This window comes from Candidatus Protochlamydia naegleriophila (assembly GCF_001499655.1).
Lineage (GTDB): Bacteria > Chlamydiota > Chlamydiia > Chlamydiales > Parachlamydiaceae > Protochlamydia > Protochlamydia naegleriophila.
The window spans coordinates 1,730,140-1,787,810 of the sequence record NZ_LN879502.1 but is presented as its reverse complement, the minus strand read 5'-3'; the positions used below and the strand labels follow the sequence as shown (position 1 = coordinate 1,787,810).

Sequence of the window (57,671 nt, the reverse complement as noted above, 5' to 3'; positions counted from 1 at the left end):
CAATGCGGTATTTTCCGCCTAACGTAGTACCGGCGTGCAGATTAGCAGTCATCGTGCCAGAGCCATATTTGATGGCAAATTCGGCGCCGATATTTTGATAGCGAATGACCGATTTTGCATGTGCTTCATTTTTTTTGACACGGTGACGAGAGTCAAAATTGCGGCCTGCAAGAGCTAGAGACCAATGTTTGTTGAGGATGTACTCTAAAGAAACGTTAACTGGGAAAACCATGTTAAGCTTCCAGTTTCTCGACATTTGCCAGTCGGCACCCAAAATGGGGTAGACTCGATCCATTCCCATGCCTGTTTGCGCAATAAAACCCACATGCAGGCCTATGTGCTGGCAATACTCATAACGTCCCCATGCCATCAGAGTGTAATTGAAATACTCTGCGCTGAATGCACTACCCACGTCGTAATTAATATTTAATTGTCCACGCCAAAACCAATTTTGTAGGCGTTTTGTAACACCACCGAGAGTAAAAGTAACTGTGTGGAAGCGGTCTTGCTCAAACCATGGATTTTCCGACCAATGGATGTAGGTATTGGTATAACTTAAGGCTATATTCGCTCCTTCAGAATAGGCGGGGCAATGGTAAAACACCATTCCCAATTCGGCTTCAGCTTCCGCGTAACGAACCTCATCACCCTTAAAAAATCCACGCTCAATCTTGGCTGGAGAAATGGAGTCAAAGTAGACATCTAAGCTAAATGGAGTGGGTTTGGCTGCAGCTCTTGGCGTTGCGTTTGCATCGGTTGTTTCGATCGAGCTGTAATCAGTGCTTGTACCTGAGCCGGCTAAGTTGTTAATGTGCTCTGACCCATAATCACTAAAGTCTATTGAGATATCTGTGGCTTGTAAAGAAAATGAAAGCGCACTAATTGCTAACCAAGCTGTTGCTAAAAATCGATTCCCTTTCACGTTTTACTCCTGAGTCTTTGTCTTTCTAAATGTTATACACATCCCGCATAAAATTGATTGGCTGGCAGTTATTCTTAGCTAAACAAACGCAGCTAGGCTTTTAAGAGCTCATTACACTCGTTTTAACTGGGATTTCGGCGCTCTCTCAATCTTTTTTGGGGTCAGCCATTTTTTTACAATCCTATTTCATTGATTTTCCTGGAGAACAAGATTGTGCCCATAGAGAATGGAAGCTCTCTTTATCCTCCCATATGAATGGTACTTTAAGATCTGAGCAATTTCAGTTCAAAAGAATAAAGGATTGTAAGTAAAAATTTTTCTTCCTCTTTTAGCGCCTTTTCCTTATTTCGTCAATTTGAAAAATGTCTTTAATCCATTCAACATAAGGAAAAAAAACAGGTTAAACGTTCCTATTCTCAGGTCATAACAATAGATTCAAGTTTAAAAAAGTTTTATGCAGAAGGTGGAATGGGGCTGCTTAATAATAATTCTTTTTGATTTTGCATTTATTAAATATTAGAATATGAAGGTTAAATTTTAAATTCATTAATATTTTGTAAAGAACGTTCGACTGAATAAATCTCAATTAAAAGTTGATAGAAATCATATTGTTTGGCAAAATTATGCATTCATTATTAATAATAAATAGATTGTGAGAATATATGTCTATTCCTGATGTGTCTAGCCCAATCCCAGGTCCAATACTGGATCACGTTCCGCCTTTAACAGACCCTGTGCCACCTCCCATGCCTCAGCCCGTGGATCCCCAAGTGCAAGCTGTTCAGCGTCGGATTGACTTTAGCCGTGTGAGTCAGACTCTTCGAGTGATGGCTGAGCGTGTTAAGCATGGTAAAGAGGTTATCCTGGCTTTTGTATCGTGGAGATTATTTATCATAAGAGAGGTCTTTCTACGTTTAATTTTCGTGCCTTCGATTAATCCTCATGATCGCTCTTTTGTTAAACTGATTGATTCTTTTGAGGCTAGAAAGCCTTCTCTAGAGAGGCAGCTCCTGGAGATGCAAAATAGCTTTATGCATAGAGCGGCAGTAAGGGGGGACTTAAAACGTCTATCGCAGCTTAAAATGGCTATCGAGCAGACAACTAATCAATTGCGTTTGTTTACTGAAATCACACAAAATTGGCAGCCAGCGCTTCCCATTCACGATAGAATGATAGAGATGTTGGTAGAATATGGCCGTTTATGTGAGCAACTTCAACTTCTTATGAATAATAAGGCACTTCATATTTTAAGGGAGTTTTACGGAATTGCCAGTCCTTTTTTACAGTCGGAAATCGCTCTTCCGGCAAGCATTAGAGATGATCTTTATGAGACTTGGCTGCTTGTGGAGCGGCATGTGATTCCTTTTTTTGATCCAGCAAGAATTCCTCGGGAGTTTCATGTTCTCATAGATACGTTAATAAAAGCTCGTAACCGCCCAGATAACGTGGGTTATGAGGTTGAATTTGACCGCCCACTGCCTTTGCGCAATATTGACAATAGCTGTTATATTGACAGCACCCTACACATGCTTTTCTCTCAAGATGTTGTGAGGAAGCGCTTGGTTGATTACAGCCTGGACGAAACAATTACACAATTGGAACTAGAGCTTCAGAATCCAGAACTGCCAGCCCACGTTGTCAATAATAAGGTGTTTGAATTAAGGGAAAAAAAGCACAATTTAGATAACCGCAAACAACTTCAGCACGAGCTTAAGAAGCTCATGCATGGTGGAGAGTATGTACATCAAGATCCTATTAGTTATTTGGATTACTTTTTGGCGGTGACCTCGGGACCTTCTGTGGCAAAAATTCGCAAGCTCGTAGCCGATGGGCAATTTAATGGAACTGAGTTTAATCCACTGACGATGCGAGCACAGCTAGATGCGGCTTCTTTTTTAGATATTTTGATGAAGGAAATTTTAGAGTACCCGTTCAATATTCAAAAAGTAGCTAACACACCTGCGATGCCGGGGCGTCTTTTCGCTTCTCCACAAGAGCCGGTTTACGGCCTTCACCTTGGTTTGCATACTGGAGTGCGTGATCTAAATGCGTTAATAGCTAGTAACTTAGGTGTAGAGGTTGTTGACGAGGTAAACGAGCGTTATCAAAGAGTATTTGACCCTCAAGAGGGGATCATCATCGATGCAGAAGCGGCTGTCGGTGAGGTTCAACCTATGAGAGTTCAACAGTACTCTGTTTGGCATCGTCTGAAGTCTCTCCAGGATATCATGACTATTCAGATCAAGCGCTTTGAAGTACTTCCTAATGGATTGACTACAAAAAAAGAAAATGAGATAGATCTCCCTGAAGATGGGATTATTGATTTAACGCCTTATTATGATGCTCCCATAGACGACGATAAAGGGGCGCGTTATGAGATTAAGGGGATGGTCGTTCATAGTGGTGGGCTGCATGGCGGGCATTACACGGCCCGTGTCAAACAGGGAGAACACTACTGGAGCTGCGATGATGTGAGGCCAGATATCAGAAGAATTACAAAAGAAGAATTTTTTGCGAATAAGAAACCGTATTTGCTTATTTTACAACGAATCGAGCCTCGTCAGCCCAATCAACAGGAGCATACATGACTTCACTTTCATTCATTACTGACTTTGCATGGCATGCTTGTCAGGTATTAAAAAGTAAACTTGTGCAGCTTAATCCTCGCGAGCAAAAAATTGCTCTAGCGGTAGCTGTCATCTTCGCGGCATTGCCGGGGATTTATGCGGTCGTGTATAGCTTGAGAGTAAAGTCTGCAAGGGTAAATCATCAACATAATGGACAAGGCCTTGCAAATGCTATGACACGTGAAAAGATTTTGGAGTTGGCTGACGCTCACTTTAACGAGCATCGGCTAAAGCAGCCAATTGTAGAGCAGCTAGATGGGTTATTGCCAAGAAATGGAGGTCGCATCGACGCAGTGCAATTCGATCATGATCCTATTGGTGTGGGTTTAGCCAATAAGGTTGTCGTTAAAAGTGAGATCAAAATGTTTTTAATGGGGCTCAACATAGCTGTTTCTGAAGCAGAGTAGTCTTCCGGAGCCAAAGAGGATAGAATCCTCTTTAGCTTTATCAGATCGATTTCTTTTAATCCATAAAGCTCTTGCAAAGAGCTAGATAAAATGCCTTACGGTTTAAAATCAGACTAAAACAGATGCGTTGTGCTGTTGTTCGCGTTGGATTGTTTTAAAGCCTGCCATACGCGCCAATTCTTGTTGGCGTGAGGCGGGATCAAGCTCTTGAATTTGAGTAATGGTGCGTCCCTCTTTTTCAACTTTGGAAATCTGTATATGATGGTGGGCTAAATTGGCTACCTGAGGAAAGTGGGTGATGCAAATCACTTGATGCTGCAGGCCGATTTCTTTGAGTTTATCTCCTACGATCGTAGCTGTTTCTCCGCCAATATTAGCGTCAACCTCATCAAAAATGAGCGTTGAGGTTTGTTCTTTACCTGCCAAGAGGGTTTGCAAAGCTAGAAGGACGCGGGAAATTTCTCCGCCGCTGGCGCCGTCCTTTAAGGCGATTTGATGTTCGCCCACATTGGGTTGCAGGAAAAATTCAATTTTATCATCACCATACTGAGTTCGCTTTTGAGGGGTGACAGAAACTTTGAATTCGGCTTTTGACATGTTGAGCGAGTGGAGTTGCGACGTTAAATGCTCTTGCAACTGTGTAGAAAATTGCTGTCTTTGGTCTGACAGTATTTGGGCGCAATGATTCGTTTTTGCTTCTGCTATTTGCAATTCGGCTTGGAGTGTTTCAATTTCAGCATCTGCATTTTCTAAGCGCAGCAGCTTCTCTTGCGCTACTGTTTGGTAAGTTAAGATGTCATCTAAGGTTGATCCATACTTTCGCTTAAGTCTGTTTAAGAGGGTTAAACGCTCGTTCACGATATGGAGTCTTTCGGGGTCGTGATTGAGGCGGCTTTGATAGTGCCTTAAAGTATGCGAAATTTCTTGAAGTTCGAGCATAGCGTTTTGAAAGGCTTGCGCTGTTTCTTGCAAATGAGGATCAAAGCTGACAAGAGATTCTAATGTCTGTTTTTGACGGTTTAAGGCTGTTAAGATGGCTTGTCGTTCGCCTGACAAGGCAAGGTTGATTTCTTGGATCTTTTCGGCCAATTCTTCAGCATTAAAAAGAAGGGTATATTCTGCAAACAGCTCTTCATCTTCCCCGGCCTTAAGCTGCGCCTCATCAAGCTCTTCTAACTCTCTTTGACAAATATCGATTTCGCGCAAACGCTGGGCTTCTTGTTGAACGAGTTGATCGAGTCTTGTTTTGAGATCGCTTTCTAGCTCATAGCTTGTTTGAAACTCTTGGACGTATGTCGACAAACTTCCGTAAAGATCGAGAACCTCGCGATGGTAATCAAGAGAAAGTAGAGTTTGATTGGCGTGCTGCCCCACGATGCGTACGATTTGCGATCCAAATTTGCGCAAAAATGAAGCATGAGCGAGTTGATTGTTAATGAAAACGCGGCTCTTGCCTGAAAGCGAAATTTCACGCCGGATGATTAGTTCTTGGCCATGTTCATGTTCAATCCCCCCTTCTGCAAGCAATTGGGTTAAATTCAAGAGATCGAGATCGAAGATTGCTTCCACAACCCCTTTATCGCATCCTTTACGAATCAATGAGGTGTCGGCACGCTCTCCAATTGCTAAGCTTAAGCCATGCATGATGGCCGATTTGCCCGATCCCGTTTCGCCTGTTAGAATGTTTAGGCCCGAGCTAAAAGAAATATCGGCATTTTCAACTAGAATAATATTTTGAATGCGAAGGTGTTTTAACATAAATAGTGATTAGGGATCATAGGTTTGCGAAAGCAATTGATGTAAACGGCCATTGCTTATTTCCATCAAAAAGCCGTCTTGATTCCATGCTGGTGCAGAAAAGACGAGGTTATTATCAACATAGGCAACGGGAGTAATGACAAGGTCAGGTTGATCGTTAAATTGATAAACAATAATTTTATCGACATTTGGACGCTGCCTCTTGCCTGGCTTAACTCCAACAACACGGACGGTGCGGTTCAGGATTTCGATTACGTCGTTTTGCTGCTTAAAATTGAGCGTATAGAGCATTTGATTATGAGAAATAGCCATTCCTCTGACATGGTTGTATTTTAGATAGGTTTGATCCTCTGGCTTGCCCGTTAAAATGGACGTCATATTCATCGCAAACAGAGTTGCCATGCCAATTAACACGAGGACAGTTAAATAAATGAGGGTTCGGTTAGTCATGACCTTAGCCTAAATTTTAGATACTGCTATTCTCTTTCTTTCCCTAAAATTGCGTCAAGAGTTTTAAAGTGTTGCTTACAGATGCTTAGCAATCTTTCGATACCCAAGTTTTTTAAAACTTTTTTGCCGGCGGCTAATGTTGCCGCGGAGCTCCCTTTAGGCAGAGTTATTCCAATTTCTTGACTCATCTGCTCTAAGCCGTCGACAAAGGCCTGCCTTGCTAAAATAGATGCGGCCGCAACGACAACGTCATCTTCTGCTCGATGCCTTTGTGTCAATTGGACCTCCATTTTTTTTCGTTTTAAAGCAAGTAGGACGACGCGTTCATCAGCGAATTGGTCGATGGTAACCTCTTGGCAGCCTGAGCGTTGGACGAGTTGTTCGATGGTGGTAGCATGTCCCCAAGCTAAGAGACGATTGAGGTTCTTGAAACTCTCATAGATCTCGTTGTATTTTACAGGGTTGATTTTGACGATGTGGTAGAGGCAAAGCGATTTGATCTGCGCAGCCAATTTGGCGATCGTGGCGGCGTTCAAAGTTTTGGAGTCTTTTATTCCCATAGCCACGAGTTTGGGGAATTGCTCAGAGGTGACATAGACACCTGCTACGCATAGCGGTCCAAAAAAATCTCCTTTGCCTGATTCATCAATGCCAATATGGGGAGTAAAATGGACATTTGCCAATGGATGGGTAAAGGTGAAGGTGCCCAAAATCTCTGGTTCGAGGTAAAATTCGATAAACGAGGCCTGTTCTTTGCCTTGAACGACAAGCTTTCCCGATGTATAGAGCGTGCAAGTTAGTCCTTTTTTACGTGCAGAAAAACGTGTGTGAGGAGGAGAAGTTATTGCAAATTCCTGTTTTTGGAGATCTTTTAATAACTTGTCGGCAAGCTTTAAGTCCAACGTTGTAACAAATGGAGCGGGCGAAGCGTCTGTCATGAATATGATTGATTATTAACGTTAAAAGAATGGTAATCGGAGTTTTGTAAACACCTTTTGAAAGACTTTATTCTACCAGATCAATTGGTGAATGTATAGATAAAATGCCTCTAACATACGATGCGAATTCTTAGAAGGCCATCTTTATTGATACAATAGTTTTGAGAGTCATCTTAAAAACCATTTTAGAAGCAATCGAGCTATCAGTTTAATGCTCTTTGATGTATAAAAGGAAGCATGTTAATGGATAACCAGGAGAAAGGTGTGGAACGCAGAAAAGGCGGGTCAGAAATTGATCCTGCACTGCAACAAGAAATGCAGGCGGTAGGAGATCTCTTGCGCCAAAAACGCAAGCAAATGAATGTCTCCCTTAAAGAAGCTGAAAATGCAACGTCTATTCGTATGACTTATTTGCAAGCGCTAGAAGAAGGGGAAATGGATAAGCTTATCTCCCCAGTCTATGCCCAAGGCTTTTTTAAGCAATATGCCTCTTTTTTGGGAATTGATGGGGAATCGATTGTCCGGGAAAAACCTTTCGTTTTCAATCGCCCAGAAGCACAAGAGTTCTCTTATGGTATTGGTACTTTAGAGGTTAGGGGGAATCCTGGGGCCGGAGTTAAGTGGTTTCCCAACGCTATGTGGGTATTGGCTTTTATCCTTGTTTTGGCTTCCGCATGGTACGTTGCCAGGTTCTTTGGAGTCCTTTAAATGCCTTCATCTTCCGCCTCTCCCTATAAAGGATTTTATCTGTTTTTTTGTGGCCTTTGCGTGGGAACCGCAGATTTGGTACCGGGGATTTCGGGCGGAACAATTGCTTTTATTATGGGGTTTTACCAAGCTCTCTTAGAAAGTTTAAAAACAATCAATTTAGAAACGCTTAAATTGTTGGTGACCTTTCAGTGGCGCAGTTTTTTTCAGCAGGTGGCATGGAAGTTTCTAGTGACTCTTGTTGGAGGGATTGCATGCGCTATTTTAAGCTTTTCTAGTTTCTTGCATATGGTTCTTTCCGATGAGGTCTATCGCGTCTATTTATATGCGGGCTTTTTAGGGTTGATTTTGGCGTCCTTTACTTTTTGTCTGCGGCAGATTAGTCAGTGGAGTTTGAAAGTTGGGGCTGGATTGCTCGTTGGCATTGTGACGGCCTATTTTTTGACAGATGCAACGTTAGCACCTCAGGTTGATGGCTTCTATGCCGTTCAAATCGATTTGAACTATTCTACTTCAGACCTATCCAATTATAGTGCCGAAGAGAAGCTTTTGAAAGAGCTGTCTGGATCTACATTAGGGGTTCTTCTTGCAAAAAAAGTGATTCAGCCAAGCACTCCAGTCTATGATGAAAAGGGAGTATTAGTCGGTATTGCGAGTCAATTTGCTACCCTGCATCGTGTGAGTTTTCTTGATTTATGGTTGATTGCTTGCGGCGCGATTGCCGTATGCGCATTGCTGCTTCCTGGTGTTTCTGGAAGTTATTTGCTGACTCTTTTAGGTGTCTATCCAATTGTCATAGCTGCTTTAGCAGATTTTGTTGCAGGAATTGGTCAATTTACAATTGACCTTGAAGCTCTTTCAGTCTTATTTAGTCTATTAATCGGAATTGTAGGGGGAGCTATTGGCTTTGCTCGGTTTGTGAGTGCTTTATTGCGTCATTATCCTGATCTTAGTTTGGCTGTTTTATCAGGTTTTATGATTGGAGCTTTGCGTTCTGTTTGGCCGTTTTGGTCCTACACGCATGCTTTATTACCTCTAAAGCTGGATAAAGGACCTCAGCTCATTTTATTGCATCCCATCTGGCCTTCTTTCGATTCCTCACTGTTCTGGCTTGCCTGTCTATGCTGTACTATTGGTTATGGGACGGTTTTCTTGGTTGAATACTTGGCTAAATGTAAAGCAACCGAGATTGTAGATCCTGTTTAGGATGCTGATAAATCCGACATCGAAGAACAATGTAGATTTTCCTAGTTGTACTTATGAAAGGTGATTAATAAAAAACGGTGTGGAGGAACAATCCATGCGCCGGCGCTGTCACACCAGCCTCAGTCCTTTTTCCTGATTTGAGTATCATTGGAATGGATTCTTTGGCTATTTTGCCTTTGCCGACATAAACCAAAGTGCCGACCAGATTGCGTACCATCTTGTATAAAAAGTGGTTTCCCCTGACCCTTATACAAAGCCGCTTATCTTCCAATTCTTCAATGGCAATGATCTGAATATGCCTGACAAAGTCAGTGTAGTGGGCATTCTTCTTGAAATTGCAAAAGGCTTCGAAATTGTGCTCTCCAATTAGAAAAGCAAGAGCACTCCTCATTTCATCTAGCTGTAGCGGATAAGGGCAATGCCACGAATAAAAGCGATGATGAGGAAGCTGAAATGAGTCGTAACAAACAAAGTAGCGGTATTCTTTGCCTGTAGAATCCAGGGTTGGATGAAAAAAAGCTGCAGCAGGTTCTGCAGCTAAAATCGTAATGTCTTTAGGAAGCAGGCTGTTTAAACTAATTACAAGCCTGTTAAAGTCTGCAACTGGCTTAGCTGTTAAAAAATTGACAATTTGTCCAAGAGCATGCACTCCGGCATCTGTGCGGCTGGCAGCTTGCAAAGGAGTAGGGTGTTGAAGAATTTGCTCTAAAATGGTTTGAAGCGTTTCTTCAATGCTTGGTCCCATGTGAGTCTTTTGCCACCCTAAGTAATTTCGTCCATCGTAGGCTATGGTAAGCTTAATGTTTTGCATGCAGGGGGCCGCTTACGCTGGCTGAGGCTGTGTTGCCCAAAAGAGTAATATCCCTTCCAAAAAGCGCTGAACAGCGATTAAAACGAGCACCATGCCAATTAATCTTTCGCAAGCCATCAAGCCGCTTGACCCTAAAAAGCGTTTAATAGTGCCGGAAAATAGGAGAATAACAACGGATAGTGCCCAAGCAATTAAAATAGCTATGATCATAATGGATTGATAGGGCTCCAAATGAGCATAAAGCATGAGAGTTGCCATGAGTCCAGGCCCTGCAATTAGTGGAACTGCTAATGGGAAAATAAACGGTTCCCCCTTTGGAAGATTGGCTCTTGGACTGTCCGAAGCCGTAAATAGAATTTTTATTGCGATTAAAAAGAGGATTACGCCGGATGACAAGCGAACAGTCGTTTCGGATAGATCGAGGAAGTCGAAGATGAGTTCACCTAAATAATTAAAAGCAATCATCACGCCTAAGGCAATAAGCATTTCCCTGAATACAATCCAAGACTGGCGTTTAGGGTTTAGTTCTTTAACCATCGATTGGTAAGCAGAAATATTTCCGACCGGGTCCATGATCAGGAGAAGCACTAGTGCAATGCTAAAGAGGGACATTTTTAATACTCCTAGACGTTTAAACTGTAGAGAGGGCAGTTAAAAATAAGGACGATCCTTGAACAATCATTTCAGTGGCAATCATCGCCAGCAACATTCCCATGAGCTGTTCAAGAGCCGCTAAACCACGCTTTCCAAGGAAGACCTGCAGGTATGGGGCTGAAACTAACACGCCCGTCACGCCAACCCAAGCGAGCAAAATAGCCAGGAAGATTTTCATGTCGTTAGCTTCTTGCTTAGAGTAAAGCATGATCATGGTCAGCAAACCTGCTCCCGATAACAGAGGAGTGGCAATTGGCACAATAAATGGATCTTGTTTGGGAGTATCTGCCTTGGCTTCTGTACGATCGGAAAAAATCATCTTGAGGGCAACTAAAAATAAGAGAACGCCACCACTGATTGTGAGTGCGTAGTTGCGGATATTCAAGCTGCTAAGAAATGTTTCGCCCAAGAATAAGAAAAAGACGGCCAAAATTAAGGCAAACATCGACTCTCGGAATAAGATCTTTTGTTGCTGCGGAATGGTGTGGTCTTTAATGAGGGCGATAATAGTTGGGCAGTTGCCAATTGGATTGGTAATGATAAAGAAAATCATTGCTAGCTGAATGATAGTCACGGCTAGTCCCTTGGTAAGATTTACACTTAAAAAAATAGTTAGGATAACTAGTAAATGAATAGTTACTATAACTAGCGGAGGGATTTAGAACAAGAGGGGAAGGATCATAATTAAGAGGTGTTGTTATTTATTGATGCATGCGAGGGAGTAAGACCGAATCAGCTGCTTTGCTGGTTCGGTCGCAAGGCTGCTGATTTAGCGGCCAATTAGAATGAAAATACCTGACAAGAGAGCTAATATACCCAATAAAATGGGTGGAATTGCTAAGGTACCAATCAAAGCAACTAATCCAACTAAAATAAGATAAATAGCTAACAAAAGGAAACCAATGTTGAATGGGCGTCCAAGTAACATAAGACTCCTGGGTTTAAAGTAAAAATTTGATAGTAGGGGATCAAACTTCTTCTGACAAGTATTTTTTATCTCTTTAGCGAAAAAATCGAGGTGCAAGAAAGGGCTTCCGATTACGACTTGGCCGAAAAATGGTCGAATCCGGTTTTTGATAGTTGAAAGGGTTGGCCATCTTTCAAATAAGAAAGCGTCGAACCAGTCGTTATTTCTCCGACTTTAAAAAGAGGTCTATCGAATAGTTGCTGATAGCCTAAATTGAGTGCAGCGTAGGCATTAGGATTGACAGTAGCGAGTAGGCAATAGTCTTCGCCTGCAGTAGCTGCCATTTCTTCTGCAAACCATCCATATTGCTTTGCACACGTTTTAAGAGAAGGGGAAAGGGGGAGCTTGTCAAGATAGAGTTTGGCTCCGCAATGCGATCTTTCCATGATGTGTTGAATGTCAGAGTCAAGACCATCTGAAATATCCATCATCGCGTGAACGCCCACTTGCGAGGCTAGCCATTCTCCCTCTGACAGATGGGGACGGGGATGCACGTGTTGGTGGATGAGCGCCTCAGTGATGGGATTGTGTGGAAGATTTTCCAGCAGGATTTTGAGCCCGGCACCAGAGTCTCCTAAGTATCCGGTACTGCAAATAATATCGCCTTCTTTAGCCTGTGAGCGGCGTTTGATGTGGTCTGTTTGCGCTGATCCGATGACTAAGACATTGATGGCAATTTCTTCTGACCGCGTTGTATCGCCGCCAAGCAACAAGACATTCTCGCTTTCCGCCAATTGCCGAAATCCTTGAAAAAAACGATCAACCCAATCGACTTCCATAGTCGATGGAAGGGCGATTGATAAAAAGGCATACAGAGGCTTTCCTCCCATTCCTGCAATGTCGCTTAAGCTAACGGCAAGGGATTTATAGCCTAGGTCTTCAGGCGAAGTAGTGGTAGTGAGAAAGTGAATGGATTCTATTAATAAATCTGTTGTGATTAAAAACGAGTGCTGGCCGTTTTGGGGAATGATAGCACAATCATCTCCAATCCCTTCAACTCCAAGAGGAAGGTTTTGAGTGAAAAAAGGACTAAAGCGTTGAATCAATCCAAATTCACCAAGTGTATGTAATTTCATCTTGCCTCCTTAGGATGGACTTTGCTGAAGCTTGGTTGATAGGAAGTGATGTCCAGAAAGCCAGTATCTCTTTTTATTCCTTGTTTTCGTGTATATTTGTTACGTGAATTTTTGTCGATTTACTGGCAATCCTTGTCTACGCTCTATTCAACCATTTAAACTCGATCCAGCTTGTGAAGAGCTCTTCTAAGTCTTGAAATGGCTTCTATAATATTTGCACGATTGGCAAAAGCGCTAAAACGCAAGAAGCCTTCTCCTGCTGGTCCAAATCCACTGCCAGGCGTGCTGATAATGTGTGACTTTTCTAAGAGCATTTCAAAAGCTTCCCACGAGCTCTGATTGGGGAAATGAACCCAAATATATGGAGTGTCCACTCCACCATAGACTATGTAACCTAAGGCTTCAAACATCTCTTTGAGCATTGTTGCATTTTCCATGTAAAACGTGGTTAATTCCTTAATGGCTTTAAGTCCTTCTGGTCGCAGTGCTGCTAAGCCTCCAGATTGGGCAATATTGGAAGCACCATTGAAAAAAGTGGAGTTAATTCGGTTCCAGTCATTTTGAACAAGGTGTCCATCTTCAAAGCGAAGTTCTTTGGGAACGACACTCCAAGCTAGACGCACTCCCGTAAATCCAGTCATTTTGGAAAAAGAACCAAGCTCGATGGCGACCTCTTCGGCTCCTTCAATTTCATAGATAGAGCGAGGGGTGTTTGGATTGCGAATGAAGCAGGCATAAGCAGCATCGAAAATGAGGACAGAGCCGTTTTGTTTGGCAAAGTCAACGAGCTGGCTGAGTTGTTCATAAGTGGCTGCAGCTCCTGTTGGATTATTGGGCGAACAGAAAAAGATGAGATCGGTCCTTGGCAATTTTTCGAGGGAAGGGAAGAAGCTGTTTTCTGGCGTACATGGCATGTAAGTAATGCCGCTGTATTGTTTAGAGAGAGGATGATAGGTTGATGTTTGCCCCATGATAACGCCAGTATCGACATAAGCTGGATAAGAGGGATCTTGGACTGCAATACTTGCCTGGCCACCGAATAGAATTTGCAGGCGGCCAATATCGCACTTAGATCCATCTGAAACAAAAATATCGTCGGCAGGCCTTTTGCCTTGATACACTTGTTCTGAAATGGCTTGGCGTAAGTTAAAGTGTCCTTGTTCGGGTCCATAGCCTGAATAGCCATCTGGAGTTGCTAAAGCCTCCGCTGTGATTGCCATCGAATTGGCTATCAGGGAAGGAATGGGCTGTGTCGTATCGCCAATACCTAAGCTTATCAGCTCGGCAGATGGATTTTTTTCCAAGAACGCTTTTTTGCGTTTTGTGATTTCAGGGAATAAGTAGCCCGATTGTAGTTTAGCAAGATGTAAGTTACGTTTGACCATAGCCTTCGATCCATTCTTGTGGCATTTGTTTTAAGACATTAGCTAATTGTTCATAGTTATGTGGAAGAAGATCACATAAAGGGAGGCGGCAAGAACCTGCTGCCATTCCATAGAGACTTAAAGCCGCCTTTATTGGAATGGGATTTGTTTCGATAAAAGTAGCTTTAAACAGAGGGAGAAGTTGATAGTGCCACTCTTGGGCCTTGACAAAGTCTCCGTTTAAAGCGGCTTGCACTAAAGACTTGATGGCTCCTGGAATAAGGTTGCTAACGACGGAAATGACGCCATGGCCGCCGAGCGCTATTAAAGGCAGAGTTAAGGCATCATCTCCGGAAAGGACGCTGAAATGCTTCTTGCGGCGGCTTATCCCTTCAATTACATCGCTCATTTGAGGGACATTGCCTGATGCTTCTTTGACACCGATGATGGCGGGAAGGGATGTTAAACGCTGAAGCGTTTCGGTTTGAAGGTTTTGGCCAGTTCTTCCTTGAATATTGTAAATGCAGATCGGCAAAGATGTTGCTTGGCAGATCGCTTCAAAGTGGCGATACAATCCCTCTTGCGTGGGCTTATTGTAATAGGGGGTGACGATCAAGGCAGCATCAGCGCCAAGTTGTTCTGCTTGCTTAGTGGCGAGAATTGTCTGGGAGGTTGAATAACTGCCGGTGCCAACAAGGAGCTGTGTTTTTTTCTTAGTTTCTTCGCGTGCAATTTCAATGATTCGTGCCTTTTCTTCGCCTGATAAGGTCGGGGATTCTCCTGTTGTGCCCAACACAACGATTCCATCGATGCCATGCCTAACTTGAAATCGCAAATGCTCTCTCAGTCCTTTTTCATCTAACTGCCCGTCTGTGGTAAAAGGAGTTGTCAAAGCTGTATAAACACCTTGTAAACGCATCTTCTTATTCCTGTTTTAATGAAATGGGTATTAAGTCATCTAAGGTAAAGAAACCTTTTCTGTTTTTGAGCCACTCAGCGGCTGTAAGGGCCCCATAAGCAAATCCTTCTCGACTGCGAGCTTGATGCGTGAGTGTAATGGTGTCGACTGGACTGTCTAAGCAGAGTGTATGCGTGCCAGGGATATAGCCGCAGCGTACACTGGAAAATTGAAAGTCGGCGAGGTGGGGTAAATGTTGCATAATGGAGGATGTCAATGCCTTGGCGGTGCCTGAAGGGGCGTCTAATTTGTGCTTGTGATGGTATTCAATTCCGCTTAGGTCGTATTCAGTAAATGGAGCGATCAGTTGAGCGGCATAAGAGACAATTTTTTTGAAGAGATGGACGCCAATTGAAAAATTAGGTGCATAGAGACATGCGATCGAAGACGAAGCGACGAGTTCTTTGGCAAGTTGCAATTGGTCGTCCCATCCAGTAGTTCCGATGACTAAAGGTTTTTTTAAAGCTATGCTTTTGCGTAAATGGTCAAGAACAGCGTCAGGGTGGCTAAAGTCAATCCAAATATCGGCTTCTTGAAGTTGGCTTAATTGTTCATTAATTTTTTTAGACGAGGGAGAAATGGCTGCTACGATTTCATGTCCTCTATGTGGAGCTAGCTGGGCAATGAGTTGTCCCATCTTTCCATAGCCAATCAGGGCAATTTTCATGAGTTGACCTTTTTTGTGCGTTTAGATCCTTTTTTTGTGGCTAAGGCAACTTTTTCAGATTGTTTTTGAATGGCCTGCCAAAGTTGATTCATTTTTTGTTTTTTTGCTCAGGCAAAAGGGAATTAAGAACAATGAAGCAGTCGTCATTTGCTTTAAAGGCAGACTGAGTCCAATTGGCGGATCCATTGACCAAAATAGCGTCGTCGATATAAGCAAATTTATGATGCAAAAGGCCTTGTCCTGTACTTAAGCGAACAGGGATTCCAGCTTCGTTCAGCATGCGAACGACTTTTGCGCTTGTTCCTTTTCCTGAGTAGCGATCAATCACAGCTTCGACTCTAACTCCGCGTTTGGACGCTGCAATCAGCTCTTGTGTGAAATCGGCGCGGGTCCAGGTAAACATGGCAACCTTAATCGTTTTTTTTGCCGACTGGAAGAGTTGAATCATTCGTTTAACGGCATCTGGATCGTCTGGCAAAACCCATAGTTCGAGATCTTGATTGCCTATTCTGGCCTGGCAGTGCATGAGCTTACTTGTATTGCCTTCTTCATCCATGCTCTTGGCTTTTTCGGTTAAAGCTTGGGCAAGAGCTGGGTGTTGCATGTTAAAGACAAGATTTCCATGCGTGCGCAAAGATTCCGTTGTCATGTTAGCAGAACCTAACAAGATTTGCTTCTGATCGACGATGAGGATTTTTTGATGCATGAGGCCTTGGGAGAGCCTTTTTACGATCGTTGCTTTGGGTAGTTTGCGGGAGATTCCAATTGATGCTTTGGCATCGCAGACAATGTGTACGGGAATGCCAGCCTCTACTTTTTGATTCAATGCATGGATGACTTCTTGATTGACTAAAGAGTAAATGGAAAAGGTGATCGATTCCTTTGCATTTTGAATGGCTGAAAGATAAAGGGCTTTTAAGTCGTCCTGGGTCTGATTAGAGTAGAGTTTTAGCGTGTCTGAAGAGGAGTGCAAAGTAGCAGGCTGCGAGTAGGCAATTTTGCTTGAAGCCTCAGTCGGCAAAGAAAGAGGAGAAAGATCGCCAACCAGTTGATAAATGGCAAATAGGAGCAAAGCGATAATAGAGCTGAGCGATGTGTTCTTTAGCAGCGATTTGAGAGTGGGGGAGGAGGGACGCTTCTTTTGCATCAGAGAATTTCCATTAGGGCTTGTTGAAGGCTTGTATGACGCTTTTGTACGTCGTCTTTATTAACTGCGATGGCTAAGGCTTTTTTTGTTCCAACTAAAACGACCAGTTTTTTTCCACGAGTAATACCCGTGTAGAGGAGATTGCGATGCAATAGCATGAAGTGGCTTGTATGCACAGGCATGACAACACAGGGGCATTCGCTGCCTTGAAATTTGTGTATGGAGATGGCATACGCTAATACTAATTCATCTAAATCGCTGTAGTCGTAAGGAACTTCTTTATCGTCGAAACGGATGAGCACCTGTTGTTCGTCGGGATCGATCTCTAGAATATAGCCAACATCTCCGTTGAAAACCTCTTTTTGGTAGTCGTTGCGGATTTGCATGACTTTGTCACCGACTTGAAATTTTTGCCCTCCTCTAAAGAGCGCGTGCTCTTTGGGATTGAGAATCAGTTGAAGGGATTGATTGAGATGTTCGGTTCCAATTACTCCCTTCTTCATAGGTGCCAAAACCTGAATATCTTGCGTCGGATTAAATCCGTAGCGGTTTGGAAGGCGTTGCGAGACCAGTTTTACAATCGTATTTAAGACCTCTTCATTTTCGTGACATTCTATAAAAAAGAAATCGCTGTCCTGTCCATTATAAAGGCTTGGAAAAGTCCCTCGATTGATGCGGTGAGCATTGGTAATAATGTGCGACCCTGCAGCCTGTCTGAAAATTTCATTTAACGTCGTTACAGAAAGGGTGTAGGAAGTAATCATATCTCTTAAGACGTTTCCTGGGCCCACGCTTGGAAGCTGATTGATGTCTCCAACAAAAATAACACGGCAATGGTCTGGAAGTGCTTTTAAAAGGCCATACATTAAAAAAGTGTCTATCATGCTTGCCTCATCGACAATCATCAAATCGCAGTCCAGCGGGTTTTCACGGTTTCGTTTAAATCCGCCTGCTGTTTTGAAGTCGTATTCTAGAAGGCTGTGAATGGTGGATGCCTTGCGCTTGGTTATTTCACTCATGCGCTTGGCTGCCCGCCCAGTTGGTGCAGCGAGACAAATTTTTTGGGTGAGCTTTCCGCTGATCGTTAGAATGGCATTAGTAATCGTGCTTTTACCTGTACCCGGCCCTCCAGTAATAATGTGGAGTTTATCTATGATGGCTTGGGCGACGGCTTCTTTTTGGTTGGCAGCCAGCTGTATTTGCAATTGCTCTTGTACCCACTGGACAGCCTTTCCAGCATCTATTTGCCTAAGAGAGCTGACTCCCTTTTTAAGTCTTCGGAGTTCTCTGGCAATGCCTATTTCTGCAAGGAAGAGAGGCTTGAGCCAAACAAAACGCTTTTTTTTCCCCTCTTCAATTAAATCAGCCAATTCAATGCGGCCTTCTTGCTGCAGTCCTTGTAACCGCCTCTCTATTTGATCTGGAGTCACTTCAAGCGTTTTTTCCCCTTCCTTTAAGAAGTCGTCGACCGGGTAGCAGACATGCCCATCTCCGGACAACTGAGATAAGACATATTCAATGCCTGCATCAATTCGTTGATCTGAGTCTTTAGTGATACCCATTTTTTGGGCTATGGTATCGGCCGTTTTGAATCCCACTCCAAAAATATCTCTTGCTAAGCAGAAAGGATTGTCTTTAACTTTTGTGATGCTTTGAGAGCCATAGGTTTTAAAAATCTTTTGAGCAAAAGCTGGACTCACTCCATTTCCTTGCAGAAAGACCATCACATCGCGGATTGATTTTTGTTCGATCCAACAAGCTTTGATCTTTTCGATCCTTTTAGTTCCCAAGCCAGCGATTTCTAAAAGTTTTTCAGGGCAGTCTTCAATGATGGCTAAGGTATCTGCGCCAAATGCATCTACGATGCGACTGGCATATTTGGGGCCTATTCCCTTAATTAATCCAGAACCTAGGTATTTTTTGATTCCTACGATATCGGCGGGGGCTTCTACCTTATAATTTGCGACTTCAAATTGACGTCCATGGATGAGATGGGTTTTCCAAGCACCAAAGCAACGGACCGTTTCGCCCGGTTGAATGCCTGGCATGCAACCGACTATGCAAGTTAACTCAGATTTTTTAGCTTGTTGCAGCTGGGCAACGGTATACCCATTTTCTAGGTTGTGAAATGTCAATCGTTCGATGTAGCCGCAAACTTGTTCCATAGTCGTCCTTATGAAGGTAGTTCTAGCGAAATCAGATTTTTGGCTTGCGGTAATGATCCTGAAAGGATGGACAAGATTGCAAGCGTCAGGATTGATAGGGGCTGTATTCCCATGACGTCGTTAGGACTAACCTTATGTGCTACAATCATAGCGAAATAAAAGCTCGAAAACAAGAAATTATCTAAATAATAAACTTTTTAAGTTATTAAGACTCAGTAGAGGGCTTCCATTTTCGATGTTTAGGCAGTAATTAGGATTTAAAGGTTTCTTAAAACTATGATCAGGATGCTTTGCTGGTTTGTGCCAGAACTTAGTAGAAGAGCTCTTTTTTATGGTTCGCACTTGGTGGCTGCGATCCATTTGTGTAAAAGATGGTCGAGCCAAAAATAGGAATGTTTGCGTCCGGACCAGCCGACAAATCCCATATGCCCCCCATATTGGGATAGAGAAACTTTTATTGAAGGCGAAAGAGGGCGCTCTAAAACCGATTTGTAGTCAATAAAGGGATCGTCCATGGCAAAAAGGATTTGGCAAGAAGCCTGCATATCAGGGAGGAGAAAACAGCTGCTTGCTTGCTGGTAATAATCGTCGGCGTCTTTAAACCCCCACGCCTGCGCTGTCACGTGATTATCGAATTCATACATGGAGGCCATGAGCTTTCCAGGAATCCATTGTTTGGCAATTGGTCGCAATTGCTTTAAATAATAATTGTGGTAGAAGCGGTTAGAAGAGTGGGAAATCATTTGCAAAGTTCTAGTTAAATCGATGGGGGGACAGACTGCAATGGTATGATCCACCAGGCTGTCTTGATGATCCTTCGACTCGCCTGCAAGCTTTAAGGCGATATTGCCTCCAAGAGAAAATCCGATCAGAATGAGAGGCGATAATGGCGTTTGCTTTTTGATCGCTTGAATGACGCGTCGAACATCATGACTGACGCCTCCATGATAGGGAAGACGTGCAAGGTGCTTACCTGATCCGCAGCCTCTCAGATTAATGCGCAATACCCGATAGCCTATTTGATAGAATTTGCGGCTTAGGCGAATCATATAAGAAGAATTATGGCTTCCTCCCAATCCGTGAATCATCACGATTGTTTTTTGAGTGTTTGTCCAAGAGGAAGGAGTAGATAATTCGCAACATAATGAGTCGCCGTCTTCCAGCGAAACATGTAACTGGGTTGAAGGGGGAGCTTTGCCTGTGCGGTTGAATGTTCCCAAAATTGTTTGTACATGGGGAGAGGAAAAGCCTGGTAAAGGAACAAAAGATAATTGATCAATCATGCTTAATAGTCTTTATATGTAAAACTATGAAAATATCAATTACTTCAAATAATTAAAACCTTTTAATTATTTTTCTCAAAGCGGTCTTGTTTACAAATGTCAATCCAGGCAAAATTATTGCCTCAGGAGAATGATTAATGCCGATTTTTAACAAAGAAAGTTTAGAGACTCTCAAGCAGCGTGTGGATCTGGTTGAAGTGTTATCTTCCCATATGGAGCTTAAGCGCACGGGAGCTTCCTACAAAGGGCTTTGCCCTTTTCACGATGAAAAATCACCTTCTTTTGTGGTTCAGAAAGGAGATTCTCATTACCACTGTTTCGGATGCGGTGCCCATGGGGATGCGATCCAGTTCTTAATGACTCATCAGAAGATGAGTTTTAGCGAGGCGGTTGAAAGTCTAGCACAGCGCTTCCACGTCCATCTTGAAGTCGAAGAACGTGAAGAAAAGCGGGGGTTGAATAAAGGCTTAATCAAATCTGCATTGGAAACGGCTTGTCAGTTTTATCATTATTGCCTATTGCATACAGCAGAAGGACATGAGGCTCTGGCTTATCTCTATTCAAGGGGAATTGATTTAAATTTTATACGTTATTTCCAATTAGGGCTTGCTCCTAAAATGCCCGGACTCTTTCGAGCTGTAATGCAAGCGAAAGGAGTTAAAGATGAGGCTTTGCTGGAAGCTGGTTTATTGGCGTCCAATAAAGAGGGGCAAATGCGGGAGTTTTTTAGCGATCGCATTCTTTTTCCCATCCACCATCATTCAGGTGGGGTGATTGGATTTTCAGGACGCAAATACAAAGAGGAAACGTTCGGTGGAAAGTACGTCAACACGCCAGAGACGACGCTTTTTAAAAAATCACGCGTCTTGTTTGGGTTGAATTATTCGCGGAGGCGCATTGCTAAAGAACGCAAAGCCATCATAGTCGAAGGACAGATTGATGCCTTGCGTCTCGTTCAAGTTGGATTAAATCTAACAGTTGCAGGGCAAGGAACTGCATTTGGGGACGGGCATGTTAAGGAGCTTGTTAACTTAGGAGTCAATCAAGTTTACTTGGCTCTGGATTCAGATAAGGCAGGGCAGGAAGCCACTAGCAAAATTGGCCATCTTTTTCAAAAAGAGGGAGTTGAAGTTAGGGTTGTGCAAATGCCGCTTGGAAGTGATCCAGATAGTTTTCTAAGAGAGCGGGGCCCAGACGCGTTTTTAAAGTTATTAGCTGTCAGCATTGACTATATCAACTTCCTTGTTAAACACCTTTCACAAGACTTAAACCTTGACTCACCGGCCGCGAAGAATGAACTAATGCAGAATGCCACTAAATTGATTAGAGAATGGGATCATCCTTTAATGGTGCATGAGACGCTTCGCAAACTGGCTCATTTGCTTAAGGTTCCTGAGGAGATTGTAGGGGTCGGAAAGGATCATCTGCCCAATATCTATATTAAAAAAACAGCAAGTGTTGGCATTCAAACGATCGATCCCGACCGCATTTTGGAAACCGATCTTTTAAGATGGCTCTTGCTGCATGGACAAGAGCAAACGCGGTTAGTCGACATCGTTCGGCTCAATTTGGCTAAGGAAGATTTTAAAGTCTCCATTTGCCAGAAAATTTTCGAGCTCTATAGCGAAAATTATGAGAATCATCGCTCATGCGATTTACTCTCTTTGGCGATCGACTTGGACGATGCGGAAGGGCAATTGGTTTTATCTGATTTATTGCAAAAGAAGGTTAATAAGGAAAAGGCCGAATCTCTCTTGATAGAAACAGTTCAAAAGATTCTTGACCGGAACTGGATGTACAAAAGAGAAGAAATCAAAATCAAGGTTCAGAGCGGCCATTGCTCGGATGAAGAAGTGCTGGCACTCGTTAAGCAATTTGATGACTTAAAACGCAATCCGCCGGTTGTTAATCTGAATTTTTGAGTATTTTAGCCTGCCGACAGAGGCAGGCTAAAAACCTAGAATTCTTTGGAAGAGTTTGAGTAAGAAAAACTTGATTGACTTGATTTATCTATTTTATCTTTCTTCTTTCATGATTCACTTCGTTAAATGCAAAAAGTTGTGCTCTTTCCGCTGCGGTCATTCCATGTCCAGCAAGTTCTAATGAAAACTTGAACTACAGGAAGGAGATTCAGTGAAGGGCCTAATATTAATGGATTAGACATATAAGTCCTTACCATGTGATTAACTAAAGATAATCTAAAAACGTTATTTGAGCATCTGTATTTTAAAATACCTATCTGATCAAAAAGGATAATAACATTAGTTGATTTATTAAAACACTCTCAATGGTTATAAAATTGTTTTGACAAAAGGGTGTTTGTTGTCTATTAATGGACATCTAGAAAAGGAGGGGATGATGTACAAACCTTTTAGTCATTTAGTTTTCTATGATGGAGAGTGTGGATTATGCGATCGGGTTGTGCAATTGCTTTTGAAGCTAGATAAGCATGGGCGTTTCGTGTTTGCCCCTTTGAAAGGAGAAACGGCAGCTTTCTATTTAAAAAATCTTCCTGATAAATACAAAGGAAAGGATAGTTTGATTCTAATCGAGGATTATCAATCTTCTCATCCACAGACGTATGTGTTAGCGAAAGGGGCGTTGCGCATTTGCTGGCTACTTGGAGGGATTTGGAGTTTGGTGGGATGCCTATCGTTTTTACCCTCGGTTTTCTTTGACTGGGCTTACCGGCTCGTTGCGCAAAATAGGCATCGCTTTTTTTCCGCGAAAGAGTGCGTGCTTCCTCCAAAGAATCAGGGTGGCCGCTTTTTACCTTGAGAGTTCAGCTGGGCAATTCTTTTGACCAGCATTCATTTCACCAACCTTCACTTCATCGATGTTTTCGTTAAAAATGGCACAATTCTTGATTTAATGATTTGTTAGATTCAATCTAAAAGATCTTTCGCATGTTAATTGAAATTTAAAATGTAATTATTATTTGGTATAATTAAATGTGAAGATGTGATTATTAAAATTAATCAAGAACTAAATTAATTGGACTAAGGAGTTCTTATGAGTATGCAAGGTATCGGGAATGGAGTCCCTATTCACGTCCCGCAATCCAAAGAAGAATTTTCAAGTCAATCTCAGTCTGTACAATATAAAGGGCATCTATATGTCAAAGTAGATGTTGAAAAAGGACTCATCGGCTTCACATCAAATTCCAAGCTAGCCAGTACTCCAATGCAGATAAAAAAATTTATGGAAAGGCATGGCAATACTCTCGAGTCTGGACAGGCTGCTATGTTAGAAAAGGCATCTGTTAAGCAAGGAAAAATCACCATTTCGGAGCGTTCGCTCCCTGATAGTTTACTTGGAAAATCGATAGCCAAGATTAAAAAAGCCGTGGCTTCGGTGACTAGTTTTATTAAAAATTTAGGGCAGACGGACAGTGCAATAACTAAACACATTCATGCAAAGGCGAATGAACGAAGAGTTGCCATTGAGCATGAAAAGCTTAGCCGTAGTTTTGAAGAGAAGCTTGGGCAAGGCGGCCTCGTAACAAAGCTTGGAACATTGCAGTATCTTAAATCGGGATTGACTGAAATGGAAGAGAGGCTTTTATCGATGGATCCTGAGTCGCGAGAGGCGCATGAGCTGAAAGAGGCGATCGCAGACACCAAACAGGAGATTGCGGATAAAGACTTGGCTCTTCGTTCAAAAGATGCAAGAAAGCAAATGATGGGGCTGCTTAAAGAGGTAAGAATTTCAGAGAAAGACTCGGCAGAAGTTGTGGCGGCGAAGGGTAAATTCCTTGAGGAGCAAAAAGAGCTGATCGATCAAATGAAGTCGCTGACTTCGATTCGATTTGAGGAAAATGCAGAGATACAGGTCATTAATGTCCGCAATGGAATTTCACAAACTCTCTCCATTCCAACCAATTTCAATGATCGAGTGGATGGAGGGCGGGCAATCAAGTGGAAAGGGTATTCTGAGCGCGATCAAAATGATCTCTCTGTCAGAAAACATGTCAAAACATACTATGAGGAAAAAGGAGAGGTGGCACCTGATGGTTCCAAATTGGGATCGGCTGTTTCAATGAGTCAATTAATTGGAGAAAACAATGTCAATTTTGAGCAGCTCCAATCAGCTGCCACGAACAAATTATTGGATGTCAGTCTTGGCTTGAAAATCTTTGGATCAACGGCCAAAGAAGGGGCAGCGATTATCGGAGCGGCGCTGAATGCTATTATCCAAGAGCTTCCGAATGACAATATTCAGAATCAGCATGATTTAAAGCAGGCTTTAATGGATCGTATCGTACATAAAAACCAAGTGAAAGAAATGGTTGATAAAGATACTTTTGCAGCTTTAATTACCGGAGGAAAAATCAATAGAGACCTTTATCAAGCTCCAGAATTTAAAGAAGCTGAGCGGGCATTCAAGAATGGATCTTGGGGTGTTGATGAAGAGAGAGAAATTACATTTACAAATTTTAATCCGGATGATTTAGGGAATTTCATGAAAGCTATCCATTATTTTTTCGACGATCCCGACGCACAGAAGGTGCTGGAAAATTTTGTCCCGTTGGACGATACAGCTTCCAAGCTCGCCGCTGATGTGGCGGCTGTTAAAAGGGGTGATGAGTTGACGGCTCAAATAGGTGATTTAACAAGAAACCACGCGAGGCTGAGTAGGGAAAAGCAGGTGTTGGAAAGTGAGCTCAAGGCCCAAATGATGCTGTACGATGCCGGCACAGCCGAAGGAAAGGCAGTCACCCAACCAAAAATTGACCTTTACAGGGAAAAAATCGCAGAGCTTGACGACAAGCTGGTAGCGGTTCAAGATGAAATTTTCAGCGTAAACAGTGAAATCGAAAAGTTAGGTTAAGACCTTCTCTTGAGTTTTCATAGAGGGATTGCGTTAAATGTAAAAAGGTGGCTTTAGCCGCCTTTTTCTTTAGAGGGTGTTTACAAAATCCGGTCCGATTTTGTAAACACCTCTTAGCTTTAAGAATTTTTTTCTTGGATCTTGCTAAAATCTAACATTTCACCGAAGAGATCAAATACGCGCTTGAGCAATGCTAAACGGTTTTCTCGTACCTGAGGGTCGTCGGCTAAGATTTTTACTTGATCGAACAAGTCAGCTAAAGCCGGCTGGATTGTTGCGATAAGAGCGTAAGCTTGATTATAGTCGCGTTTGAACAACGCTTCTTTGAAAGCTTGTTGCTGAACGTTGAGCAGAGAGTTCAATTTTTGCTCTGCCGGTTCCAACAGCCACTGCGTGGAGATGACCGCACTTCTATGGCCATTTAATTGTCCTTTAGCTCGTTTGTATACCTCATAAAGAGAACTGAACTGGCTATTGGCCTGTTGGCGGAAATCATGTAAGGCTTTTACGCGGCAAAAGGTGTCATAAATATCATGGCATCCATGAGCCAAGCTAGCTTCTATTTCGTCCTTGTAAAATCCATAGTCTTGAAAGACTGTTTTGACGCGGTTAGTGATGAAGGCTAAGAGGTCATCGACGATTTGCTTTTTGTCCTTCACGATTTCTGCCGGGAAATGTTCGATGCATTGTAATAAGCACTCTTTCAGCGGAAGTGCATAGTGTCCTTTAATCAGCATTTTGATCATACCAAGCACTTGACGACGCAATGCATAAGGATCAGAGGACGAGGTCGGTTTGAGCCCTACGCTAAAGCAGCCAATCAAATTGTCGAGTTTATCGGACAAGCTAATGATCGTTCCCGTTTCACTTTCCGGCAAGGGAGCATTTTCGCCGCGAGGCATCCACTGCTCGTCAATGGCTTGAGCTATTTCGGGTTCTTCTTTTTGAGCCAAGGCGTAGTAGCGTCCAATCGTCCCTTGTAGTTCAGGGAATTCGTAGACCATATTAGAGGCGAGGTCTGCTTTGGAAAGCAAGGCGGCGCGCTCGACTCGAGCGGGCGTGCTGATGTTAAGCATTTTTTGCAGAACCTTGGCGTGGGCGATGATCCGTTCTACTTTTTGATAGACCGTCCCGAGCTCTTTCTGGAAGGTTACTTTTTTGAGTTTTTCATTAAAATCTTCGAGTTTAACTTTCAGGTCTTCTTCATAAAGGAATACACCATCTGATAAACGGGCAGAGATAACTTTTTGGTTTCCTTGGCGGATTTGCTCAGTTGGCACGATATTGGCTGTGATCACAAAAAGATTTTTTAGAGAATCGTCTGGATTGACGACTGGGAAGTACTTTTGGTGCTCCACCATCTCGGAAATTAAAACCTCTTTAGGGGCCTTTAAGAAGCCAGATTGAAAGGTTGATAGGGTAAGATAGGGCCATTCGACCAAATTCAAAACCTGCGGAATGACTCTTTCCCTTTCGATGATTTTAATTTCATTTTTTGCTTCTAGTTCGGCTAATTGTTCTAAAATCGATTCTTGGCGCTCATTTGGGTCGGCCATGACCGATTGTTGACGCAATACCTTTAAATAGTCACGCGCATTTTCCAGGTTATTAGGCCCGGGGGCTAATTGTCTGTGTCCATACGTTGTGCGTCCAGAAGAAAGGGGGCCGACTTGCATAGGAATGACGTCGCTTCCAAAGAGGGCTATAATCCAGTGAAGAGGACGAGCATAAAGTAAATCTAAATCTGCCCAGCGCATTTTTTTAGGAAAGTCTAGTCCAAGAATGAGCTGCGGGAGACGCTCTGCCAAGATAGCGGCTGTAGCTCTTCCCTCTTGATAGAGAGTTCCGAATAAATAGGAAATTCCTTTGAGGGAGCGGATCTCTACACCACCAATTTTCTGCTGTTGAATCGCTTTCAATGTTGGGGCTGGAAGGCCTAAGGAGCGGAAAAAGCCCTCTCCTGCAGGTTTGATCTCGCCATTTGGATGATAGGCTTGATCTAGTGGAGGGCCTTTTTTCTCTATCGATTGAGAAGGTTTTCCTTTGGCTAACTGGTGGACATAAACAGCCAATCTTCTTGGCGTTGCATAGACGCTGATGCGCTCAAAATCAATTTCTTCTTTTTCTAATAGGGTGCGGACGGCTTTTTCAATATTTTGCCCACCTATGGTGACAAAGGTGGCTGGCAATTCTTCAGAGCCAATTTCTAAGAGGAAGTCTTCTGTGTCATCGGAATGGACATTGAGCAGGCTTTCTGGCATTGGTGAAAGCTTGTGTGGTAAGAGATCATTTTCCTGCTTTTGACGCTTCAAGAGAGGATAACCCTGTCCTTCGCGGCTTTGAATATAGCTTTCAGCGACTTGCCGAGCCAGTTCACGTATGCGAGCAATATAGCCGGTGCGCTCTGTAACTGAAATGACTCCTCTTGCATCTAAGAGATTGAAAGCATGCGAAGCTTTCATGACGAAATCGTAAGCTGGAATAGGGAGTTGTTCTGCGATTAATTGCTTCGCCTCTTTTTCATAGTCTTCAAAATGGCGATGCCACATCTGGGTAGAGGCTTTTTCGAAATTATAGTGACTCCATTCGACTTCATTGCGATGATAGACATCTCCATAGGTCAGATGATCATTCCATTTTAAGTCAAAAATGCTATTGACCTTTTGAAGATACATGGCCAGGCGTTCGATCCCATAGGTGATTTCACCTGTAATGGGCTTGAGTTCTACACCGCCCACGGCTTGAAAATAGGTGAATTGCGTGATTTCCATTCCATCCATCCACACTTCCCAGCCCAAGCCCCAGGCTCCTAAAGTTGGAGATTCCCAGTCATCGTGAACGAAGCGGATGTCATGTTCTTTTAAATTGAATCCCAAGGCTTCTAGTGACTGCAAATAGAGATCTTGAATGTTGAGTGGAGAAGGTTTTAAAATAACCTGGTATTGAAAATAATGCTGTAAGCGGTTTGGATTCGTTCCATAGCGGCCATCAGTTGGACGTCTGCAAGGTTCGATGTAGGCTGCTCGGTAAGGCTCTGGCCCTAAACAGCGCAAGAATGTGGCTGGGTTAAAGGTTCCGGCGCCGACTTCTACATCGTAGCCTTGATGGATAATACACCCCTGTTTTTCCCAAAATGACGTTAAAGTACTCAAAAATTGCTGAAATGTTAACATATGCATGCCCTATTTATCGATAAGCTTGGGATTATACACAAAGCATCTAAATAATGTGTGAGGATGATTGTTGAATTGGCGCTGGCGTTAAAAACTTCAAATGCTGTGCGTATAAGCGGTATTTTATGTACGAGAAAAGTTTACTAGGCAGCCGATTTTATCTCAATGAGAGAAAGGTAGTTATAGACCGAATAAGAGAAAATAGGTGGAACTTCCCAAAACCCTCGCTTTTAGATTTTTCCCTGGAAATCTCTTGCAAACTTGCAAGAGTTGGGAAATGATAAGCGCCTTAAGAATTTTATAATTTGACATGTAAATATGAGCGAGCAAACGCCTTTGTCCTTGAACTTGAGTGATCCAGCCGAGATGGAGGTGTATTCTCTTCCATCTGTCACGGTGATTATTCCAACGTTTAACTGCTCGCAAAATTTAGCCGTAACGATCGAAAGCCTCCTCCAGCAAAATTATCCGAAACTTGAAATTTTGGCCATCGATGCCGGCTCTACCGATCGAACTCTCGAAATTTTGTATAGCTATGAAAAATCCATCACCTTGAGTTCAGTCCCTGCTTATCGTCTCTATCAGATGATTAACCAAGGCATTTTGATGGCGCAGGGTGACTACATCAACATCATTTTTCCAGGTGATTTCTACATCCACCATCATACTTTGTTGGATATGATGCAAGCTGCGCGCAGCCATGACAGTCCGGAAATTGTCTACTGTGGAACACTTTTGAGAGATGGAAGGTCGGAGTTGAAATTTTTATTTCGCTCATTGACTACTGATCTATTGAAAAGAGGACAGCAACCAACTGGCTTGCAAGGATGCTGGTTTAGAAAAGAACTTTTTGGTGAAATCGGGATTTTTCGCACAGATTTTCAAATGCGTGCGGCATTTGATTTCATGTGCCGCTTTTGCCTGCAATCGACCGGGCGTTGCTTACCGATTCGGCGGGCTTTTGTTGATTATGATTTGCGCTGGGTAACCGGCCCTATGGTTATCCAACATTTTTGGGAAACAGGTAAAACTCTTCATCGCTACTTTGGGACATTGACTACGCTCAAATGGCTTTATCGCCAAAAAGATGTGCGGCGCTTCTTAAAATTGTGGCTTCGGCGCATTCGCGTCGCTTTTCTCGGTAAATAACTCCCGCTATTTCTATCGCTTTGCAAGAGTTTATCACTTTCTTTATCAAAGCTTACTTTATTCTTCCTATGTCCAATGCAAACGAAATGTTGATTTAGTTTTTTTGTAAATAAATAATTTGATTTATTATTTTAAATGCGCTTTTTTATCATTAAATAAATGTTTTTGTTGATAGATTAATTAAAGGAAGGTGTATGAATAATATAACCCCTTCTCACGAGCCTTCAGATTTTCTTCTTCGGATCCTGTTTCCTTGCCTGCTTCGCAAGCTGTAATGATGAAGATGGTCTGCATGAAGGAGAGTCCATAAATGGGCGGAGGGAGATGGGTGGTTTCTTTATGCTAATGGAGACGAATACGAGGGTGAATTTAAAGATAACCAAGGGCATGGAAGTGGAAAAGATGTCGTACGTCGATGGTAAGGTCTGCAAGGTTGAATGAAAGGATGACGTCGCAGAGGGAAAAGGAATGCTTGTTTTTCACGATGAAGAAACCTATGTGGGCGAATGGGTTGCTGGTAGTACGATCGGGCAACGGTTAAAACACGTAAAATACGCCTCAATTTGGACCAACGATAAGCTGAAACAGAGAAAAGGCTGAAAGCCAAGCAGAGTTATTATATGCTCTGGCTATGCGAGTTAAAGCAGTTTTTTTACTGGCTCTTTTCTCCTCCCCCACTGAATGAGTTAGAGGGTGTTGATTATGGGGTAGCTTCTCTCTTACTAGTTGCCTTTTGTAATTAGAGTGCGTTGTTTAATGAAAATAATTTTGAAGCCTGAATTTTTAAACTAAATAAAAAAACTGAATCGTGCAAAGACCTGGCTTTATATGTTTAAATAGCCTATAATAAATTAAAATTTTTATCAAAATGGCTTTTTTATGGATTATGCAGATTTAGATCATCAAGGTTGGGCTCAATGGTTAAAGGCTCAAGGCGAGAAAGAGTTTCACGCTAAGCAGATTTTGGATTGGATTTATCAGAAAGGGGTTTTATCTTGGGATGAGATGTCCAATTTGAGTCGCGATTTGAGAGAAAAGCTCGCGAAGCATATTCGTTTGCCAGTTTTAGAGTTGGTTCGTTTTACCGAGTCGTGCGATCAAGAAACAGTTAAATTTTTGTGGCGATTGCGTGATGGAAGTTTAGTCGAATCTGTTTTAATTTTATCGGGTCCGAGAAGAACCGTTTGTGTCTCTTCGCAAGTAGGGTGTCCTGCGCGTTGTGCATTTTGTGCTTCTGGGCAGCAAGGCTTTTTTAGAAATCTTAGACCCACTGAAATTGTTGAACAAATTCTGCAAATCAATAAGTGGCTTGCGTCTAAAGGGGAGAAGGTTTCGCATGTTGTTTACATGGGAATGGGTGAGCCGCTAAAAAATTATGAGTCTGTCGTTGCATCGATTCGCATTTTAAGTCATCCCGATTTCTGCAATATTTCGCAACGACGCATCACTGTTTCGACAGTCGGGGTCGTAGAGGGAATCAAGCGCTTATCGCTTGAGGGCTTGAAAGTTAATTTAGTTTTATCTTTGCATGCGCCAAATCAGCATATCCGCAAAAAGATCATTCCTTATGCTCGAAAGTATCCATTAGAAGATATTTTGGCTGCGATGGATGAATATGCGCAAAAGACAAAGCGGGACATTACATTTGAATATACTCTATTGGCTGGAATCAATGATCATCCCGATCACGCGCATGAGTTGGCACATTTATTGAAAGGGAAGCAATGCACAGTCAATCTCATTCCGTATAATCCAGTCCCAGGATTGAGATTAAAGCGCCCCGAGAAAAAAGTGATTAAGCAGTTCCGCAGTGTATTGTTTGGATCGCATATCGTCAATACCTGCCGTTATACGAAAGGGGATGATATTGGGGCTGCTTGCGGACAGCTTGCTCTGCAAGAAAAGCAGGCAAAGAGTGGATTGCCAATGTTAGCGGAGAACGAATAAGGCAGGCTCAATTTATGCATTTAAGGTCACCCTATTGAAACTAATCCTTTAGGGTGATAAACTATTAATGTAGAGTAGCATAAATTTGGGAATTGCAGAAATTATGACTCCCTGCAATGGTAGGTTTTTGCATTTGATCAAAATGCTACAATTTGCTTCTTGTAATCCTTGATTTGGAGGGTTTCATTTAAGCTTAAGAGAGAAGCTAGCAAAAAAATTTATTATTGCTAGGAGCGAGTTGCAAATGAATCCAGGATTTGTCCCGATAGCAAGAGGGACTGAAAAAATCACTTCTTACACTGAGCATGAGCCGGCTTTTTCTTCTGAAGCTGATATTAATCAGATTGAAGAGGAAGAGGAAGAGTTTGCGCCTGTTTCTAAATCTTTAACAGTTCAAGAAAGGCGCAGGCTCATTACACAAGGGCTGGCTTCGGAAAGATTACCTCGAATCAATAATGCCCTGTCTGCTGTTAACATCAATGGCCGCCAGTTTAAGAGCTGGGTTGATGTCATTAGTTCTAATTTAATTCAACTCGCTTCTAAGGTTGCCAAAGCAGAAGCAAAGACGATTTTACGCATAGTGGAGGAGACAAGACTGCGTAAGAATCTTGCAAAGTGCTGGCATAATTTAGCTGTTAATTTTCAACAGTTTTGTCAAAAGATTAAGCAAGATCATTCCTTTTAAGGTCTTTTTTTATGTCCTACGATCCTAAAAAAATCGATCTATTTCCCACCCTGCCTGGAGTTTATTTAATGAAGGATGAGCAAGGTGATGTTTTATATGTGGGAAAGGCAAAAAATCTACGCCAAAGGGTAAAACAGTATTTTGTGCCAGGCCGCGATGGCAGGTTGATGATACCTTTTTTAGTTGCTAAAATCATTCTGATAGAAACAATCGTTGTAACCTCTGAAAAAGAAGCGTTGCTCTTAGAAAGTAATCTTATCAAACAGTATAAGCCGCGCTATAATGCGCTGCTCAAAGATGATAAAAGCTATATTGCTCTTAAAATTGCGCATAAGGATGAATGGCCGACTGTCCGGCTTGTCCGCTATAAGGGATCGCCTGAGCCGGATGGGTTATACTTTGGGCCTTATACCAGCGCTCAAGCAGCCCGCCAAACGCTCGACTTATTGAATCGACTCTTTCCTTTGCGGCAATGTTCCGATCAGGAGTTTGCCCGCCGTGTTCGCCCATGCCTTCTTTATCAAATGAAGCGGTGCGCGGGCCCTTGTGGATCCCAATGCACCAAAGATGACTACAACCAGCACTTAGATCGAACGATCAAATTCTTGCGTGGACAAAATAAAGAAGTTTTAAAAGATCTGCACGATGAAATGCGGCGCTATGTGCAAGAGCTTGAATTTGAAAGAGCAGATCAGATTTTAAAAACGATTCGCTATATTGAAAAAACGATTGAAAGTCAGTATGTTGATCGGCCCTTGGGCCACGATGCCGATGCGGTTGGTTTGTTTCGCCACGGGGACGATGTGGTGCTGACACTCTTGCTTTTCCGGGGCGGTCGATTGGTCGGTACTCGCCACTTTGAGTTTAATCATATTGCCGAAGAGGATCATGAATTGTTGGCCTCTTTTCTTTTGCAGCACTACGACGGCAGGGGTGAAATTCCGCCAGACATTTTACTGCCCGTTAAAATGAGTGATGAGCAGCCCGTTGAAGACATTCTTTCTTCGAGGCGTGGAAATAAAGTGACTCTACATGTTCCTCAGCGCGGTGAAAAGAAGGTTCTGTTAGAGATGGCCTATACAAATGCTGAGGCTTTGTTTAAAACGCAAAAAGATGAGGTGACTTTGCGGGAAAAGACCTTGTTGGAAATGCAAGAGCGCTTTTCGCTGACTAACTATCCAACCCGGATTGAGTGCTTTGATAATTCTAATATTGCAGGGGCAGAGCCAGTTTCTTCCATGGTAGCATTTACAAATGGCCTGAAAGATAGTAAGCGCTATCGCACCTATCGATTGAAAATTGGGAGCAAGCCTGATGACTATGCTGCCATGCAGGAAGTGCTCATGCGCCGCTATAGAAGGGCAAAAGAAGAGAATGATTTGCCTGACCTCGTCGTCGTCGATGGGGGTAAAGGGCAATTGAACGTAGCTCTTAAGGTGTTTGAAGAGCTGAATGTAACTGGAGTCGACATCATTGGGCTTGCTAAAGAGCAAGGTCGGCACGATAAAGGCATGACTGCCGAGCAGGTATTTCTGCCTGAGCAGAAAGATCCGATTGTTTTGAAGTCGAATTCTCCCGTTTTGTTCTTATTGCAAAAAATTCGGGATGAAGCTCATCGGGTTGCGATTTCTTTCCACCGCAAGCGTCGCTCAAAAACGACGCTCCGCAGTGCTTTGGATGATATTCCTGGAATTGGACCGGCCAGACGTAAGGCTTTGCTGACCCATTTTGGGAGTTTGAAAAAAGTGGAGCTTGCGAGTGATGAGGAGCTTAAAGGGGTAAAGGGGATTTCAATGGCTAATATTGCTGCCATCAAGGCCTTTTTTCAGGGAAGAAAAGAGTAGTTGCGATCTCAATTATGATAGCATATCAATTTCATCCTTTTCATCCTTGTTTCGAAGCTTTAAAATGAGGTGTTTTAAAAGACTATTATTAATGATTGAAAATTATCTTAGCCGATTGAATGACAGTTTTTTACGTTGTCTATTTTAGCTCGGTTAAGCGGTTTTTTTAAGGTGCACATTTTTAGTATTGCAATAATCTCTGTCTTTCTTGTATAGTTTTGCTTCACTCGATGAGATATTAGCTCAGTTGGTTAGAGCGCCACGTTGACATCGTGGAGGTCAGCTGTTCGAGTCAGCTATATCTCATCTCATTTAAATTCATATATGCCTTTTCTTCATTCATCATCCGATTTAAAAATTAAAAGACGTTCAGCGGCTGAGCTGCTGGGGTTTACCGTTGCTAAGTTGTTCCCGCAAGCCTACTTGGTTGGTGGGGGGCTCATCTCTTATGGGTTTTATTACGATTTTATTTTCGAGCAGGTTGTCGATGAAGGAATGTTATCCTTAATCGAGGTTAATTTGCGTACTTTGATAAAAGACGCTTGCCCGGTTCAGGCATTGAGCATTATGCGTGAGAATGCCCAATCGCTGTTCGAGCATCACCATCAACCTTTTTTGGCTGAATTGGCGGGGGATAGCGAGCAGAATATCATCGAACTTATGCAGCTCGATCAGTTTTATGGTGTCTGTCCAGCTCCAATGATTGGTTCGACCGATGAAATCGGCAGTGTTAAGTTGTTGGATGTGTCGACAAGGCAGCAAGAAATTGAGGGTGAATCTTTTGCCGTCACCCGTATTTGTGGAACCTCGTTTTTTTATGCTAAGGAGTTGAAGCAATTCTTAAAGCTTTACGAAGTTTATTTTAAAAGAAAAGATCATCGCAAGTTTGGGGTCGATCTTAATTTATTTAGTTATTCGCAGAGTTTGAGTGAAATTGAGTGTCTATGGCATCCCAAGGGTACTTTAGTTACAGATCTTCTACAAGAATGGTTAGAGAACGAGCTTTCCAAAAGAGAGAGGGTTGAAAAGGTTGGCACGCCTTTGGTTGTCCGTCATGAACGGATGAAGGCTTTTCCTTGTGCTTTAGAGCCCTTTGAGTATAAGCTAGATTTGTATGGGGTTAGTCCTTCTCGTCTTCTGCAGAGTATTCGCTTGTTTGAGGCGCTTAAGGTTAGTTTAGAAGAATTGCCGGTGCGGCATTTTGAATGGGCGCCGATTTATCAAAGAAAGGAATCTGCTTTAACAGAGGGACTTTTAGATTCGGTTTGTCAGCTGGTTGACCAAACGACAGTTTTTTGTTTAAGAGAACAACTTTCTCAAGAATTCATTTCTTCCTTGCAATTCATTGAACAAATCATTAGAATCTTTGGTTTTGAGGCTCATTGGTATTTCGTTGCTTCGAGGCAAAAAACTCTTAAGTTTAGGCAAGAGAGGCAAACGCTTAACTGGATGAGGCAAGCCGTTCAAGGTCAATCTCTTCTTTATCCTCTTCAAGAAGAGCTTTTGGAAGATGATAATCTCGAAGGTCCTCGTTTGGAATTGAAATTGGCCGATGGAATGGGGCGTGAATGGGCTGGTCCTGCTTTAACAATCGTCACCCATGGGATAGATACTGACAAGGGTAGCGTAAAGGCGGGGGAAAGTCCAAAAACATTGCCAGCTATTCTCGTTAGGCAGATTTTGGGGCCGCTAGAACGCATGATCGCTTTGTTGGTCGAGCAAGGAGAAGGAATCTTTCCTTTTTGGTTAGCACCTGAACAAGTAAGGATCCTAGCGATAGGAGAGGTTAGCCACTCCTATGTAAGAGAAATTGAAGCTCGTTGCAAAGAGCAAGGCTTACGTGTTAAGGTGGATCTTCGAACGACAAAGCTGGGCGAAAAAATTCATACAGCTGAAAAAGAAAAAATCCCTTATCTCTTCATTGTAGGAGATCAGGAAGTGAAGCGAAAAATTGTGACTGTTCGGTCAATTCAGCGGCCGGGAAAAAGTGAATCAGTAAAATTGGAAGAATTTTTAGATCAAATTCACCAAGAATGCAGGCGTCCAACTGTTGTTGGATGTTAACTATGAAGAGGAGAGAGTAGATTAGCTTGAAAGTTAATAGAGAAATACGCGCTCCAAAAGTTCGAGTCATTGGCGCCTCAGGCGAACAAGTGGGCATTATTGCCCTTTATGAAGCCTTAGCCATGGCTGAAGAGCAGGGATTAGACCTAGTTGAAATTGTTCCAGGGTCCAGCCCTCCCGTTTGTAAAGTCATGAATTTTGGAAAATTCCGTTATGATCAAAGCAAGCGAGAGAAAGAAAATAAAAAGGCACAGCATCAGATTAAGGTAAAAGAAATTAAACTTAAGCCTAATATTGATGTTCATGATCTTGAAACGAAAACAAGACACGCCCGAGATTTCTTAGCAAGTGGCAATAAAGTTAAGGTCACTTGTACATTTCGTGGGCGAGAGATGATGCACCCAGAGATCGGAGAAAAAATTGTCCGGGAGATGTGTCAGGAGTTAGAAGATGTTTCAACACCTGAATCGCCTCCAAAGATGATGGGTCGCATGTTGCTTGTTGTTTTAGCGCCTGGATCGAAAAAGAAAAAAGAGGGAGCCAAGCAGAGTAGTACGACTGAAGAGCCGTCTATCGACTAGGTGTTCCAGCTTCCTCATTGAATCGATTAATAATTTAGGAGATAAGACAGTGCCTAAAATGAAAACCCGCAAAGCCGTTGCATCTAAGTTTCGCGTAACGGCAACAGGCAAGCTTAAGGCTAGTCGTCCGGGCAGACGCCATAAATTGACCGGTAAAACGCCTAAGCGCAAACGTCAGTTACGCCAACCAGGTCTTGTAGATGATGGTCATCTAAAGACATATAAGCGTCTGATGTGCTTATAAAATGAGATAGGGATTTCCCTATCGTGTCCCTTAACTTGTTCATCTATATTGGTCGACGTCTGCACAGCAGACAAAGCATTCGGAAAGCAAGTAAGACTTAAGCAGTGGTTTAAGTCAATTATAAAGTTAAAGCCGTTCTGAACGGTAAAATGATTAACGTGGAGACTAGCTATGGTTAGAGCAACCAATGCTGTAGCTTCTCATCGTCGCAAGAAGAGATTATACAAGTTAGCCAAAGGTTTTGTCGGAGACCGAAAAAACCATTTGCGCTTAACGAGTGGTGCAGTCATGCGCGCGATGGCGTACAATTATGCGCATCGCAAACAGAAGAAGCGCGATTTTCGTAGTTTATGGATTATGCGTCTTAATGCAGCTGCCAGAATTAATGGAATTTCCTATAGTAAGTTTATCTATGGGTTAAAAATAGCGCGATGCGAACTCGATAGAAAAGTTCTTGCCGATATGGCAATCCGTGATCCAAGCAGTTTTGCTGCGATTGTTGGATGTGCAAAAGAAGCTTTAGCTTAAAGTTTTAAACTTTAAGTCATTCAAAATTAAAGAGCAAAATCTAGGATTTTGCTCTTTAATTTTATCTCAATTTTCATACCGTTCCCAATGGTATCCTAATCATCATCTATGCAAAGATGATTAAATTTAATAAAATCGATCTGATTCTTTTACTGAGGCGTTACCGTGCAGCAGTCTATCAATGAAATTCGCCAACAATTTATTCAAGACCTAGAACAAGTTCATACTTCATCAGAATTAGAGCTCGTTAAAGTTAAATTTCTAGGTAAAAAAGGACCCTTGCAGAACTTAATGAAAGGGCTAAAAGATGTTGAGCCAGATCAAAGGCCTGTAGTTGGTAAATTTATCAACGATTTAAAAGAGTTCATGACAGCTTCTTGTGAGCAGCTCGAGTCTAAATTGATTGCAGAAGAAGAGCAGCAGCAGTTGTCTCATGAAGCTTTAGATGTCACGCTGCCGGGTCGTCAGCAATTCGTTGGACGAAAGCACCCATTAACTCAGGCCATGGATCAGATCATCCACATTTTGGCTGGAATGGGATTTTCCGTTCAATACGGTCCAGACATTGACACCGATTACTATAATTTTGAAGTACTCAACTTTCCCCCTGAGCATCCAGCTCGAGATATGCAAGATACTTTTTACGTTTCTCCTCACGTGTTATTGCGCACGCACACCTCGAATATCCAAGCGCGTGCAATGGAGGTTAATAAGCCTCCCATCCGCATCATTGCTCCTGGAAAAGTTTACCGCAATGAAACCATAACGGCTCGATCACATGTTTTTTTCCATCAGGTCGAGGCAGTCTACATTGATAAGCAGGTTTCTTTTGCCGATTTATTGGCAACGATGGATGAATTTCTCAAGAAGCTGTTTAAGCAAAGCATTGAAACGCGTTACCGTCCAAGCTATTTTCCCTTTGTCGAGCCAGGTATGGAAGTGGACATCAGCTGTTTGGTTTGTAATGGAAAAGGGTGCCAGTTGTGCAAGCATTCTGGATGGGTTGAGGTTGCGGGAGCCGGCATGATTCATCCCGAAGTCTTGCGAAATGGCGGCATTGATCCTGAACAATACTCAGGTTTTGCTTGGGGAATGGGGCTAGAGCGTTTAGTGATGATGCTTCGAGGAATTTCAGATATCCGCCTATTTACAGAAAATGACTTGCGTTTTTTAAAGCAATTTACAGCCTTATAAGAAAGGGATTGCTTGATGGATAAAGGAAGTCTATTGTGTTAGAATGGGTCGTCTCTCCACAAGAATCTGGATCTAAATTGATTTCTTTTTTAAGCCGCCATTTAGGCGATACCTACTCTTCGCGTTATTTAAAAAGAGCCATCGAGGGTAATTGCTGCCGAATCAATAGGCGTGTGGAACGCTTTGCTTCCACTCTTTTGGGAACAGGAGATCTAGTCTCACTCGTCCTTGAGCCCTCGCTCGTTTCATTTCCTTACCGCGTTGAACCGACGCGCATTCTATTTGAAGATGAGGACTTACTTGCTTACGATAAACCGGCTGGTGTGTCGTGTGATGAGGAGGGGATGATCGCTCTTTTTAAACCATCTCATCCCTCCATCCGGTTAATCCACCGCCTCGATCGCCAAACAACGGGTGTTCTCTTGCTGGCTAAAAATGCTCTGGCTTTTGACAGCCTTGTAAAGCAATTCAAGCAATTGCTTGTACATAAAAGCTATCTGGCTCTAGTCGACGGAGTTATGCCAAAAAGTCAGGGTGTGATTGAAAACTACCTTGGTAAGAAACGAACGTATGCTGGACAAGCCATTTGGGGCGAGGTAAAACCAGTCAATGGCTTATATGCTTGCACTGAATGGAAGTGTTTAAAAAAAGGAAAAACAGCCTCATGCATCCAGTGTTTGCCAAAAACTGGACGCACGCATCAAATTAGGGTGCATCTTTCAGAAATGGGACACCCGATTCTTGGTGACTATCAATATGGCAAGCGATTTGAATGTCCTTATAAGGCTAAGCGTTATTTGCTGCATGCCGAAGAAATTGAATTTGTTCATCCTCGAACGAATGTCCGCATACGCTTAAAAGCTCTTTTGCCAGATGATTTTTTAATGGCTCAGAAGGAATTATTTAACTCGTAACAAGATCGGCTGTATGAAGATTTTAATTATTAAAACCTCATCGCTTGGAGATATCATACATGCCTTTCCTGTTCTGCAATACCTGCGCCGGCTTTATCCCCATGCACAAATTGATTGGCTGATTGAACAATCCTTCGGCGAACTCGTACAAGCGCACCCCGATTTAAATCATGCTATTCCTGTTCAAATTAAAAAATGGCGTTCGAATATTTGGAAAAAAGAATGCTGGCAAGAGATTCGAGCACTGCTTCAAAGGATACGCCAGTGTCGCTACGATCTTGTTTTGGATTTGCAAGGAAACATTAAGTCTGGTCTTTTAACAGCCCTGGCAAATGGTTTGAGAAAGGTGGGGTTTGGCTGGCGATCGGTCCCTGAGTGGCCGAATACTTTCTTGACGCATGAACGTTATGATCCGCCATGTGGACGTAACATCCGCGAAGATTATCTCTTTTTGGCTCAAAGCGCTTTGGGGGAGGCTATAAATGATGTGAGTGGAGTGGCCTTACAGGTGGACTCAAAACAGGCTTTGAAACTTGAAAAACTGATGCAGGTTGATTCTCTGAAAGGAGGTCCGCGTATTATGGTGTGTCCTGGATCTAATTGGGACAATAAGCAATTGAGTTTAGAAATACTTCAAGCCTTTTTGGAGCAGATTTCAAAAAAATTAGATGGACGTTTTCTGTTTGTTTGGGGAACCCCAAAAGAAAAAGAGATGGTGGAGAAGCTGCAAGAAAACTTCCCAGATTCTAGTCTTATCATGGACCGCTTTCCTTTGCCTGTTTTGCAAAGCTTGATGTCTAAAACGCAGCTTGTGATTGCAATGGATTCCCTTCCTTTGCATCTTGCGGGAACGACTCCGACTCCGACTTATAGCATATTTGGAGCCTCTTTAGCTCATAAATATAAACCCCTTGGAAATTTGCATCATGCCTTTCAAGGCAGCTGTCCATATGGAAAAAGCTTTGAAAAGCGGTGTCCTATTTTGAGAACCTGTTCGACAGGCAATTGTGTGAAGCAAATAGATGCAAATGTTCTTTTTGATCACTTTTTTACATGGTGGAAGTCGCTTACTTTCTAGGTGTAGGAAGAAGAGCACTTGCAGCACCGACTGTTCTCATGGCAACTCTTCCTGTTGTATAGATATCTGTGGCTTTAACTGGAAATTTAGTTGCTTTTTTTCTTCTTTCGGCTACAACTGCCCCTTTTCTATTTTGGCATTCTTCTTTTCCTGATTTTTTTGCCAAGAACGTTCTTCTGTTTGCAGCCATCCAGCAATAGCATGAGTAGACTGTTTTGAGTGTTGAAGGAATTCCCAATAAAAAACTGGCTGTTGCAATTGTGTAGTTCATGCGTTCACTAGATAAAAGTGCAGCTTCTCCAAAAAAACGTGCAGCATTTGACGGAGACAGGAACCGATTTATCATCCAATTTAAGATAAAGATGGCTGGACGGCTTTGGATGCCATTTAAAATGGATGAAAGATCTCCACAGAAGTCTATCACTTTAATTCCTGTCATTTGCCATGTAGCTATTTTAGTTGTTGCAGGACCTGCTTGGTTGTTATGGCGAAACGTTTGTATGAGATTTTTTGCTGACATGCAGCCAAAAGTTAGATTTACGGTTCCTATAATGTTTTGGATAGGATTTGAAGCATGCAAAATCATTATGGTTTGGTAAAAACTCTTTATATTTTGGACAAACGGGAGCGTTCGAGCTGAGGGGATTCTAGCCATATGTCTAAAAATTCCTTGCGTAGTTGGTCATGTTCTTGCAGATGCCGAAATCAAGCTGGGTGGCGTTGTTTTTATGCAAAAAGTATCCAACAAATGATTGATGACTTGCAGAGTCTCATTGAAGATATCAAAATCTGGCTTAAGCTGTTCTAAATCGGAACGAGTAAACCAGTGGTGGGGGAATATCTGGAAGTTATGTGAAACTTGTTCTGAGGCTGGTTTGGCCACGTAAACAAGATCCATGTGTTGATGGGCTGGTTGGTCTTTATAGGGAGGAATCTCTTCTAGCAAGCAGAGGTAGGGGCGCTCAAAGCTGCGTGCATTCCAGCAGTTTACCCATACATTTTCTTGGGGTAGAAAGTCGATATCTAAGCCTGTCTCTTCTTTAACTTCCCTTCTCGCCGCCTCAACAGGCGTTTCATTGTCTTCTACATGACCTCCTGGAGGCAGCCACTTGTTGAGTTTGGGATGCTTGATCAGTAGAACTTTTTGATTATCGAGAATATAAACGCTTGCTGTAAACTGTTTAATCATGCAATAAGATCCATCGTCTCCGGTTGATAGGTACTCAAAAAATGGGTCTTGTTTTTAGAGCCCTGACAAACCTTTTGTGCCGGATTTGCCAAGGCCTGACTTGACGCATTTATCACTATCGAAATATTCTATCGAATTTTTTACTTTTCGTCTCATGATTTTAAAGGGGGAAAGATGGATGATTTTAAAAAGTTGGTTACAATCATCGAACGATTACTTGCACCCGATGGGTGCCCGTGGGATCGAGAGCAGACTCTTCACTCGATGCGCAGTTCTTTAATCGAGGAAACATATGAGGTTGTCGAGGCTATCGACTTAGACGATGCCGAAAAGATGAAAGAGGAATTGGGCGATCTTTGCTTTAATGTGGCTTTTTTAAGCAAACTTGCTGAAAAAGAGGGGCGCTTTTCTCTTCAAGATGTCTTGCAAGAAATTGCGGAAAAACTGATTAGGCGTCATCCTCATATCTTTGCCGAAGCCAAAATAGGAACAGCTGACGAGGTTCTAAAGCAGTGGGAAGCAATTAAAAGAAAAGAAAAAGGGGAGAATTCTGTTAAGAGTGCTTTAGATGGAATTCCCAAAGACCTGCCTTCTTTGGCTCGTGCTCAAAAAGTGATTAAACGATTTCAAAAGGCAGGCTTTGAATGGCAAGAAGCCTCAATACCGTCTCAAAGCGAAGATGTCTTTGCGCAAGACTTGCTCGATTTGATTAAACGAGGTGTTCAAAATGGATTAGATGCAGAAACTGCCTTGCGCAAGACTCTTTCTCAAATCGAACAGCAATTTCGCGTTTGGGAAAGCACTCAGGAATAATCTTTTTGCCGCAATTTGAGATGGAGGCAGTTTTATTTAACTGCTTGAAGGGGGCATAAAATATCTAAATCAATATTTTTTTCAACTAAATCGATGGCTTGCTCTATCTTGGGCAAGTCCTCTCCTCTAATTTTTGCCGTGAACGAGGTGATTTTTTTCATGGCATCGTAGCTACATAGAGGCGCATAAAGAGCAGGAATATTGGCCTCTTTTATGCTAGTTTCGATAAAGGCGCTTGGAGCTTGACGGCCCGTTAAAATCATTCCTTGCAATGAGGGGGTGCCTACCATCTTGGCGTTATGAAATTTGTCAATCGTTGCTAAGATAATATCTTCGCGGCTGGCAGGAGTAATAATCAGTTCATTGGGTTGCCACTCTTCTAAATAGGCTTCAATCGATCCAGCTACTAGACGATGGTGGGGAAAATGACAGTAATGATGCTTATGGCCTGCGATGAGCTGGGTTTGAAATAGCAGTTCGAAATCTTTTAAAGTAGGCGTGTTGAGAAAAGCATTATAGGGAACGCAGCCGATCAATGGAATATTTAAATGCTGCAGAGCTTTTGGGAAGTACTCTTCAATCATGGAGCGCTTGTCATCGATTACGCGGTTTAAGATGACACCCCTGACTTTCACCCCGTGAGCCTTGCACATGGCAATATTGAGAGCTAATTCGTCGTTGGCAGAGCCCAGTCCGCCAGATGCGATGATCACGACATCCAATCCCAATAGGGCTGCTACTTTGGCATTGTTCATTTGGACAATTGATCCCACCCCAATGTGGCCTGTTCCTTCAACAACCGTATAGGAATGGCCGCTGTAAATTCTTTGAAAAGCCTCTTTAATGCGCGATTCCATGATAGAGCTATTGACTTTCCCGTCTAAGAAATCGCGTGTAAAACCCGCAGGAAGAATGACTGGGCTCATGTCGGCATAATCAGAGGTGAGCCTGAAGTGTTCTTTAAAAAGAACGACATCTTTATCAACGTTTAAATTGTCGTAGACTTTGACATGCTGCTGCCCAACCGGTTTAATAAATCCAATATCTGGAAATCGTTTATGCATTGCGGCGATAATGCCGAGGCAAAGAGTTGTCTTGCCGACGTTCTGGCCAGTTGCTGCAATAAAAATGGCATTTTTCATACTTTTTAAAAGAGGGTAAACGTTCCCCCATGACGGATAAATTTTCAAAGGTGCTTAGATTCTTATTGTAAAAAAACTTAACTCATTATAATATAAAGTTTTTCTACGAGCAAGGTTTAACAGATTTAACCGGGGACCTCATGGAATAAAACAGTCCGAACCAGGTCAGGACAGGAATGTAGCAGCCTTAAGGATGATGTTTATGCCTTGAGACAATCTCCGGTTTTTTTTACCAGTCTTTCTTTCCACTTTAGCTTTTTAATCCCAGATTTCTTTTCTTCTTGGTTTTTCGATAGGTCTTTCTTGCGGATCGACAGTCGTCAATGGTCGGCGTTTAGCTATAAAAATATAGTGACTGATTCCTTTTTCGTCAGATAGAAATTGGCAAAGCGCCTCCATGCGAAGCAAAAAAAAACGGCTTTTGTGGAAAGGCGTTAGCAAGAGTGAACAAAGAGGATTGAAGAGAATCCATAGCCAAACGAGTGCAAAACTTGTTTGAAGCGAGTACCATAATTTGCTCACACCTTTTCGCTTATTCAGCTCTTCTTGTCTATAGGTCGAATTTTTCCAGCCTTGAATGTATCGCGAAGGTGCTTCTAATGAGTGCTTTAGCCTGATGTAAAGAGCATGATAGCTTGTTTGAGAGTCGATGATATCAAATTCTGTTTGTGCCAGCTCAATGAGACGGTGAACGCCGCCATCGGTATGAATGTCGATGGGGGAGGAGCAGATGACATAGCCGTCTGGGTGAACAAGGCGTGCGAGCTCGGCAAAAAATAGGCGATAGTCTTCTCGATGAAGCTCGGCAATAATTTCTGTGCAAACGACGACATCATAGTTGTGATCTGGAAGCGTTGTTGCAGGCATTCCACTTTGTTTGGCTTCGATGCGATGCATATCGTGCTTTCTAAGCTGCTTAAGGGCATTTTCTGCAATATCAATGGCTTCGAGGTTTGCTCCAGCATCTCGCATTAATCGTGAAAACACGCCGGCTCCGCAACCAATATCGGCCACTTTTTTATTGGCTAATTCTGTATGACTATTTAATAAAGTCCATGTTCTTTCTAAACGTTCCTTTTGCATCCAATTGCGAAGCGGGTTAAACTGTTCAGGATCGACCAGCCATAATCGTTCGAATTTAGCCTGGTTTTCTTTTTGTCGTGATAGACGGGAAGATCCACCTATTGGAGTTGAGTTTGAGGAAGAAGGAGGGCTTGTTTGAACAATGTTAAGACGACTATCTGCCATAAAGTTCTCTTCGTTTAAGATTAAACTTAAATTTGTAGTTTAAAAGATTATTTGATAAGAGTCTATGAGGTTTGCTCCAAAATGTTAGAAGATCATCTCATTCAAGAACAACTACACCAGCACATCATTGTATTGATCATAGGATTGATCTTAGGATGTCTTGCCGGCTATGCTGCATGGCAAAAGGGTTTTTTTAAAGGTTTTGTGCCAACTTTCCTTCCTTTAATCAAGGGCAAAGATGTTCTAAAAGGATTTTTTGTTTTTTGCCTCGCCGAATTGATAGTCGTACCGGCTTTAATTGTTGTTGCCTTTTACGTGACAACAGGAAAAGTGGTTGACATGACGAGTTTTGGCGAAGTGGCAAAAGGGTGGATTAATGCCTTAATTATTTTTGGCGGGTTCCTTGGCGTATGGAGAGTTTATTTCGATTTGCGAAGAGATACTCGCCATCAACTTTGGCGGCAAACAGATTTGACTGGGTATCGTCAATTGCTTGCTGGAATAGAAGCTTGGTTGATCAGTTATCCGTTTGTCATGATCTTTGGACAAGTCATCGCAATTGCAGTTTTAGTCATCTTTCGTGAGCCAACAGTTGATCAGGTTGCTGTGAAGCATTTAAAAAGTATTTTATCTGATCCCTTGTTATTTGGGATTACGGCTTTTGAAGTAATTGTTTTAGTGCCATTTACAGAAGAGGTGCTCTTTCGGGGACTTTTGCAAAACTGGCTGAAGTCAAAGTTCGGACATGCGACTGGAGCGGTTGCCTTAACATCGTTAATTTTTGCTGTTTTTCATTTTTCTAGCACACAAGGGACTACAAATATAGAGTTGCTTTCCTCCTTATTTATGCTATCTTGCTTTTTAGGATTTATTTATGAAAAGCAACGCTCCTTATGGGCTTCCATAGGACTGCATGCTTTTTTTAATTTCATAAGCATTTTATTAATTTTCTTCAGTTAAGAATTCCTACTAAATCTGTCTGATATGATTTTAAGGATTGTTAGGGAATAAAAATGATGAGACGTTTTTGGCAGCTTAGTTTTTGTTTAATTCTTTTACTGATGACTCAGCCAGCAGATGCGCAACAGGCTCAGCCGAATCCTGAAAAGATATCTCAGCAAGACCAGCACTTTAATATGGTCATTCAAGGCAATAATCGCTTTGCCCTTTCTCTTCTCAAACAATTACATAGCCAGTATAAAGGAAACTTTATTTGCTCTCCTTATAGCATCGCGTCTGGTTTAGCTCGGATTTCTATTGGGGCAAAAAGAGAGACGGCAAATGAAATTCAAAAAGCCGTCGGGTACTCATCAAGTTTTGTTCCGCTGATAGGAAGCCTAGACCAATTTTTTACAGCTCAACCCCGCAAGAAAAACGATACGCAACTATTTTTGGCTAGTGCGGTTTGGATTCAGGAGGATATTTCTTTAGTTAATGCTTATCAATATGCGCTTAAACGCGATTTTGAAGCTGAAACCAAACAAGTGGACTTTAAGCGCGAATTTGTTAATACCATTAAGCAGATCAACGAATGGACGTCAACGCATACTAATAATCATGTTCACCAAATGGTGGGTTCTCAAGATCTATCCGATGATACGCAACTCCTTTTAACAACTGCCTTTTATGCAAAGGGAACTTGGGCACATTTATTCCCGCTCAAGCAAACCACGCGCAAGCCCTTTCACATCAATGAAAGGCAAGTACGGCAAGTTGAGATGATGCGGACAACGGCTCAATATCCCCTCTTGCTTCAGGATACCTTTACTCTAATTGAAATTCCGTATGCTCAACAAGAAGGAAGTGAATTAATTCTCTCCCTCATCATTTTTTTACCAAAAGAAAAGATGGGGTGGCAAACTCTCCTTCAAGAAATGACAATCGAAAATGTAAGAGCTTGGATGGATGGAGTTCGTCTGCAAAACGTTGCCCTTGAATTGCCCCGTTTTCGCATTGATAGTAAAATGGTGTTAGACTCTGTTTTACAGGGCATGGGGATTAAGCAGCTATTCTCGCAGAAAGCTGATTTGTCCGGTATTAGTGAGAAGGAAGGGTTGCAATTGAATCGAGCTGTCCATAAAACATTATTCCGCATAACCGAAGAGGGGAGTGATTCTAATGCACGATCAACAAGCTCTGTAGATGCACAGCCGGCCGGACAAGGCAATCCTGTAGAATTGCTTATCGATCATCCTTTCTTTTTCATGCTTGTTGAACGCAATACACAATCCATTTTGGGAATGGGGCGCATTCTGCAGCCTTAAACCTCAACCCACTAAATCCTAGTACAGATTTAAATAGTGATCAGTATGCATGGTGCCGGTTCTCCTTAAATCTGAGCCATTTTAAGATTGCTGCTTAGAAATTACACTTCAAGAGTTGGCTTGAGATGGGCTTTAAAGCATGTTTTAGAAAATCAAGAATTTAACTTTAGAAATGCTTTTTGCCTATTACGAATATTGATTTAAAAAATTATTATAAAAGATCCTGTCGTTTTTATGATATCTACTCAACATTGAATAGTTATTTTTTACTTTAATTTTCTCTCTAACAAAGCAATTTTTTTTCATGAAAAAATAGGCTTTCCTATCTTTTAAAAGTGTTTTTTTGTAGTATAGAACAAGCAGCCAATCACTTATCTACATAAGAGGCTTAGAAAAATTTTTTAGACTGCAAAAGAATTTGCGTTGTTTAATAAATGATTTAGGACTGTTATATATAACTTGAAAAGCTAATTTACGGGCCCATCCTTTGAGTTGCTCGTCATTAATTGCTTTTACTACGCCACCTTTTAGGTTTTACCTTATTATTATGGCACTTCAAGTAATGCTCTATAAGATCTCTGTTTATGGCATCTCCGATGTTGGGCTTGTTAGGCAAAATAACGAAGATTTTTGGAATCATCTTCTAGAAGATCAGTTTTTTGTTTTAGCAGATGGGATGGGGGGGCATCAGGCAGGCGAAGTTGCTTCACACGAAGCTGTGAATCAATTATGCATGAGATTTAAAGAAAAAATCTCTTTGCTAAACAAAAGTCTACCAGTTTGTACTCAGCATATTATAGAAACCATTCAGGAAGTGAATTATGCCATCTATCGCATGGGGCGTGAGAATGATAAACTGAAAGGAATGGGGACGACGCTATGCTGCGTTTTCTTGCATGGAGATGGAATTGTTTTTGGCCATGTGGGCGATAGCCGCATCTATCGCTTTCGCAACAATCATCTCGAACAAATCACACAAGATCATTCGTTGTTAAGAGAATTAATTGACTTAGGTCAGCTCAATGAGCAGCAAGCAAATGACTTTGCCTACAAGAATATCATCACGAAAGCAATTGGAACCGAACCTTTTGTTGAGCCGACTGTGTCGTCAGATTCAATCCATGCGGGTGACATCATCGTTATGTGCACCGATGGATTAAGTGATCTTTTAACCAGAAAAGAAATGCAACGTATCATAGCTGAAAATCCGGAAGAAGACATAGCTAAAAAGTTAGTTAAAGCCGCGAAATGTAAAGGCGGTTATGATAACATTACTGTAGTTATCATCAAGATTCAGGATAAGTATGAGCCGACGGATTTATCTTGATTGCAATTCCAGTACAGCGCTAGATGCTCGAGTTTTGGAAGTTCTAATTCAAGAATTAAAAGAGGAAGAGGGAAACCCTTCAAGCATCCATTTTCATGGGCAACAATGTCGACGTAAACTTGATGAGAGCCGTCAAATCATTGCTCGTTTCTTAGGCGTCCGGCCTAACGAAATTATTTTTACTTCTGGAGGAACGGAAGGGGCATGCCTACTCCTCAACGGAGTCATGCAGCACTTTACAACTGGTCATATCATTACTTCGAGTGTCGAACATTCTTGCGTATTTGAAACGGTGAAAGACTTGGAAAAGAAGGGGTATCAAGCATCCTTTCTTCCTGTTGGATCGCTTGGAGCTGTTGAGCCTCATGCTGTGAAAGAGGCTTTGCGCCCGGACACGCGTTTGATTACGTTGATGGCTGTCAACAATGAAACTGGGGTTAAAACCGATATAGAATCTATCGCTGCCATTGCGCAACAAGCGCATATTCCTTTCGTTGTCGACGGGGTTGCTTTATTGGGCAAAGAGTCGTTTAACATTCCTCAAGGTGTATCTGCTATCTTTTTTAGTGGACATAAGATTCATGCTCCTAAAGGAATCGGATTTAGTGTGTGTAAGCAGACGCTAAAAATGAATCCTTTGTGCACAGGAGGAACGCAAGAGTTTGGCCGTAGAGCCGGTACTGAAAACCTTCCGGGTATTATTGCATTGGCTCAAGCGATTTCAATTTTAGCCAATGAACAAGAGATGATTACTTCTTATCTGTCAGCGCGAAGAAATCAACTGGAAGAAGGCGTAATGGCTCGGTTAGAGGGGGTCATTGTAAATGGGGATGGGCAGCGAGTCTCCAATACAACCAATTTATCTTTTGTTGGAGTAGACGGCGAATCTCTATTGATGAATCTGGACTTAGAAGGTATTTCTGTTAGCCATGGCTCGGCTTGCTCTTCTGGGGCTCTTGAGCCTTCGCGCATTTTACTCAATATGGGGCTTCCATTGCCACGTGCGAATTCATCCATCCGTTTTTCTGTCGGCAGGCATACGACAGAAGAAGATATTGTACGAGCCGTTGATGGGATTGTTAGAGTCGTTGAACGATTGAGAAAAAAAGGCTATTAGTCACCTTGCAGAAGGTTTTGTAAGCATAAAACCTTATTGCAAGCTGCTAGCTTTGCAAGAGCCTATAAAAGCTCTGGAATAAGCGTTTGGCGCTTTTCAAAAAGATCCTAGTCTTGATAAAAATAAACTTTTTGTTCCCCTTCAGGAACAAGTCCGAGACCTTTCATCAGAGTTAATTCGATCCAGGCTAAGTCACTTTGGCTATTGATTTGCCACTTTAAGTCTTGCTGCTTTTGCAACGCTTTTTGTTTTTCGATTTGAAGAGCGATCCGTTGCTCATTCAGCTGCTGGTAGTGGCGATTTCTTTCTTTGAGCCCCTGTTCATATAAAATTGCACATATTAGAAGAAAAGTGACGACCCACCAAGAGCGCAGAAAAATTTGACTATAAAGAGAATAAATCATGGGAATGAATAGAAAGTTTGGACGTTTTTGTGCCGGTTCGAGTATCTGAAAATTTATTCTTTTTGGCAATACGAAAGCAATTGCCTAGCTGCATTCAAGGATTTAATGATTAAAGTATTTTTTGATCCATCTTGTCCAAGCATAGGATAAAATGTGAATGGGATGCTTGAAAAAGTATTTAAGGGTGGCAAAATAAGTGATTTGCGTAAGGGGTTTTTTGACTGTGCTTGTTGATGTGAGAGCATCATGAATCCAATCCCGATGAGGAGTAAACAAGTCGGGTGGTAGTTGATTAATAGCAAAAAAGCGAACCTCTCTTGTTTCGTTGGAAGTCTTTATTTCTCCACCTTTAATGCTGCAAACGTATACGAATGTCAGGGCTGCTAAACGGTTGATCGGTGTGTATTCGGCTGCTTGGCGCTCGACATAGACGTTGAGGCCTGTCTCTTCATAAATTTCTCTTACAACTGCTTGAATGGGGCTTTCATTGGAATCAATTCCTCCTCCTGGAAGAACCCAAACTGGAACATCGCATCGTTTGACGAGGAGTAGGTGTAGATGGGCATCATCAAAAATAACCCCAACTGAGGCTGGTGCTAATGGCATAAGAAATAATGATTAAGGGTATAAAGAAATAAGAGAATAGTGATCTAAATGAATATAAGAGTCCAGAATATTTTCAGAACCCTTATGCTTGATCTCGATGGGGTGTTTGGAGTCGATGAGAGTCGAATCCCATCCGCCGTGATAGCAATTTGAGAGGAGGGACAGCAGATATATATTGTCTTCTTCGCAGGAATTGCTGATTTCCAGCTCACTTTTTCTTTCTTGCTCTGAGAGTCCAAGCCGGTTTAAGTGATGAATGATTTTTAGGGTTGATTGGGTCGTCGAGTGAATAGTGGTTGTTGGGCCGTAAAATTGAACGATTAGCCATATGTGGTCAAGCCTAGGAAATAAGGGGAATTCATAGTGAACTTCAAATTGGGTTTGACTATCAACTGCAGAAAAATGGTCCAGAAGCCTTGCGGACAAAATGTGGCAGATAAAATTGAGTGAGGAGAGCTCTTTTTTAATGACCGGAAAGGTTAAACGGGTCAACGCTAATCGATTTCGTGCATAGCCTTTAATTTCTCTTTTTGTAACGCCTTGTGGAAAATGGGGTGCTTCAGGGTTAATCAGGGGAGCTGAAGAGCGTGCCTCAATGCAGCCTAAATGTTTTTCAAGAAGAGCAGTCGCATTATTGAAGTCGAAATCGCCTACCAATATCAAGGTGAAGAGTGATGGGTCTGCAAAGGCTTGTTTAAAAAAGGCTTCGGCTTGCTCGAGTTTAACCTTCTTTAAATCTTCACAAGTCAATGATGTTAAAACATCCCAATTTTGTGTATTGGTTTTTAAAAAGCAATCCTTAATTGTTTCTTGGGAATGGTCTTGAAACAATATTTTGGATTCTGAAATGACGCGCTCGAGTCCTTGAAACGTGAATTGAGGGGCTCTAAACAAGGCCTGAATGAGTTCAAGGCAATAAGAGAGATCCTCTGTGAGGCCGGAGGCTTCAATGACCCGGTCAAATAGCCTAATGCTGACGTTCATCTCCAAAGAGCGCTGATAGAGTTCATAAGCGATTTTATCTGAACTTGCGTCTTGCAGGCCAGACTCCCAGGCAATGGCCCCTGCAAAGGCTGCAGATGGACGATTTGCGACGGGTGCTGCAGCATAACCTCCCATTGCAAACATTTGAAAGACGAATGCGCCCTCTTCATAATCGGTGCGTTTTAAGCATATGCGTAAGCCGTTTTTTAGCGTCACTTCTTTCATTTGCTGATTGGTTAACAGATCGTCGCTATTTGCTATAATTAAAGAAGGAAGTAAAGCGACTAGTATGAAAAAGCGGGAAACGAAAAACATAAGGCTACTTTGTGAAGTTATATAGAAGATAGGAGGCTGTTGTTAAGACCCTGTAAAGAAAAATTAAAGCCTTGATAAATTTCGAAGTGATGACTTTTTATGAAACTTGTCTTTAAAGCGCTTGACAAAAAGAAGATATTTCCCTAATTTATATAGGTATTGTTAGCCCAGATGGTGAAATTGGTAGACACGCCAGATTTAGGTTCTGGTGCCGTAAGGTGTGTAGGTTCGAGTCCTATTCTGGGCATTCGCCGGACAAATTCTTGTAGAGATTTTGTCCGGCTTTTTTATTTTATGACACTTTGTTTTTTCTGTAGGCTAGTACGGAAAGGTTCAATCGGGTGGTTCGATAATTATTTTATCGAGAATGCTCATATTCCTGAAAAGATGTTACCGAATATCTTTTGCTTAATTTCCCTCGAAGCGTTCATGTGAAAATCACTTAGGCTCAAAAGCTTGACCAACTTTTCTCTCCTATGTAATACAGTTCTTTGTCGATGAAAAAAATCTTTCCCAACGATTTTATCCTTTGAGTTTCTTTCTCTTTTGGAGGCGTATCTGTTAGCTTCTGATGACGTTGCAGAAGCCTTACTTAAGGCCGTATTGGAAACTCCAAAAAATGAGACTCTCGATATCGCAGGCCCAAAGTGCTTTCGATTTTCAGAAATTGTGGAGATCTATTTAAAGGCAACAAATGATCCTCATACGATTGTTTCCGATAGTAATGCTCCCTATTTCGGCGCAAAGCTAAATGATAATACTCTCGTTCCTCAAAAAATGCCTATGTGGGTTCTATCGATTTTGAAAATTGGTTTAATAATCAACGCGAGCCGAAATAACAAGAATGTGAAAGAGTCGAAAAATTATCGCTTTCACTCAATTACTTAAAGCAAAGAATCCTCAGCTTCAAAGAATTAAGTAAACTTTGCATGGTGATATCAATGACTAAGATGAGCCTATTGTAGCCATTGAGATTAAAACATTAGATAAAATAGCCTCTCAACTCAACTCATTCAACAAGTAACCGATTACAGTAACCAGTTTTTTTATTTCCCTCTTCTCCCTTCCTAGCTTATTTATAATCAGGATTTGGTAAAAGTTGAATTTTTTAGTGTTATTTTTTTACAAATATTCTAAATTGGAATAATGTTATATTGATGAATTGAGCAGGCAGAGCAAATGAATCGAGAAAATAATCTACAGTTAGCACGAAATTTAGTTGAGTTGTTTTATCCTTTGGTTGAGCTCACGTTGTTGGATTTGGATGGAGCAATCAAGGATGTTTTCAATGCTTTTTCGGCGCTTAGGGAAGATCAATCTTGTGATCTAAAAAGTTGCCGTATTCAGGTTCCATTTTCTGAGTTATTAATTGCTGGGCGGCAGGTTCGAAGTTTAATTTATCCTGTTTATGAAGAAAAGAAGGTGATTGGGTACATGAGGCTGCGCTATGATTTGACTCATTTTAAAAATTTGCATGAGCAAATGAATGTTTTGCTTCAGCCGGCATCGCTCGATTTAAATCGAGACCCCCTTGATTCTTGGAAAGAATCGATTGATCAGTTGATAGGGGCTTATCTCATAGAAAATAGAGTCAATCTTCAGGCGATTAATGCAAAGCAAAAGAGGGAACTCTTTTCAAAATTACAGCTAAAAGGGCTATTTGAGTTTAAAGAATCATCAGCATATGTTGCCTCCAAACTTCAGATTTCAAGAGCGACTGTTTACAATTATTTAAAGACAGCTGCGGATTTTAGGAGGGTACGCATTCATCAAGTCGATGCCTTTACCAGTGAGAAATTTGGTGGAAATCCGGCAGGTGTTGTTTTAGATGCGGATGGATTGGACGATTCCACCATGCGCAAAATTGCGCGGGAGTTAAATTTATCGGAAACGGCTTTTATATCGCCTAGTGAAATAGGCGCCTTTCAAATGCGCTACTTTACTCCAACAGGGCACGAAATTGCCTTTTGCGGCCACTCTACAGTCGGTGCACTTTACATGATTGCCAAAGAGAGACGCTATGGAATTGAAACTGGGCACTATGTCTTTGATGTTGCAACTCCTTGCGGAGTACTCCAAATGGAAGTGCAGCTTGATGACAAAGAAATTAAAGTCGCTTATGAGACGCCTATCATTAAACTGGAGGAAACAAGCTTTTCACACGAAGAAGTTGCCAAGGCCGCGGATATCGAGGAATCAATGATCGATGCTTCTTTTCCTGTCATGTATGAAGCGACAAATAAAGATTTATTCGTGGTTATCAAATCGCTCGAGGCACTGAAAAAAATGGAGTGCGATGCGAAATTGCTGACACAGTTTTCGAAGTTGCATGACTGTGTGGCAGTCTGCTTTTTCACTCCGCAAGCATTTCTACAAGACAACCACTTCCATATGCGCTGCTTCGCTCCCCTAGTGGGAATTCCTGAAGACCCTTTTACCGGCTCCGTTTTAGGAGGATTAGCAGCGTGTATTGATACATTTGGATTTTTATCAAAAGAAATGAACCGTTTTCATGTCGAGCAAGGACATTTCATGGAAAGACCAGGTGTTGTGGAAGTTGAATTTTCGCGTGAAAAGGACAGATATTATGCAAAAGTATTCGCTCAAGCTGTGCATTGCTTTTCAAGTGAGATCAATCTTACGTAAAAAAAGTTAATTGGAAGAACATATGTCTAAGTTTCAAAATAAATTGGTGGCTATCGTCAATAAGCAGATAGAGCCGGGCGTTTTAATGAATGCCGTTGCTCATATGTGTTTAGGTTTTGGTGCTCATGTTGGAAAATCAGATTTGCATTTGATGGATTATCAGAATGGGGATGGCCTTCTTTACCCCAATATCTCGAAGATGCCTTTCATTATTTTAAGAGAAAAAAATTCAAACAAGCTAGCTAGCCTTCTTTTGAAAGCTAAGGACGCAGGGCTTCGCTATTCTGCATTCACAAATACTATGACCGAGGGGACATGGGAAGAGCAGGAAGCTAGAACGCTTGCTGCAAAATCTGAAGAAGTCATTTTCTATGGTTTGGTGTTATTTGGCCCTGTGGAAATCGTCTCGGAATTGACTAAAAAGCTTTCACTGTATAGAGGTGCTAATGACTAATGATTTATCAGGCAGTGCAAAAAAAGTGCAGATTTTTTTAGAGGAGAATGGCTTTACTTGCATTGTAAAGGAATTGCCTGCATCGACACGCACGGCAGAAGAGGCAGCTAATACGATTGGTTGTGAAGTAGCTCAAATTGCAAAGTCTTTGATTTTTGTAGATAAAAAGTCTGGCAGCCCCATTCTTGTAATTGCTTCGGGAATCAATCGGGTGGATACGACTAAAATTGAGAAATTGACGGGGCTTCAGCTCGTTAAGGCTGATGGAAAATTTGTAAAAGAACGGATCGGATTTGCCATTGGCGGGGTTCCTCCAGTTGGCCATCTCGAGAAGATTAAGACTTTCTTGGATCCATCCTTAAAAAACTATGAATGGATCTGGGCAGCGGCCGGTACTCCTTTTGCGGTGTTCCAATTCTCTTCGCATGACATACAAAGAATGACCGGCGGTGAATTTATTGATTTAAAAATAGATAAAGCCCATGAAAAAGTTTGATTTTACCTTCAATCGATAGTTATATAAATCGTGAAAGAACAGAAAAACTTTTTGCAGGCGTTTGATAAAAATATATAAATTAAATTTTCTTATTTGCTTAGCCCCATTGAGTCGATGGAAGTGATACGCAAGGAAAATATACTTGTGGTGGATAATCATCTTTCATGCGACATGTTCAATATCTTTTGTTGCAATCGCGTCGCAGACTCATCAGACCGGTATTAATCACTTTAGATCAAAGAAGCTACTCTATGCTTTTGGATTGGGCTTGAAGAAGAATCGCTTGGCTTAGAAGAAGAGCTTTTGAGACAAGGACTTGTAAGCACTGAAATGGAGTGGACGATGGTTTGCGATTTGGGCAAGCATCCAGCAAAATTAATCAAACAAGATTTCGCGTAATTTGCGATATTTTGCCAGCAACAGAACACAAAGCGATAACCTCTTTTTACAATCAAGCAACAGATCTTTTATTGTCTGAAGAATCCTCCAACGTTTTTTTGTGGGATATGTAAATGGGAAGCTCATTTCACTTTCATTTGTCTACCTTGAAAGAGAATTAGCTTCAGTATTCGACATCATCGTTTTGCCTGGAATGAGAGAAAAGGGGAAAATTGATGGCTATAGAGGCTAGGATAGAGGTGCAAACAAATGGTTTTGATACTTGCATTGTAACGGCAAAACGATGCCAAGTATCTGTATCAAAAGCTTGGATTCGAAGAAATCAAAGCCATGAAAATCTATCATGAATAGCCGAATACCACTCTCAAATCTAACCCTAAAATTTTCAAGCAATTCCTTTTGACGTATTTTATCAGCTTTAAAATTATTTTTGTGTTATCAGTATAAGAAAATAATTAAAAAAGGCTGGTCATGAAAATACAAGCGAAATTTATGAATCTCATTAAGAAAGGTATTGTCGGTGCTGCAGCAATAAGTGGCCTGAGTACTCATTCTGCTTTTGGGGAAGATCTATCAGGCGAGAAGCTAAAAACGGAATTAAAAGAGGAAGTAGAGTCTTATCTTCTTTATCTTCAGCCAAATACAACACCGTTGTTTACAGAGCTGTATGAGGCATATGGTCTGCATAATCCGCCTCTTAGGACTTTTTTTGATGACGCTATTTATCTCGATCAATCGACACCTATATCGATCTTGCCCTTGCAGCCTTCCAATCAAGATGTTTTTGGACATGCAAGCGATATACTCGCAGCGTTTCATAAAAAAGTTGGGGACTTTGAACTTTATGTGGATCCCCAAAAACCGTAACCCTTTTTTTTACACTGCCTCAGGTTCTAAGCAGCTAATTGTAGCTCTTGTTTACGCCATCGTAACGTCGTCGGCTCATAAAAAATTTGTGTTTGTGGAACAGGCACCTTTTTACTCAGGACATCTAAGCGCGGTGTCGGGCATTTTTCACTATCCCAATGCACGGTTTTTAGCTTTTCATGAACCTTCTGAAATCGTACTGGAACCGGGAGAAGAACTTGTAGAATTTGTGACTTCGCCAAACAATCCAGACGGAAAGTTCCGAAAGCCCTTAACAGAAGCTGAGATTCTGATTGCAGACTTTGTTTTTGCATCCACAGCATTTGGTAGTGATGAGGCGGGTTACCTCGATGGCAATTTGGAATGGATCAGGCAAGCACGCGCTGATGGTAAACATGTCTTTAGCTTCAATTCTGCTTCAAAACAATTTGGAAAAACAGGTTCTCGATGTGGTTATATTTGGTACCCGTTGTATGACGCCTATGCAGAGTCAATTTTTAAACAGTTTTTCGGTTTTATCTCTTCTTCTACTGTGGCAGCAGGAACAGTTGGACTTGCTCATTTTTTAGATTTAATCAAAGCATTTCTCGATATGCCTGATACTGGCAAAGCTCTTCGTCAGGATGCCAAGCAAAGCTTAACGCAGCGGCATATTCTAATGGAAAAAGAATTTCTTAGAAATTATCCCGGCTCAACTATTTTAAGTATAGTCGGAAGCCCCACATTTTTTGCACGCATTCAGGATAAAAGAATTCCCAATAAACGTGCTTCGGATATCCTTCTCGAGGATTTAAATGTTTCTGTGAATAGTGGAGATTCAATGGGGGAGACCAGCGAATTTATTCGCTTAAATCTTTGCGGAAACAGTGAGCAGTTAGTGCAGTTGCTGAATCGTCTTGCAAGAGAGAGAAAATATACAAGAAGCGATGTCTTTTTCTCATCTGCCGCTCCAAAGCTAACCGATAAAAGTCCTTTGTCTCAAAGTATTTTACCCGATTTTCAATAAGCAAGGCTAGTGGGCGTTTGAAATCGAAAAGATGAACAGGTTATGATCTTTGACA

51 protein-coding genes, 2 tRNA genes and 1 other RNA gene (1 of these 54 running past the window's edge) are annotated in these 57,671 nt (G+C 42.0%); 31 read left to right on the top strand and 23 right to left on the bottom strand.

Annotation, left to right across the window (positions count from 1 at the left end; translation table 11 throughout):
* A protein-coding gene (locus tag PNK_RS07510) for a DUF6268 family outer membrane beta-barrel protein (protein WP_059061275.1) crosses the window boundary here: on the bottom strand, positions 1–922 show its 5' portion. The gene continues 83 nt to the left of window position 1, outside the view; the window shows 922 of its 1,005 coding nt (coding positions 1–922); its start codon is at positions 920–922; the stop codon falls past the left edge of the window.
* Between the two features lie 662 nt (positions 923–1,584).
* Here PNK_RS07510 and PNK_RS07505 point away from each other — a divergent pair.
* Positions 1,585–3,510, top strand: a complete 1,926-nt coding sequence (locus tag PNK_RS07505) for a ubiquitin carboxyl-terminal hydrolase family protein (protein ID WP_032124271.1) — start codon at positions 1,585–1,587, stop codon at positions 3,508–3,510.
* Complete coding sequence (locus PNK_RS07500) at positions 3,507–3,956, top strand: hypothetical protein (RefSeq protein WP_059061273.1); 450 nt, start codon at positions 3,507–3,509, stop codon at positions 3,954–3,956. Before PNK_RS07505 ends, PNK_RS07500 begins: the two co-directional genes overlap by 4 nt.
* A 108-nt stretch (positions 3,957–4,064) precedes the next feature.
* Here the strand turns inward: PNK_RS07500 and recN are convergent, their stop codons facing one another.
* From recN to rnhC, 3 genes are read right to left on the bottom strand one after another with little or no spacing between them, the layout of a single operon-like run.
* Positions 4,065–5,714 (bottom strand): DNA repair protein RecN, encoded by a 1,650-nt coding sequence (recN, locus tag PNK_RS07495; RefSeq protein ID WP_059061271.1) that lies wholly within the window; start codon positions 5,712–5,714, stop codon positions 4,065–4,067.
* A 9-nt stretch (positions 5,715–5,723) separates the two neighbouring features.
* Positions 5,724–6,164, bottom strand: coding sequence for a hypothetical protein (locus tag PNK_RS07490; protein ID WP_032124274.1), 441 nt, complete (start codon positions 6,162–6,164; stop codon positions 5,724–5,726).
* A 26-nt stretch (positions 6,165–6,190) separates the two neighbouring features.
* Entirely contained in the window at positions 6,191–7,102 is a 912-nt protein-coding gene (gene rnhC / locus PNK_RS07485; RefSeq protein ID WP_059061269.1) for a ribonuclease HIII, read from the bottom strand.
* Positions 7,103–7,339: 237 nt separating this feature from the next.
* On the opposite strand from rnhC, the gene PNK_RS07480 reads away from it, so the two are divergent.
* On the top strand, positions 7,340–7,810 hold the full coding sequence (locus tag PNK_RS07480) for a helix-turn-helix domain-containing protein (protein ID WP_231909233.1): 471 nt from the start codon (positions 7,340–7,342) through the stop codon (positions 7,808–7,810).
* Complete coding sequence (locus tag PNK_RS07475) at positions 7,811–9,016, top strand: DUF368 domain-containing protein (RefSeq protein ID WP_059061266.1); 1,206 nt, start codon at positions 7,811–7,813, stop codon at positions 9,014–9,016.
* Positions 9,017–9,080: 64 nt separating this feature from the next.
* Here the strand turns inward: PNK_RS07475 and truA are convergent, their stop codons facing one another.
* The 11 genes from truA to PNK_RS07425 form a co-directional block, all read right to left on the bottom strand.
* On the bottom strand, positions 9,081–9,827 hold the full coding sequence (truA, locus tag PNK_RS07470) for a tRNA pseudouridine(38-40) synthase TruA (protein ID WP_059061264.1): 747 nt from the start codon (positions 9,825–9,827) through the stop codon (positions 9,081–9,083).
* Between the two features lie 12 nt (positions 9,828–9,839).
* Positions 9,840–10,439, bottom strand: a complete 600-nt coding sequence (locus PNK_RS07465) for a MarC family protein (RefSeq protein WP_059061262.1) — start codon at positions 10,437–10,439, stop codon at positions 9,840–9,842.
* Positions 10,440–10,458: 19 nt separating this feature from the next.
* The gene (locus tag PNK_RS07460) at positions 10,459–11,055 is read right to left on the bottom strand and encodes a MarC family protein (RefSeq protein ID WP_079992859.1); all 597 of its coding nucleotides are present in this window, start codon (positions 11,053–11,055) and stop codon (positions 10,459–10,461) included.
* Positions 11,056–11,250: 195 nt separating this feature from the next.
* A complete protein-coding gene (locus PNK_RS13655; RefSeq protein WP_173636865.1) occupies positions 11,251–11,409 on the bottom strand; it encodes a hypothetical protein in 159 nt (52 codons plus the stop codon).
* A gap of 110 nt (positions 11,410–11,519) precedes the next feature.
* Positions 11,520–12,524, bottom strand: coding sequence for a thiamine-phosphate kinase (gene thiL, locus PNK_RS07455; RefSeq protein ID WP_059061261.1), 1,005 nt, complete (start codon positions 12,522–12,524; stop codon positions 11,520–11,522).
* Between the two features lie 155 nt (positions 12,525–12,679).
* Complete coding sequence (locus PNK_RS07450; RefSeq protein ID WP_059061258.1) at positions 12,680–13,909, bottom strand: LL-diaminopimelate aminotransferase; 1,230 nt, start codon at positions 13,907–13,909, stop codon at positions 12,680–12,682.
* On the bottom strand, positions 13,896–14,807 hold the full coding sequence (gene dapA / locus PNK_RS07445; RefSeq protein ID WP_059061256.1) for a 4-hydroxy-tetrahydrodipicolinate synthase: 912 nt from the start codon (positions 14,805–14,807) through the stop codon (positions 13,896–13,898). Before dapA ends, PNK_RS07450 begins: the two co-directional genes overlap by 14 nt.
* Before the next feature lie 4 nt (positions 14,808–14,811).
* A complete protein-coding gene (locus PNK_RS07440; protein ID WP_059061255.1) occupies positions 14,812–15,513 on the bottom strand; it encodes a 4-hydroxy-tetrahydrodipicolinate reductase in 702 nt (233 codons plus the stop codon).
* A gap of 88 nt (positions 15,514–15,601) precedes the next feature.
* The gene (locus PNK_RS07435) at positions 15,602–16,660 is read right to left on the bottom strand and encodes a phospholipase D-like domain-containing protein (protein ID WP_059061254.1); all 1,059 of its coding nucleotides are present in this window, start codon (positions 16,658–16,660) and stop codon (positions 15,602–15,604) included.
* Positions 16,660–18,825 (bottom strand): SF1B family DNA helicase RecD2, encoded by a 2,166-nt coding sequence (gene recD2, locus PNK_RS07430; RefSeq protein WP_059061253.1) that lies wholly within the window; start codon positions 18,823–18,825, stop codon positions 16,660–16,662. Before recD2 ends, PNK_RS07435 begins: the two co-directional genes overlap by 1 nt.
* Positions 18,826–19,154: 329 nt before the next feature.
* Complete coding sequence (locus PNK_RS07425) at positions 19,155–20,108, bottom strand: YheT family hydrolase (protein WP_059061252.1); 954 nt, start codon at positions 20,106–20,108, stop codon at positions 19,155–19,157.
* A gap of 137 nt (positions 20,109–20,245) precedes the next feature.
* On the opposite strand from PNK_RS07425, the gene dnaG reads away from it, so the two are divergent.
* The 3 genes from dnaG to PNK_RS07410 all read left to right on the top strand — a co-directional run bounded on the left by dnaG (position 20,246) and on the right by PNK_RS07410 (position 24,938).
* Positions 20,246–22,030, top strand: coding sequence for a DNA primase (dnaG, locus tag PNK_RS07420; RefSeq protein ID WP_059061251.1), 1,785 nt, complete (start codon positions 20,246–20,248; stop codon positions 22,028–22,030).
* Positions 22,031–22,463: 433 nt separating this feature from the next.
* On the top strand, positions 22,464–22,886 hold the full coding sequence (locus PNK_RS07415; protein ID WP_079992858.1) for a thiol-disulfide oxidoreductase DCC family protein: 423 nt from the start codon (positions 22,464–22,466) through the stop codon (positions 22,884–22,886).
* Between the two features lie 234 nt (positions 22,887–23,120).
* Complete coding sequence (locus PNK_RS07410; protein ID WP_059061249.1) at positions 23,121–24,938, top strand: hypothetical protein; 1,818 nt, start codon at positions 23,121–23,123, stop codon at positions 24,936–24,938.
* A gap of 119 nt (positions 24,939–25,057) precedes the next feature.
* Here PNK_RS07410 and PNK_RS07405 read toward each other — a convergent pair whose 3' ends face one another.
* Positions 25,058–28,111, bottom strand: a complete 3,054-nt coding sequence (locus tag PNK_RS07405; protein ID WP_032124287.1) for a glycine--tRNA ligase — start codon at positions 28,109–28,111, stop codon at positions 25,058–25,060.
* 318 nt (positions 28,112–28,429) lie between these two features.
* Between PNK_RS07405 and PNK_RS07400 the strand changes: the two genes are divergently transcribed.
* The 12 genes from PNK_RS07400 to waaC all read left to right on the top strand — a co-directional run bounded on the left by PNK_RS07400 (position 28,430) and on the right by waaC (position 40,339).
* On the top strand, positions 28,430–29,260 hold the full coding sequence (locus PNK_RS07400; RefSeq protein WP_059061248.1) for a glycosyltransferase: 831 nt from the start codon (positions 28,430–28,432) through the stop codon (positions 29,258–29,260).
* A gap of 879 nt (positions 29,261–30,139) precedes the next feature.
* Positions 30,140–31,207 carry a dual-specificity RNA methyltransferase RlmN gene (gene rlmN / locus PNK_RS07395; protein WP_059061247.1) on the top strand — a complete coding sequence of 356 codons (1,068 nt, stop codon included), beginning with the start codon at positions 30,140–30,142 and terminating at the stop codon, positions 31,205–31,207.
* Positions 31,208–31,451: 244 nt separating this feature from the next.
* Positions 31,452–31,892, top strand: a complete 441-nt coding sequence (locus PNK_RS07390) for a hypothetical protein (RefSeq protein ID WP_032124289.1) — start codon at positions 31,452–31,454, stop codon at positions 31,890–31,892.
* An 11-nt stretch (positions 31,893–31,903) separates the two neighbouring features.
* Entirely contained in the window at positions 31,904–33,736 is a 1,833-nt protein-coding gene (uvrC, locus tag PNK_RS07385) for an excinuclease ABC subunit UvrC (RefSeq protein ID WP_032124290.1), read from the top strand.
* A gap of 232 nt (positions 33,737–33,968) precedes the next feature.
* A tRNA-Val gene (locus PNK_RS07380) sits at positions 33,969–34,042 on the top strand.
* Between the two features lie 18 nt (positions 34,043–34,060).
* Positions 34,061–35,800 (top strand): His/Gly/Thr/Pro-type tRNA ligase C-terminal domain-containing protein, encoded by a 1,740-nt coding sequence (locus tag PNK_RS13155; RefSeq protein ID WP_079992857.1) that lies wholly within the window; start codon positions 34,061–34,063, stop codon positions 35,798–35,800.
* A 26-nt stretch (positions 35,801–35,826) separates the two neighbouring features.
* Positions 35,827–36,381: a translation initiation factor IF-3 gene (gene infC / locus PNK_RS07375; RefSeq protein ID WP_032124292.1), complete on the top strand. Its 555-nt coding sequence runs from the start codon at positions 35,827–35,829 to the stop codon at positions 36,379–36,381.
* Positions 36,382–36,430: 49 nt separating this feature from the next.
* Complete coding sequence (rpmI, locus tag PNK_RS07370) at positions 36,431–36,625, top strand: 50S ribosomal protein L35 (RefSeq protein WP_032124293.1); 195 nt, start codon at positions 36,431–36,433, stop codon at positions 36,623–36,625.
* Positions 36,626–36,796: 171 nt separating this feature from the next.
* Positions 36,797–37,153, top strand: coding sequence for a 50S ribosomal protein L20 (gene rplT / locus PNK_RS07365; protein WP_032124294.1), 357 nt, complete (start codon positions 36,797–36,799; stop codon positions 37,151–37,153).
* 165 nt (positions 37,154–37,318) lie between these two features.
* Positions 37,319–38,347 (top strand): phenylalanine--tRNA ligase subunit alpha, encoded by a 1,029-nt coding sequence (gene pheS, locus PNK_RS07360; RefSeq protein ID WP_032124295.1) that lies wholly within the window; start codon positions 37,319–37,321, stop codon positions 38,345–38,347.
* Positions 38,348–38,382: 35 nt separating this feature from the next.
* Positions 38,383–39,261 (top strand): RluA family pseudouridine synthase, encoded by an 879-nt coding sequence (locus tag PNK_RS07355; RefSeq protein WP_059061246.1) that lies wholly within the window; start codon positions 38,383–38,385, stop codon positions 39,259–39,261.
* A gap of 13 nt (positions 39,262–39,274) precedes the next feature.
* Positions 39,275–40,339: a lipopolysaccharide heptosyltransferase I gene (gene waaC, locus PNK_RS07350; RefSeq protein WP_059061245.1), complete on the top strand. Its 1,065-nt coding sequence runs from the start codon at positions 39,275–39,277 to the stop codon at positions 40,337–40,339.
* On the opposite strand, the gene PNK_RS07345 is transcribed toward waaC, so the two are convergent.
* A complete protein-coding gene (locus PNK_RS07345) occupies positions 40,329–40,859 on the bottom strand; it encodes a hypothetical protein (protein WP_158021744.1) in 531 nt (176 codons plus the stop codon). The two genes, waaC and PNK_RS07345, sit on opposite strands and share 11 nt — an antisense overlap.
* Before the next feature lie 162 nt (positions 40,860–41,021).
* Positions 41,022–41,528 carry an NUDIX hydrolase gene (locus tag PNK_RS07340; protein WP_059061243.1) on the bottom strand — a complete coding sequence of 169 codons (507 nt, stop codon included), beginning with the start codon at positions 41,526–41,528 and terminating at the stop codon, positions 41,022–41,024.
* A gap of 174 nt (positions 41,529–41,702) precedes the next feature.
* On the opposite strand from PNK_RS07340, the gene mazG reads away from it, so the two are divergent.
* Positions 41,703–42,341: a nucleoside triphosphate pyrophosphohydrolase gene (mazG, locus tag PNK_RS07335; protein ID WP_051981724.1), complete on the top strand. Its 639-nt coding sequence runs from the start codon at positions 41,703–41,705 to the stop codon at positions 42,339–42,341.
* Between the two features lie 32 nt (positions 42,342–42,373).
* Here the strand turns inward: mazG and PNK_RS07330 are convergent, their stop codons facing one another.
* Positions 42,374–43,483: a phosphotransacetylase family protein gene (locus PNK_RS07330; RefSeq protein WP_059061242.1), complete on the bottom strand. Its 1,110-nt coding sequence runs from the start codon at positions 43,481–43,483 to the stop codon at positions 42,374–42,376.
* Positions 43,484–43,611: 128 nt separating this feature from the next.
* Here PNK_RS07330 and ffs point away from each other — a divergent pair.
* Positions 43,612–43,710: signal recognition particle sRNA small type (gene ffs, locus PNK_RS13150), an RNA gene on the top strand.
* 31 nt (positions 43,711–43,741) lie between these two features.
* On the opposite strand, the gene PNK_RS07325 is transcribed toward ffs, so the two are convergent.
* Entirely contained in the window at positions 43,742–44,731 is a 990-nt protein-coding gene (locus PNK_RS07325) for a class I SAM-dependent methyltransferase (RefSeq protein WP_059061241.1), read from the bottom strand.
* Between the two features lie 81 nt (positions 44,732–44,812).
* On the opposite strand from PNK_RS07325, the gene PNK_RS07320 reads away from it, so the two are divergent.
* From PNK_RS07320 to PNK_RS07305, 4 genes are all read left to right on the top strand, one after another.
* Entirely contained in the window at positions 44,813–45,691 is an 879-nt protein-coding gene (locus PNK_RS07320) for a CPBP family intramembrane glutamic endopeptidase (RefSeq protein WP_051981725.1), read from the top strand.
* A 53-nt stretch (positions 45,692–45,744) separates the two neighbouring features.
* Positions 45,745–46,995 (top strand): serpin family protein, encoded by a 1,251-nt coding sequence (locus tag PNK_RS07315; RefSeq protein WP_059061240.1) that lies wholly within the window; start codon positions 45,745–45,747, stop codon positions 46,993–46,995.
* 547 nt (positions 46,996–47,542) lie between these two features.
* On the top strand, positions 47,543–48,322 hold the full coding sequence (locus PNK_RS07310; protein WP_032124301.1) for a Stp1/IreP family PP2C-type Ser/Thr phosphatase: 780 nt from the start codon (positions 47,543–47,545) through the stop codon (positions 48,320–48,322).
* Positions 48,300–49,439 carry a cysteine desulfurase family protein gene (locus tag PNK_RS07305; protein ID WP_059061239.1) on the top strand — a complete coding sequence of 380 codons (1,140 nt, stop codon included), beginning with the start codon at positions 48,300–48,302 and terminating at the stop codon, positions 49,437–49,439. The genes PNK_RS07310 and PNK_RS07305 overlap by 23 nt, the downstream gene beginning before the upstream one ends.
* Before the next feature lie 107 nt (positions 49,440–49,546).
* Here PNK_RS07305 and PNK_RS07300 read toward each other — a convergent pair whose 3' ends face one another.
* From PNK_RS07300 to PNK_RS07290, 3 genes are all read right to left on the bottom strand, one after another.
* On the bottom strand, positions 49,547–49,843 hold the full coding sequence (locus PNK_RS07300) for a hypothetical protein (protein WP_059062383.1): 297 nt from the start codon (positions 49,841–49,843) through the stop codon (positions 49,547–49,549).
* Between the two features lie 102 nt (positions 49,844–49,945).
* Positions 49,946–50,449 (bottom strand): NUDIX hydrolase, encoded by a 504-nt coding sequence (locus tag PNK_RS07295; protein WP_059061238.1) that lies wholly within the window; start codon positions 50,447–50,449, stop codon positions 49,946–49,948.
* 12 nt (positions 50,450–50,461) lie between these two features.
* Positions 50,462–51,748, bottom strand: a complete 1,287-nt coding sequence (locus PNK_RS07290; RefSeq protein ID WP_059061237.1) for an insulinase family protein — start codon at positions 51,746–51,748, stop codon at positions 50,462–50,464.
* Positions 51,749–51,913: 165 nt separating this feature from the next.
* Between PNK_RS07290 and PNK_RS07285 the strand changes: the two genes are divergently transcribed.
* The 6 genes from PNK_RS07285 (at position 51,914) to PNK_RS07255 (ending at position 57,616) form a co-directional block, all read left to right on the top strand.
* Positions 51,914–51,995: transfer RNA gene (locus tag PNK_RS07285), tRNA-Leu, on the top strand.
* Between the two features lie 932 nt (positions 51,996–52,927).
* Positions 52,928–54,394 (top strand): PhzF family phenazine biosynthesis isomerase, encoded by a 1,467-nt coding sequence (locus PNK_RS07275; protein WP_059061235.1) that lies wholly within the window; start codon positions 52,928–52,930, stop codon positions 54,392–54,394.
* A gap of 22 nt (positions 54,395–54,416) precedes the next feature.
* Positions 54,417–54,848 (top strand): DUF2000 domain-containing protein, encoded by a 432-nt coding sequence (locus PNK_RS07270; RefSeq protein ID WP_032124304.1) that lies wholly within the window; start codon positions 54,417–54,419, stop codon positions 54,846–54,848.
* Positions 54,841–55,344, top strand: coding sequence for a YbaK/EbsC family protein (locus tag PNK_RS07265; protein WP_059061233.1), 504 nt, complete (start codon positions 54,841–54,843; stop codon positions 55,342–55,344). The genes PNK_RS07270 and PNK_RS07265 overlap by 8 nt, the downstream gene beginning before the upstream one ends.
* 870 nt (positions 55,345–56,214) lie before the next feature.
* On the top strand, positions 56,215–56,610 hold the full coding sequence (locus PNK_RS13435) for a nucleoside/nucleotide kinase family protein (protein WP_059061231.1): 396 nt from the start codon (positions 56,215–56,217) through the stop codon (positions 56,608–56,610).
* Positions 56,534–57,616 carry an aminotransferase class I/II-fold pyridoxal phosphate-dependent enzyme gene (locus tag PNK_RS07255; RefSeq protein WP_231909309.1) on the top strand — a complete coding sequence of 361 codons (1,083 nt, stop codon included), beginning with the start codon at positions 56,534–56,536 and terminating at the stop codon, positions 57,614–57,616. Before PNK_RS13435 ends, PNK_RS07255 begins: the two co-directional genes overlap by 77 nt.
* Positions 57,617–57,671 lie beyond the last annotated feature (55 nt).

Excerpts from the sequence above, each read along its gene's own strand:
- PNK_RS07325 (WP_059061241.1), bottom strand. The coding sequence starts at position 44,731 with ATGGCAGATAGTCGTCTTAACATTGTTCAAACAAGCCCTCCTTCTTCC.
- PNK_RS07400 (WP_059061248.1), top strand. The coding sequence starts at position 28,430 with ATGAGCGAGCAAACGCCTTTGTCCTTGAACTTGAGTGATCCAGCCGAG.
- PNK_RS07305 (WP_059061239.1), top strand. The coding sequence starts at position 48,300 with ATGAGCCGACGGATTTATCTTGATTGCAATTCCAGTACAGCGCTAGAT.
- truA (WP_059061264.1), bottom strand. The coding sequence starts at position 9,827 with ATGCAAAACATTAAGCTTACCATAGCCTACGATGGACGAAATTACTTA.
- PNK_RS07345 (WP_158021744.1), bottom strand. The coding sequence starts at position 40,859 with ATGTCAGCAAAAAATCTCATACAAACGTTTCGCCATAACAACCAAGCA.
- PNK_RS07340 (WP_059061243.1), bottom strand. The coding sequence starts at position 41,528 with ATGATTAAACAGTTTACAGCAAGCGTTTATATTCTCGATAATCAAAAA.
- dnaG (WP_059061251.1), top strand. The coding sequence starts at position 20,246 with ATGCCGATTTTTAACAAAGAAAGTTTAGAGACTCTCAAGCAGCGTGTG.
- PNK_RS07390 (WP_032124289.1), top strand. The coding sequence starts at position 31,452 with ATGAATCCAGGATTTGTCCCGATAGCAAGAGGGACTGAAAAAATCACT.
- PNK_RS07310 (WP_032124301.1), top strand. The coding sequence starts at position 47,543 with ATGGCACTTCAAGTAATGCTCTATAAGATCTCTGTTTATGGCATCTCC.
- PNK_RS07505 (WP_032124271.1), top strand. The coding sequence starts at position 1,585 with ATGTCTATTCCTGATGTGTCTAGCCCAATCCCAGGTCCAATACTGGAT.
- PNK_RS13655 (WP_173636865.1), bottom strand. The coding sequence starts at position 11,409 with ATGTTACTTGGACGCCCATTCAACATTGGTTTCCTTTTGTTAGCTATT.
- dapA (WP_059061256.1), bottom strand. The coding sequence starts at position 14,807 with ATGCGTTTACAAGGTGTTTATACAGCTTTGACAACTCCTTTTACCACA.
- PNK_RS07475 (WP_059061266.1), top strand. The coding sequence starts at position 7,811 with ATGCCTTCATCTTCCGCCTCTCCCTATAAAGGATTTTATCTGTTTTTT.
- PNK_RS07290 (WP_059061237.1), bottom strand. The coding sequence starts at position 51,748 with ATGTTTTTCGTTTCCCGCTTTTTCATACTAGTCGCTTTACTTCCTTCT.
- thiL (WP_059061261.1), bottom strand. The coding sequence starts at position 12,524 with ATGAAATTACATACACTTGGTGAATTTGGATTGATTCAACGCTTTAGT.
- uvrC (WP_032124290.1), top strand. The coding sequence starts at position 31,904 with ATGTCCTACGATCCTAAAAAAATCGATCTATTTCCCACCCTGCCTGGA.
- waaC (WP_059061245.1), top strand. The coding sequence starts at position 39,275 with ATGAAGATTTTAATTATTAAAACCTCATCGCTTGGAGATATCATACAT.
- PNK_RS07465 (WP_059061262.1), bottom strand. The coding sequence starts at position 10,439 with ATGTCCCTCTTTAGCATTGCACTAGTGCTTCTCCTGATCATGGACCCG.
- PNK_RS07440 (WP_059061255.1), bottom strand. The coding sequence starts at position 15,513 with ATGAAAATTGCCCTGATTGGCTATGGAAAGATGGGACAACTCATTGCC.
- PNK_RS07275 (WP_059061235.1), top strand. The coding sequence starts at position 52,928 with ATGAATCGAGAAAATAATCTACAGTTAGCACGAAATTTAGTTGAGTTG.
- PNK_RS07255 (WP_231909309.1), top strand. The coding sequence starts at position 56,534 with ATGCAAGCGATATACTCGCAGCGTTTCATAAAAAAGTTGGGGACTTTG.
- PNK_RS07270 (WP_032124304.1), top strand. The coding sequence starts at position 54,417 with ATGTCTAAGTTTCAAAATAAATTGGTGGCTATCGTCAATAAGCAGATA.
- PNK_RS07435 (WP_059061254.1), bottom strand. The coding sequence starts at position 16,660 with ATGCAAAAGAAGCGTCCCTCCTCCCCCACTCTCAAATCGCTGCTAAAG.
- PNK_RS13435 (WP_059061231.1), top strand. The coding sequence starts at position 56,215 with ATGAAAATACAAGCGAAATTTATGAATCTCATTAAGAAAGGTATTGTC.
- PNK_RS07490 (WP_032124274.1), bottom strand. The coding sequence starts at position 6,164 with ATGACTAACCGAACCCTCATTTATTTAACTGTCCTCGTGTTAATTGGC.
- PNK_RS07320 (WP_051981725.1), top strand. The coding sequence starts at position 44,813 with ATGTTAGAAGATCATCTCATTCAAGAACAACTACACCAGCACATCATT.
- PNK_RS07425 (WP_059061252.1), bottom strand. The coding sequence starts at position 20,108 with ATGATTGATCAATTATCTTTTGTTCCTTTACCAGGCTTTTCCTCTCCC.
- rplT (WP_032124294.1), top strand. The coding sequence starts at position 36,797 with ATGGTTAGAGCAACCAATGCTGTAGCTTCTCATCGTCGCAAGAAGAGA.
- PNK_RS07300 (WP_059062383.1), bottom strand. The coding sequence starts at position 49,843 with ATGATTTATTCTCTTTATAGTCAAATTTTTCTGCGCTCTTGGTGGGTC.
- PNK_RS07295 (WP_059061238.1), bottom strand. The coding sequence starts at position 50,449 with ATGCCATTAGCACCAGCCTCAGTTGGGGTTATTTTTGATGATGCCCAT.
- PNK_RS07330 (WP_059061242.1), bottom strand. The coding sequence starts at position 43,483 with ATGAAAAATGCCATTTTTATTGCAGCAACTGGCCAGAACGTCGGCAAG.
- rnhC (WP_059061269.1), bottom strand. The coding sequence starts at position 7,102 with ATGACAGACGCTTCGCCCGCTCCATTTGTTACAACGTTGGACTTAAAG.
- PNK_RS07500 (WP_059061273.1), top strand. The coding sequence starts at position 3,507 with ATGACTTCACTTTCATTCATTACTGACTTTGCATGGCATGCTTGTCAG.
- PNK_RS07265 (WP_059061233.1), top strand. The coding sequence starts at position 54,841 with ATGACTAATGATTTATCAGGCAGTGCAAAAAAAGTGCAGATTTTTTTA.
- PNK_RS07480 (WP_231909233.1), top strand. The coding sequence starts at position 7,340 with ATGTTAATGGATAACCAGGAGAAAGGTGTGGAACGCAGAAAAGGCGGG.
- PNK_RS07405 (WP_032124287.1), bottom strand. The coding sequence starts at position 28,111 with ATGTTAACATTTCAGCAATTTTTGAGTACTTTAACGTCATTTTGGGAA.
- PNK_RS07450 (WP_059061258.1), bottom strand. The coding sequence starts at position 13,909 with ATGGTCAAACGTAACTTACATCTTGCTAAACTACAATCGGGCTACTTA.
- PNK_RS13155 (WP_079992857.1), top strand. The coding sequence starts at position 34,061 with ATGCCTTTTCTTCATTCATCATCCGATTTAAAAATTAAAAGACGTTCA.
- PNK_RS07415 (WP_079992858.1), top strand. The coding sequence starts at position 22,464 with ATGATGTACAAACCTTTTAGTCATTTAGTTTTCTATGATGGAGAGTGT.
- recN (WP_059061271.1), bottom strand. The coding sequence starts at position 5,714 with ATGTTAAAACACCTTCGCATTCAAAATATTATTCTAGTTGAAAATGCC.
- rlmN (WP_059061247.1), top strand. The coding sequence starts at position 30,140 with ATGGATTATGCAGATTTAGATCATCAAGGTTGGGCTCAATGGTTAAAG.
- PNK_RS07315 (WP_059061240.1), top strand. The coding sequence starts at position 45,745 with ATGATGAGACGTTTTTGGCAGCTTAGTTTTTGTTTAATTCTTTTACTG.
- PNK_RS07410 (WP_059061249.1), top strand. The coding sequence starts at position 23,121 with ATGAGTATGCAAGGTATCGGGAATGGAGTCCCTATTCACGTCCCGCAA.
- mazG (WP_051981724.1), top strand. The coding sequence starts at position 41,703 with ATGGATGATTTTAAAAAGTTGGTTACAATCATCGAACGATTACTTGCA.
- recD2 (WP_059061253.1), bottom strand. The coding sequence starts at position 18,825 with ATGGAACAAGTTTGCGGCTACATCGAACGATTGACATTTCACAACCTA.